This window comes from Streptomyces sp. AK08-02 (assembly GCF_033795085.1).
Taxonomy (GTDB): domain Bacteria; phylum Actinomycetota; class Actinomycetes; order Streptomycetales; family Streptomycetaceae; genus Streptomyces; species Streptomyces echiniscabiei.
Genome location: NZ_JARAZV010000012.1, coordinates 1 through 57,671, shown reverse-complemented (window position 1 = coordinate 57,671; position 57,671 = coordinate 1). Strand labels below are relative to the sequence as shown.

The following is a 57,671-nucleotide window of genomic DNA, read 5'->3' as shown; positions in this document are numbered from 1 at the left end:
TCCACAGTCCTCGCCCCACCGATGACGACGGCGCGGTGGACCTGCCCCTGCAGACGATCGTGAACCGTAACGGTCAGCGCGTCACCGTCCAGTACAGCGACGACGGCACCCCTGCCGAGGTCACCCACAGCGGCGGTTACCGCATCGCGCTCGACCGGCACCCCGATCAGCCCCGTATCGCCGCCCTGCGCCTCCTCGACCCCGAGCACCCCGAGGCCCGGGGCACGAGAATCGTCTCCTACGGCTACGACGAGGCCGGACACCTCACCGAGCTCACCAACTCGTCCGGCGTTCCCATGCGGTTCGCCTACGACGACGCCGGCCGGATCACCTCCTGGTCCGACCGGAACGGCACCGACTACCGCTACACCTACGACGAACAGGGACGTGTCGTCCGTACCGAAGGCAGCGACGGATTCCTCTCCGGCACCCTCGCCTACGACGAGACCGCTCGCACCACCACCGCCACCAACTCCCTTGGGCACACCAACCAGTACGAGTACAACGAGGCACACCGCGTCGTCCGGCACACGGATCCGCTCGGCGCGAGCACCTGGCAGGAGTGGGACGGCGACCACCGGCTGACGGCCATCGTCAACCCGCTCGGTCACGCAACGCGCTACCGCTACGACGACAACGGCCGGGTCGTCGCCGTCGTCCGCCCGGACGGCCGGGAGCTCGCCTCCGAGTACGACGCACTCGGTCTGCCCACGACCATCACGGGGCCTGACGGCGCGGTCTGGAGCCAGGAGTACGACGAGCACGGCGACCGCATCGCTGTGACCGACCCGGCAGGCGCAACCACCCGCTTCACCTACAACAGGGCGGGGCACCTGACGTCCGCCACCGACGCGCTGGGCCACACCACGCGCGTCCGCTGCGACCGGGCCGGACTCCCCGTCGAGATCACCGACCCACTGGGAGCAGCCACCCACTACGCCCGCGACGTCTTCGGCCGTCCCGTAACGATCACCGACGCCCTCGGGGACGTGACCCGTCTGGAGTGGTCGGCGGAAGGCAAGCCCACCCGTCGCATCGCGGCCGACGGCACGAGCGAGGCATGGGAGTACGACGCCGAGGGCAACCGCGTCACGCACATCGACGCCCTGGGCGCTGTCACACGCTTCGAATACACCCGCTTCGACCTGCTCACGGCTCGCACCGGCCCGGACGGTATGCGCCACGCCTTCACGTACGACACCGAACTCCGCATCACGAGCGTCACCAACCCCCAGGATCTGTCCTGGAGTTACGTCTACGACCCGGCCGGAAACCTGACATCCGAGACGGACTTCGACGGCCGTACCATCACCTACCACCACGACGCGGCAGGCCGACTCTCCACCTGCACCAACGCACTCGGCCAGACCAGCCACTTCGAGCGCGACGCACTCGGCCAGGTCACACGGAAAGCCGCCCCGGACCAGATCACCTCGTTCGGCTACACCCTCACAGGCCGACTCGCCTCGGCAACCACCCCCGACTCGACGCTCCTGCTCGAACATGACATCGCCGGCCGCCTGTTGTCCGAAACGGTCAACGACCGCACCACCGTGTACGAGTACGACCTGCTCGGGCGCCGTACGCAGCGCACCACCCCCACCGGCGCGACCAGCCGCTGGTCCTACGACGCGGCAGACCGCCGCATGCTGCTGAACAGCGGCGGCCACCGAATCGACTTCGCCTACGACGCGGGCGGCCGGGAACTGAGCCGCCTCATCGACACGACCACCACCCTGGCCCACACGTTCGACGACCGGGGCCGCGTCACGACCCAGTACGTACGCGACGCGGCCGGCGAGGACATCCAGCGGCGGGACTACACCTACCGAGCCGACAACGGCCTCATCCGGCTGGACGACCAACTGAACGGCCCACGGCACTTCGACCTCGACGCCGCAGGCCGTGTCACCGCGGTCCACGCCGCGGACTGGACCGAGCGCTACGCCTACGACGAGGCCGGCAACCAGACCGAAGCGTCCTGGCCCGCCGCCCACCCCGGCCACGAGGCCACCGGTCCCCGTGCCTACACCGGCACGCGCCTCACCCGCGCCGGGAACATCCGCTACGAACACGACGCAGCCGGTCGTATCACGCTGCGTCAGAAAACCCGCCTGTCCCGGAAATCCGACACCTGGCACTACACCTGGAACTCCGAGGACCGCCTCACCTCCGTCGTCACCCCGGACGGCGCCCGCTGGCGTTACCTCTACGACCCGCTCGGGCGACGCATCGCCAAGCAGCGCCTGGCGGCGGACGGCGTAACGGTCGTCGAACAGACGCACTTCACCTGGGATGGCGCCACCCTCTGCGAACAGACCACCACCGCGGCCGAGTTGCCCAAGCCTGTCACCCTCACCTGGGACCACCAGGGCCTGCGACCCATCGCACAGACCGAGCGCGTGGGTGCCCTCGACGCGCCGCAGAAAGAGATCGACTCCCGCTTCTTCGCGATCGTCACCGACCTCGTCGGCACCCCCACCGAACTCCTCGACGAATCCGGCACCATCGCCTGGCGCACGCGCACCACCCTCTGGGGCGCGACGTCCTGGACGGCCGGCAGCACCACGTACACCCCGCTGCGGTTCCCCGGCCAGTACTTCGACCCGGAAACCGGCCTCCACTACAACTACCACCGGCACTACGACCCGGAGACCGCGCGCTACCTCACCCCCGATCCTCTCGGTCTCGCCCCGGCCCTCAACCCCTCCACGTACGTCCACAACCCGCACATCTGGACCGACCCGCTCGGTCTCGCCCCGCGCTGCGACGACGACCTCGTCAACGCCTACCGCAAGCAGACCGATCACCCGCTGAGCAAGCGCATCCACATCGGCGAGGACGGCTCGGTGACCATCACCGGCAAGGGAGCGCTGTACGTCAACCTGAGCGGGGACATCGGCCACACGGTCCGGTTCCGCGGTGAGGGCGGACAGATCGTGGAGTTCCAGATTTCGGCGGAATTCAGGGAAAAGATCAGAAGAACCGCAATACCTCAGGAGCAGCCGGACGGACTCGGGTTCACCAAGGAGGAGTGGAGGAAGCTCAAGAAGATCTGTCCCGAGATCTCGGACCCGACCATGGGAGATGACCTCTACGGGATCCCGAGCGGCATGCTCAACGAGTTCAGGGAAGAAGTGGCAAAGTACCCGGGCAGGGTAGTCACGGAAGGCTGATGGAGAACCACTGAGATGTTTCACGAAATCGAGGACATCGAGCAGGAGAGAACCCGGCTGTCGCACCAGCCGTCAGCGGAAGAGGCACCTCCCGTCCTGTGCGCCTTCGACGTACGGACGAGCGGTTCGGTCGCAGAGTTCGAGGAACGACTGCGCTCCGTGCTGACCCCCGCTCTCCAACTGGCAGTCTCCCACCCCTTCGACGGAGGCGATCTCCCGGTCGACACGCTTCCCGACTGGTTCGTCGCCGCCGCCCGGGGAGCCTCGGCGACGGTCCCCGAGTTCGTGAGTCGGGGTACGGAGCGCTATGCCGCCGCGCTCGGTCGAAGGCCGTGGGATCTGCAGGAGTGGCTGTACCAGTTCGATCCCGAATCCGAATTTCGGGGCTGGGCATGGTGGGACCTGACGCAGTCCGGCAGCAACACAGCACGCATCTGGGTGGACACCTGGGGCGAATCCTTCTTCGCCTGCGACGAACTTCGCTGGGCGGCGTATGTCTCCGGCTCCGACGAGGTCACCGGGCCGATCCTCGTGAGAGTCGCCGACTGGGTCTCCGCTATCACTGCTTGACAGACAGCAGACGGGTTCGTAACCGCTCCCCTCATCACCTACGGCTGCGAAGGCGGCACACGGTCCCGAACGCCCCAGACCGCCTTGACCTCCCAGGATCCCAGCGATTCCCCGCCCAAGTTGCCCTGCGCCCTGACCGCGCCGACCCCTCGCGCATACCTTGGCTACCTGGCGCAACCTGGCCATCGGCGCCCTGAGGCTGGCCAGCGTCACCAACATCGCAGCCGGCCTCCGCCGCAACGCCGTAACCCACGCCGACCGCGCATCGGCGGCTCGGGGGATGCGCCCGACCGCCGCGTCCTCCATCGCCGGATCCGAGGCCAGCGGCGCGACCGTCGCCACGTACCGGTCGGTGTCCAGCACGATGTCGTGCACCCAGACGGTGAGCAGTGCGACCGGCACCAGGACACAGGTGAGCACGATGAGCACCGTCGACGCGGTGTTCCGCGTGATCCGCACGGCAGCCGAGCCGTGCCCGCGGCCGCTCCCCGCCGTGTCCCCCGCCTTCCCCTCCGGAGTGGCAGCGGGCTCGTACGGGCCGGCGGCCATGAGGGCTCCAAAACTTTTTGTGTGAGTGACTCCCCCCATTTCCGCCGCTCTACGGCGGGACGGCCCGCCCGGGTGGGCCGTACGGGTCGGAGTCCGGCGTGTCCGCGTCGGCGTCAGGGGGCAGCCCTCGGCGGCCTGTACAAGGAGGCCACCGCCGCGATCACGCGGAAGGCGGCGCTGCCGCGGCAGCGCGGAAGCGGATGGACCCGGAGGGCCAGAACATGAGCGGTGGCGCCTGGACCGTTGTGGCGGTGGCGGGCGTCACGGCCGCCTACGCACTCGGCTCGCGTCGGCTGGCCTCGACGCCGCTGTCCTCGGCGATCGTGTTCGTCGGCTCCGGGATCCTCCTCGGCCCGGCCGCGCTCGACATCGTCGACCTGGAGCACGACGCCGCACCGATCATCGCGCTCCTCGAAACCGCCCTGGCGCTCGTGCTGTTCACCGACGCCATGACCGTCCGCAGGCGCGACCTGGTGACCGGCGGCTTTCTGCCGGGTCGCCTGCTGGGCATCGGGCTGCCGCTGAGTATCGGGGCGGGCTGGTTGCTCGCCTGGCTCCTGCTGCCGGGGCTGACGGTGTGGGAACTCGCACTGGTCGGCGCCATCCTCGCCCCCACCGACGCCGCCCTCGGAAACACGGCCGTCTCCCATCCGCGCGTCCCGGCGCTGGTACGCCATGGCCTGAACGTCGAAAGCGGCCTGAACGACGGCATGGTGCTGCCCTTCTTCGTCCTGTTCCTGGCCGCCATCCCCGGCACGCACTACGCGCAGGAGGGCGTCGCGGGTGTCTTCTGGCGCGCACTCGTCCTGAGCACCGTGCTGGGTCTCCTGGTCGGCGGACTCGGCGGTCGGCTGCTGCAGTGGTCCCGGGCCAGGAAATGGGCCACAGGGGAGTGGCGGCAGGCCTATCCGCCGGCCCTCGCGGCAGCCTCGTACGAACTCGCCGTCGTGACGGACGGCAGCGGCTTCATCGCCGCCTGGGCCGCCGGATTCGCCTTCGGGTTCGCCCTGCGCCGCTACCGGACCGGCCACGAGGAGGAAGACCCGGACCGCACGGCCGAGTTCGCCGGGAATCTCGGAGGACTCCTCGCGGCGATCAGCCTGCTGGTCTTCGGGGCGGTGCTGCTCGGCCCCGCGCTGGAGCATCTGAGCTGGTGGATCATCCTGTACGCGGTGCTCAGTCTCACCCTCGTCAGGATGCTGCCGGTGGCCCTGTCCCTCGCCGGGAGCGGGCTACGACTCCCCACAGTGGCGTACATCGGGTGGTTCGGGCCGCGCGGCCTCGCGTCCGTGGTGCTGGCACTGCTCGTGGTGGAGGAGCACGTGCCCGGGGTGGAACTGCTGGGCAGGGTGGTCGCGATCACCGTGGGCCTCAGCGTCCTGCTGCACGGCGTCTCCGCCGTGGCCCTCGCCGAGCGGTACGGCCGCTGGCTCGGGAGGACCGCGGCGGTCACGCGCGACCTGCGCGAGGGTGCACCCGTACCGCAGAGCCCCGTGCGACGCGGGCCACCCGGTCCCCTGGACAAGCCCGAGAGGTGAGGCAGGGAGCCGGCTGTGCGCCCAGGTCGAGGTCAGGACGTCAGGACCTTCTGCTTGGCGTGCTGGAACTCCGTCTCGGTGAGGACGCCCTTGCTCCTGAGCTCGGAGAGCTTGGTCAGCTCGTCCGCGGGGCCGCCGGTGCTCGCGCTGCCGGGGCGTGCCCGGAAGTACGCGTCGAGCGACTCCTGCCGTGCCCTGGCGGACTGCTGTTCGCGCTTGCCCATGTCACGGCCCCGGGCGATCAGGTACACGAAGATTCCGAGGAACGGCGTGATGATCAGGAAGAAGGTCCATACCGTCTTGCCCAACCCGCTCAGCGAGTCGTCGCGGAAGACATCGCCGACGACGCGGAACAACAGGATGATCCACAGGATCCAGAGGAAGATCCACATCATCGTCCAGAACGCGCCCAGCAGCGGATAGTCGTACGCCAGATACAGGTTGTCGCTCATGGTCGTCCTCCTGCCTTGCCTTGCCGTGGCTCGCGGCGCGACAGTCGTCTCCCGCCCTCTGCTCGGCGCTAGGCGCTCTGCGCGAGGATCCGGCCGGTGTGCACGGCGTCGATGAGACCCTGGTGGTCACGTTCGTTCTGGTCGGCGTAGCGTTCGGCGAAGACGGCGAGCGCGCGGTCGAAGACATCGCTGGCGCCGAGGTAGGCGCCGATGGCGATGCGGTCCCCGGATCTGGCATGGGCGCGGGCAAGGGTGGCACCGCAGAGTTCACCGAAGGTGCGCATGTCCTTGGGGACCATGAGCTGTGGTGCGGCGATGCCTTTCCAGTCGCGCAACTGGCGGACGTAGAAGTCGCGTTGACGTCCGTCGATGCCGGTGACGCGGGCCCAGCCGAGGAAGATGTCGCTGGTGGCCTGCATGAGGCGCTGCCCGGCGACGACCCGATGGCCCTGGTTGTCGTAGACGCTCGCCCCCGCGTACGGGGCCAGTACGGACCGGTCGGCTTCCTTGGCCTGGAGCAGCAGCGGATCCGCGTCGTCCCTGCCGAGCAGCAGGATGATCCAGCAGCGGGTGCCGACGCTGCCGACCCCGACCACCTTGCGGGCCATGTCGACGACTCGGTACTGCCGCAGCAGATGGCGGCGGTCGGACTCCAGGCTGTGGCTGTATCGCTCGATCAGTTCGCGCAGTTGTTCTTCCAGGGCGTCGCGTTCGACGTCCGGCAACAGATCCTGGAGCGGCACGACCAGGGGTGGGTCGGGGGCGATCCTGCGTTGTCCGTCGGTCACCCGCGTGAGCTTTTCGAATGCCTGGAGGCTGTCGCGGCCACGGGCCTTGGCCATGGCCCGCCGGGTACGCTCGCGGGCCCGCGCACCCACCTTCCGGTCCGCCAGGCTCCGCAGCACGTCCATGTCGGCCTTGGTGTACCAGACGGCGAGGTGGCCCAGGCCTGCGAAGTGGCGCATCCGCTCGCGGTAGGACCGTACGGCGGTCCGTACGACGGCGGCGCGTTCGGCATCCGTGTAGCCGTTTTCGCGTCCGGCGATGGCCAGGCTCGCGGCCAGCCTTTTGACGTCCCACTCCCAGGGGCCGGGCAGGGTCTCGTCGAAGTCGTTGATGTCGAACATCAGGTGCCGCTCGGGCGAGGCGAGCAGCCGGAAGTTCAGCAGATGCGCGTCGCCGCACAGTTGCGCGGTGATTCCCGTGCGGGGGGTGTCGGCCAGGTCACCGGCCATGATGGCGGCGGCACCCCGGTAGAAGCGGAAAGGGGACTCCAGCATCCGGCCGTAGCGGATGGGCACGAGTTCCGGCAGCCGGGCGGCCGACTGCGCCTCGATGACGTCCACCGGGTCCGGTCGCTTCGGCGACGGATGGTACTCCGCGTGAACGGAGCGCGGTGCATCCGCCCGCGCGGCCCGGCCCAGCGTCGCCCGCTCCTTGGGAAGCCCTCCGCTGACCTGGTCGGCCATGACGTCACCACCTCCTGAACCGAGCCGGCCCCGGGGGGACACCCTGCCCCGATCCCGTGGCCCGCTTTCGGCCCTCCCACCGTTCCACACCCCGCACCGGCCGGCATCTTGGCTTCGCGCCGGGAGGGGCGGGAGCGGCGGACTGCGGCCAGCGGGTGGCCTTGGTACTCGTCGAGAGCGACCGGTCAGGCACCCCGAGGTGCGCGGCGCACCCCGCAGGACGAGATTGGGAGTAGCCCGACCGGCCGAACGTGAACGCGAACGCGCGGTTGTGTGCGGGGCCGTAAGACACGAAGGAGGCTGCGATGACCAGTCATGTGAGTGGGAGCCACTCGGGCGCGGCGGTACGGAGTTCGACCAGGACCGGCCTCGGCAGCGGCTGGGTGGTCTTCGCGGGCGTCCTGATGATCTCCGGTGGCCTGATGACGCTTCTCGCGGGCATCGCCGCCATCGCCAAGGACGACGTGTTCGTCACCACCCGCAATTACGTGTACGAGTTCGACATCACCGCATGGGGCTGGATCCATCTGATCATGGGCGTGGTCATCACTCTCGCCGGTGCGGCCCTGTTCCAGGGCGCCACCTGGGCGAGGGTCGTCGGCGTGGGGCTGGCCGGCCTGGCCATGCTCGCGAACTTCCTCTGGATCCCCTACGCGCCGTTCTGGGCCGTCGTCCTGATCGCGATCAACGGCTTCGTGATCTGGGCGCTGTGTACCGCTCCCAGCCCGTCGGAGCGATGAAGCAAGGGCGGCGTGGTTCCAGCCGTCACCGCCGTCCCGCGGCTACCGCTCCGGCGAACCGGGCTGGGTCTTCGGGATCCGGTGGGTGAAGAACATCGCGAGGAGAGCGGTGAAGGCCAGGATGGCGAGTGCGGCGCGCAGGCCGTCGATCCTGGCGGCGGCGTTCTGGAGGCCGCCGACGACGGCGCTCCGCGACTCTGGTACCGCGGATACGGTGATCGCCCCGAGCTGGGACGCCGGCGCGCCCATCCCGAGCCCGATCAAGAGGAGCGGGGCAGCGACGATCTCCGCACCGGCGTCCGCGTCGAGCGCGGCCATCAGAACCCCGCGCCCTCGAGTAACGCGAGAATCCCGAGCCGCACCATCCGCCGCGGAGAGACGTCCGGAAAGAAATCGTCAGCCCGCCGGTGAGTCGCCTGTTCCGCAACATGGCCGGGTCGACGAGTGGCTCCCTCCGACGAGATCGATGCGTGCGCGTTCGTCGATCGGCGCGTCCGCGATGCGGCGGCCGAACACCAGGTCGCCAGCTCCTTCGACTCTCCCGGTTCCCGTAACCGGAATCACTTGTGCAAAGGTAGGGGAAAAACAGCAACCCCTGTCCCCCCAACGGCACTTCAGGGAGAAACCCATGCTGCGCGGCATAGACGTGAGCGCGTACCAGTCCTCCGCCTTCGACACGGACGGCCTCTCGTTCGTCTTCATCAAGGCGACGGAGGGCCGTTCGTACGTCAATCCCAAGCTCGCGGCGCAGACACAGCGTGCCCGTGACGCCGGCTGCGTGGTCGGTTTCTACCACTTCCTGTGGCCGGGGAACCTGACCGCCCAGGCCGAGTACTTCCTCGGCAACGCCTCGGCGAGGGACGGCGCCGACGTCCTCGCCGTCGACTGGGAGACGACGGGCGACGGCACACACGCGTCGAACGCCGAGAAGGACGCCTTCATACGCAAGCTCAAGGAGCTGCGGCCGGGCATCCGGGTCATCCTCTACTGCAACAGAAGCTACTGGCTGAACGTCGACACGACCTCCTACGCGGGCGACGGACTGTGGATCGCCGACTACGTGACGGCCGGCGAGCCCCGTATCCAGGCGACATGGCGCTTCCACCAGTACACCGACGACCCGGTCGACACGAACGTCGGCGACTTCGCCACCAAGAAGGCGCTGCAGGAATGGGCAGCCTTCAACTGACGGGTACGGCCGACGTATTCTCTGCACAGTCGCACACCTGGACCGGGGGCACTCCATGGCCGAGACGGGAACAAGCAGCCGTCGTCCGGCCACCTTCTGGGAGGCTCTGGCGCCCGCGGACCGGGCCGCGGTGTTCCAGGCTGCGACCCGGGTGTCCGTGCCCGCCGACGAGCAGTTCCTGACGCAGGGCGAGGACTCGGACCATCTCGTGGTGCTGCTGCGCGGCTGGGTCAAAGTCGTCGCCCAGTCCCACGCCGGATACCGCGCGTTGCTCGCCCTGCGCGGCCCCGGTGAACTCCTGGGTGAGCAGGCCGGGTTGGAGCGCAGGCGTCGCTCGGCCTCGCTCCACACGGCGACGACGGTCGACCTGTTGCATCTGCCGGCCGTCCGTTTCCAGGCGCTGGCCCGCTCCAGCCCCGGAGTCGCCGCCGCGCTGGAACAGACGCTGTCCGGGCGGCTGCGCGAGGCCGACCTCCAGCGCACCGGCATCACCGAGCCGGTCCCGGTGCGCCTCGCCGCCCTCCTCCTCGACCTGGCCGAACGCTGCGGCCATCCCGACCCGGACGGCACCGGCGTACGCATCACCCTGCCGCTCTCGCAGGACGACCTGGCGGGTCTGGTGCTCAGCTCGCGCCGTACGGTGAGCCGGGTGCTGGAGCAGTGGCGGGGACAGGGCTGGATAGTGACGGGGCGTCAGTCGCTGCTGATCCGGTCGGTGGACCATCTGAAGGGACAGGCGTTCGGAGGCTGACGACCTCCCGTCTCTCAGCAGGACGTGTAACTCACCCCCTCCCTGGGCGCCTTGAAGATGCGGTAGCCCTTCGTGTTGGTCAACTGGTAGGTGATCGTCCAGTCGTCGCAGGTGTCCTCGGGGTCCGAGGCGGGCCCGTACCCGGCGTCCTGGTTGCTGCGGAAACTGACCGTGGCGAGGGTGTACGTGCCGTCGCCGGACAGGGCGGTCAGGGCGATGTCCGACTCCCGGGTCGTGCTCATGTCCCGCGTCCACCCCTCCCGGCTCTTGGCCGAGTCGATGTTCACCACCTTGGAGTGGGGGTCGTAGCGGCGCATCGCCTTCGCGTAGTCGCGCTCGTTGATCGCCCCGTAGAAGTGGGCGAACATCGTCGCCACCCCGCGCGCCCTCGGGTCGTCGACGACCTGCGAGAAGTCGACGGTCGCTCCGGGGGCCGCAGCCCGGTCCACCACGGCCGGTTCCGCCGGGGTCTCGGTCGAGTCGGGCGAGTCGATCGGGTCGGGGGCCGACTTGACGGCCGTGTCCGACGACGAGCCCGAGGTCGAGCCCGGGGACAAGGACGAGGACGAGGACGCGGAAGAGTCTCCCGAGGTCGCGGTGTCGTTGAACGGGGAGTACCGCGTCGTGGACAGCCACACTCCCGCGGCGACCAGCAGGACCGCGACCACGCCGATCGCGCGGGCGGCTGCCGAGAGGCCCGGATGGGAAGGGCGCCGCTGAGGGGCCGGGTACGGCACGTACGGCGTGTAAGGGCTGGACTGTGTGGGCTGGTTGGGCTGTGCGGCCGGCTGCGGGAAGGGCGTCACCGGGTTCTGACGCGGCCGGCTCGGAGGTGCGGTCGGCCCCGGGGAGGGGAACCGGAACCCGGCGTTCGGCCGTGTGACGGTCTGCTGCTGAGGCGCGGCCGGCCGCGGACCCGGTTGCGACCGGGGCTGCCGTGGAGGCGCCGGAGGTCGCTGTTTCATTTGGCCTCGCGCCTGCTCCAGTACCCGCAGCCACTCCGCCATCGGGGGACGCGCGCCCGGATCGGAGGCCCTGCTGCGTTCGGCCAGGTTCGCCAGCGCGGACGACACGTTGCGCAGCTCGGTGAGATCGGTGCTCGTCTGTTGCCGGTTGAAGAGCCTGGTGGCGATCAGGCCGAACTTGTACGTGTCCGAGGCCGGCGTCGCCTTCGCCGCCTCCGGTACCGCCCAGTCGTCCGTCTCCACCTGGGGCAGGACGTCCCTCCCGGCCAGCCGCATGGAGTCGCAGTCGATCAGCAGGCACTTGGGAGAGGGGTCCAGCATGAACAGGACGTTCTTCGGCGAGAGGTCGCCCACGGTCACCCTGTGCCGGTGCAGCCTGTTGAGGATGGCCGCGAGGTCGATGAGCAGCCGCAGCCGGCGCCCGTCGTCGACGTCCAGCCCCAGTGAACCGGTGAACGCGTCGTCGTTGAGCAGGAACGCCATGTCCTGTGGCTTCACCTTGCCCAGCCGTCTGCTGTCGAGCTCGAACTCCTCGGTGATCCGCTGCATCAGGAACCCGGTCACCACGGTGCCGGGATTGTCGCGCGGCAGCGGCTCCGTCGGCCGGGCGCCGGTGTAGACGAGCGCGGTCGGCCAGGTCAGCCGCTTGTCGAGGTAGGAGTGGTCGTGCCGGTCGGTGCGGCCCAACTCGTCGAAGAAACGGACCAGTTCACAGAGGGCGTCGGGGTCACTGGTCACCGCCGGCAGGTACTCCTTGTACGCGAGGTACTCGCCGGCGAACTTCCCGGGTGGGTCGGGCACCGCGTACACGACGCCCTGTCCGCCGTCGCCCAGCCGGTTCGCGGGGAGGTCGCCGAGCCTGTCGCGCCCGACCCAGGAGATCGTCAGCAACTCGGGCCCCCCGGTGCGTCGTTCCACGGCCACAGGGCGATCAGCGTGCGGTCGTCGTCGTAGGTCTCCCGGGAGAAGTCGAGCAGGTGGGCGAAGCCCAACGGCGGTACGGGGCGCAGCAGTCCGTAGTAGAAGTGACGGGCCACGGCTCCCTTTCCGTCGCCGAGCGGGTCGCCGAACCCGTCCGTGCCGACCAGCAGGACCGTCTGCTGTTCCAGGGCGAAGGAGAGCGGGCGGATGACTCCGGGGAGGAAGGGCAGCGGGTCCACCGTCGAGGAGTACAGCCCGTCCGAGCCGCCCCCCTTGCCGCCCGTCAGCCGGTAGAACGTGTCGTGCTTGATCTGCCAGGCGCCCGAGTCCCCGATCGAGATCAGGTGGACGAAGACGCCCTGGTCGGTGGGTGTCGCCGTGCCGGCCACCAGGGTGGTCGCCAGCAGTCCGGCGGTCTCCTCGGGGCCCGCGTCGGGGCGGTGCAGGATACGGCGGGCCTGCTCGACGAGCTGCCAGTGGACCGTGGACAGCAGCTTGTCCCAGTCGGCGACATATCCGGCGCCTTCGCCCCGGACCTGGCTGAGCATCTCGTCCACGGCGCTGCGGCAGGCCAGTTGGGACCCGATGTGCGGCTGGCGCGCGCTGGAGACCCCGTCGGCGACGGCGAACACCACGGTTCCGGTGCCCTCGTCCCAGGCCGCCGCCGCGTCGTCCTCGCGGGGGCGGCCCTCGTAACGGTGCTGATTTCCCCGTACGGAGGCCAGGCGCAGCGCCATCTTCCCCGTCTGCCAGCCGTCGCAGACTGTGTCCGGACGGTAGGACAGCCCACGCGGCGGCACGGTGTCGAACGGCGGGACCGGTTTGCCGACCACGATGGGCCGCCAGTGCCCGGCGATGTTCATCCCCACCGGTACCCCTGCCGGCGCCTCCCCCGGTACCGCCGCTGGTGCCGCCACCGACTCGGGTGCCGGCTCCGGTGCCTTCTCCGTGCCGGGGGCCGTGCCGGGCCCGGGGACACCCGTCCCGTTGCCGTGCCGATCCCCGGACTGCCGTACAGGGTAGGGCTGTTGTGCCTGGTCGGGCTGTTGTCGCACGGGGCCCGAGCCGGGTAGGGGGCCAGAGTCAGGTGCGGAGGCCGGGCGCTGCACGGAGTCCGGGCTCCGTGCCGGGTCCGGCCGGTCGGACCGTCGGTCCGTCTCGCTCTGTCGCTTGCCGAACAGGGCCACGTCAGATCACGTCGATCGCGACGGTGAAGCCTTCCGGCTTGTCGACGGTGAGTTGCGGACTCGCCGAACCGAGCGAACGGCCCGAGGCGATGACGCTTCTGGTGAGGGCGGTGCAGAACTTGGCGATGGCGTCGCCGACGTCGACCCCCTTGTTCACGATGAACCCGAACTCCGGCTGGGTGGCGACCTCGTTGATGATGTGCGGGTCGGCGTCCACGATGCCGACGGCGATGATGTTGGGCGCGCCGAGGGTCGACTGCCGGTCGGTGAGCCGGCGGTGGGCGTTCTGCCAGTCCTCCCCTCTGTTGGGCAGTCCGTCCGTGAAGAGGAACACGGCGGGCCGGTGCACCTGGTACCCCTCGGCCTTGAGTCCCTGGATGTCGGCGGGGATGCGGTTGATCAGGTCCTCGAAGGCGGTCGCGTAGCTCGTCATGCCGCGGGTGGTGAGGAGCGGGAACTCGCCGGCGCTGCGCAGGTCGACGAGGTGGACCCGCTCGATCACGTCGTCCGAGAAGCCCAGCACGGAGAAGCGCACCTTGGCCGCGGCCATCGGTTCACCGAGCAACGCCTGGTGCAGCGACCTCAGGCCGTCGTTGAGGTCGCCGATGTGGTTGATCATCGACCCCGACTCGTCGGCCAGGACGTAGACGGGAAGCAGGTGCCCCCGGTTGCTTTCGATCATCGTCACTTGTCCTTACCTGTGCTTGTCCGATCTTGCGCCGTGCTCTGGGCCGTGTTCGGAGCCGTGTTCTGGGTCGTGGACTGCCTCGGTTTCGCCGCCGCCGTCACAGCGCGTCCTCCGCCGCACGGAACCCGTCCGGCGCCGCCAGGGCGAACTGCGGGTCGCCCGCGCCGAGTCGCTGCCCGTACCCGACGATCGTGTCCCGCAGGAAGGCGGCGACGCTGTGCGCGGCCGAGGCCGCGTCCTGGTGCGGGGCCGCCATGAAGCCGAACTCGGGACGGGTGGCCAGCGTCCGTACGGTCGAGGCCTCGGCACCGCCCAGGCCGAGGGCGATCAGGTGCGGGGCGACCGAGGTGCCGCCCTGGTCGACGAGTTCGGCGTACGCGGTCCGCCAGCCGGTGCCCTCGTCGGGGACACCGCCGGTGAGGAAGAAGACGATCGGCCGCAGCACCTGCGTACGCTGCGTCTTCACCAGGGCGACGTCCTGCCGCAGCAGCGCCTGGAGCGTACGGAAGGCGTGGGTGTACGAGAGTCCGGGGCGCCCGGTGAGGATCGGGGTGCGGGTGCTGGGCAGCACCGTGTCGAGGGGCAGCCTCAGTTCGGTGGCGGCGGCCATGCCCAGCACGCACAGCCGCAGCGCGGCGGAGACGCCCGGGGCGCCGGAGAGCGCTGAGTGCAGTGAGGCGAGGCCCCGGTTGAGTTCGTCGAGGGAGCCCCGGTCGAGGGACTCGTCGAGGACGAGATAGATGAGCGCGGCGCCGGAGAAGGCGGCCGGTGCGGGAGCCGTGTTCGGCTGGATCGGCACCACCAGCGTGGGTTCGTACACCGGCGGCTGCCCGGGCATCCCCTGCGGCTGACCAGGCATCCCCGGATGTGGCTGCCCCTGCTGCGGCTGTCCCGGCGCCCCCTGCTGGTGTGCGGGCGCGGGTGCCGGCGCCGGTTGCGGGGCTCCCGCCGTGAGCTGGGCGGGGGCCGCCGCCGGGGCGTCCCACGGGCGGGCGCCCGGCAGGGCGGGCGGAGCGGTGGCCGAGAGGGGGACGTGACCGCCGGTGGCCATACCGACCTGGCCGGTGAGCTGTTGGCGCAGCAGGTCGAGATCCCCGGCGACGATCAGCCCCTTCTCGGCCATCACCTGGAACAGGCCCAGCGCGCGCTGGTTCTGGAGTTCGGCGGTGGCCATCCGGGCCGACTCCAGCTGGCGGCTCATCTCGAAGGCGCCGGCGGCGTCGTCCGGGTGGGTGACCAGGTAGTGCCGGATCAGGCCCTCGCTGTTGGTGAGCATGCCGGCGAAGGAGTCGGCCTGCCGTTTCGTGGACTCGATCTCGTAGCCCTGTTTGATCGCGTCGAGCTGGCCGCCCCGGTGGGCGCCGCCGACCGCGGGCACGTGTTCGGCGGAGTCCTGGCGTTCCTTCCAGTCGGCGGCGATCAGCGACTCCAGGAAGGCCAGCGCCTTGGCGTCGGGACGTACGGAGGCCCGGCAGCCGTCCACGACCAGTCCCTGGGGCAGGTGGGCGGGGGCGGCACAGAGCTGGTTGAGATGGCGCTGGAGGCCGAAGGAGTCCTCGATGGAGAACAGTTGACCGGCGCCGTGGAACAGGCTGATCAGGTACCCGTGGACGAGGGGCAGTGGGTCGGTGAGGCCCGCCCGTACGAAGTCCTCGGCGCCCGTCCAGCCGTCGACGCGGAAGGTGAAGGAGAGGGTGACCTCGAAGGCGTGGACGCCGTCCCGGGAGACCAGGGGGTTGTTGCGCAGGACCGCGCTGCGGTGCTGGGGGCGCATGTCGACCTCGTACCGCGTGCGGTATCGGGAGAAGACCTGCTGGCCGGGGGTGAGCGGACGGCCGTCGACGCAGACCACCTCGCCGGAGGCGGTGGCGTAGACGACGGCGAGGTGGGGTTCACGCGCTTTGGTGGGGCCGACGGCGAAGCGCGGCACCGGCGACTGGTTGACGATCAAGGACACCGGCTGGGTCACCGGGCACCTCCTGGCCGATCGGGCGGAGCGGGCGGAGCGGGCGGTCTCAGTCGTAGAGCGGTGCCGAGGACGGCCGCGGAGCGGGGCAGGGGACGGAAGTTGTCGCGTTCGTTCCAGTGCGTGACCTGCCGTTCGAGGAGCCGGCCCGCGCGGGGACTGCGGGCGGCGACGTCGTCGACGAGGATGCGGACCAGGTCGTCCAGGAGGAGCGGATCGTTCTCGGCCTGGGCGGCCCATTTCTGCAGCACGCTCGCCGCCTCCTCGCCGAAGAGCTCGCCGCCGATCACCTCGGCCCACAAGTAGCCGAGCAGCCGCCGCAGTTCGCCGCCCGACGGATCCTTGGCGGCCAGCCGCAGCAGGGTGGGGCAACTGCGCGGGGCGATGCCGGGGGTGGCGGGGTCCTCGGAGAGGAGGGTGTCGGCGAGGATCAGGAAGACGAGGTGTCCGCAGGCGCGGCTCTCGGCGGTGTGGGCCATCTCGGCCACGGCGCGCAGTACGACGAGGGCGTGTGCGGCGAGGTCCTCCTCCAGCAGGTCGGCGAAGCTGTCGCCGATCGCGATGGCGACCTGGATGTTGTCGACGGTGCCGAGCCGGGTGAGCGCGGCGACGGCGGCGGTCAGGTCGGCGCCGCCGAGGCAGAGCCCGTAGGCGCGGGCGGCGGCGGCCTGGTACTGCCACACGTCGCTCAGGTACCAGCCGTCGACGAGCGCCCGGACGCCGCCGCGCAGGGCGGGATCGCGGGCGCAGACCTTGAGGGCGTATCCGATGGCCTCGCGGCGCTGCCAGCCGTTGTCCTCGTCCATGGCCCACCCGGCGAAGACCTGGTTGGCGACGTACTCGAAGGCCTCGGTGGCGATCAGCCCGAGGGCCGTCCCGGCGAAACTGCGTACCTGCTGGGTGGGTGAGTCGACCAACTCGGCGAGCCAGCCGATGAGTTCACGCTGGATGCGGTACTCGGACCAGACGTGCCGGATGATCCGGGGCGGGTAGGCGGGGTCGCGGTACTCGGCGACCGTGCACGGCAGCCGTCCGAGGGCGCCCCGGGTGACCGCGGCGACGGTCCGGGCGCGCAGTTTCTCGGCGAGCAGCCGCCGGGACTGTGCGAAGGGGTCGTGCCGCAGCGGTACGGGGCCCTGGTCGACGCTGGGCGTGAGGATGCCGCGTTCGCTGCGGAACCACTCCAGGAGCAGGGTCGCGGCGAGTGCCACGTCCTCCTGGGGCAGTCCACCGAGGACGGCGAGGGCGACGGCCTGGGTGCGCAGTACGGTGTCACCGAGCCCCTCGAACCACTCCTCGGGGCTCTCGCCGCCGGCCCGGTCCATCCGGGTGCGCACATGGTCGGTGTCGATGGCGCCGGCCCTGTGCTCGTGCGCCAGCACCTCGGCGAGGCGGGCGGCGTCCCGGCAGGCGGCATGGTCGTCGAGGAGTTCGGCGGCGAGGTCGCCGACACCGGCGGCGGCGAGTGCGCGCTCGGCCTCCAACTCGCCCAGGAGATGCGCGAGATGGGCTTCGAGGACGGTGTTCAGGGTGCCGGGTCGGTCGATCCGCCGTACGTACTCGCTTGCCCCGCGCCCCAGTTCGGCCTCGGGTCCGGCGATCAGGACGAGTCGGGCGTCGGCGAGGCGCAGCAGCTCCTCCAGCCCCTGGAGGAGGGAGCCGCTCAGTCCGTCGAGGTCGGGCGGCCGGTCCAGCAACAGGCCTGCACCGCTGCCGAGTTGCCTGAGGTCGGTGAGCCGGCTCAGTTCGGCGACGGAGTCCAGCAGGTACCAGGTCTTCACCTGGGCGGCGATCAGCAGCCGCACCCCGGCCGCGGTCTTGCCCGCCCCGCCGGGTCCCCGCAGCACGACCGACCGCCGCTGCCAGGCGTCGGCCAGTACGTCGTCCCAGCGGGGCGGTGCCTGGAAGGCGTGCCGGACGGTCTCGACGGTGGTCGCGGACAGCGCCCGCATGACGACGTCCCGCTCACCGGCCCGCACCTGGACGACGATCTTGTCGCCCTGGACCCGGTCCCCGCCGATGTGGGTCCACGCCTCGCGGAGTGTCCCGGCGCGGAGACTGCCCTGTCCGGTGCGGTTGGTGGCCCCTCTGGCCCGCGATCCGGCGCCGACGTTGTCGCCGCCGCCCGTGTCCCCCGGCTGGGCACCGCCGTCGCCCTGTGCACCGCCCTGTCCGTCACCGCCCGCCGGAGGCGTGCCGCCGTCGCCCGGGGTGCCGCCGGACGCCCCGGGCGCCCCCGCGGGCGTCGGACCGGCGGGGGACGGCGCGGGAGCCGGCGCGGGGGCCGCGGCGGGCGCCGGTCCTGGTGGCGGGGCGCCGGGCGTGCTCACGGCTCGTCCACGGGCGAGTTGATGTAGTACACGTTGCCCGCCACGTCGTCACGGCCGACGGCTCTGGCTCCCTCGCCGATGGCGATCTGGCTGCCGGTCACGTCCCGTGTGGTGAGCGTGGGCGGCGGAACCGGGCTCCCCGTGCCGGTTCCGCCGCCGGCTCTTCCCGCTCCACCGCCCGGGGCCGCGGCTCCCCCGGTGGCCCGGCCGGGCGGCTCCCCCGGATTCGCGGGAAGTCCTGGCGGCGCCGCGTAGCCGGGGACGGTGACCCACCCGCGACGCGGTTCGCCGTGCTTGGTGACGAAGTCGGCGGGCAGATAGGCCGCCGGGTCGATGCCCGGGTAGCCGCCCAGCACGACCGTCCTGTGGACGTTCTCCGAGACCACCAGCACGAGCCGGGCCCGCCGTGCCTCGGCGAGGACCCGCTTGACGGGGCCCGCGTCCACCAGCCGGGCCAGCTCGTTGATGGCATCGCCGGTCCAGCGCTTGCCCTTCCGCCTGACGAGCCCCTGGTTGAGGCCGACCCGCAGCCGCATCCCGTGGTCCTCCCGGTACTTCACCCGGTGCGCCAACAGCGCGTCGTCCAGCCCGCGCTGGAGTTCCCGCAGCAGTCTGACCGGGCTGGTGGCCGCGGGGACCAGGATCAGCATCCCGTCACCCCGGTCCTGGACCCGGCAGTCGCCGAAGCCCAGGCCGGCTCGGCCGAGTGCGAACCCGACCACCTGGTAGAGCTCGTCGTGCAGGGTGTCCTGGGCGTTCTCCGGGCGCAGGCTGAAGTCCTCGATGTCGAGCAGCACGATCCAGTAGCCGACGGGGTCCGGCGACACCATGTCCGTCCTCCTGTGCTCCGGGCCGGGGCCATGAGCGCCCCGGCCCTTCCATGCAAGGGCCATTCATCAACAGTGTCTACGCCAACTGGCGCACAGCGTGGCTGATTTGACACATCGGCATCTTTTCCGACATGACGACACACAAACAGGTAAGAGGTCGCTTGCCCCGTTCTCATGTCCCTCGGGCGGTATCGGGCGATCCGTCATAACCACCTCCCGGACGGGGTAGGGGGAGGGTCGGCACGGACGGACGAGACGGCGGTCGGGACAGCTGTCGGGACACCGAGGGGGACTCTGTGCGTCAATGGCCCACGCCTCCGGCGCTGTTGCTCGGCGCCGCACTCGCCCTGGTCGGCCTGCTCCTGGCGACCGTCCTCACCGACGGCTCCCAGGACCCCGCCGCCCCGGAGAACACCACGGGGAACACCCGGTCGTCCACCTCCGCCCCACCGGACCCGGACGACGACAGCGCGGCCCGACCCCCGGCCCGGGTACCCGCGCTGTGGCCCACCCCGCGCAGCGTGCGTCCCGGCCGGGGCACGGTGCGGATCGGCGAGACGGTGGCACTGCACGCCGACTCCGGGACCGACGCGGCCACCCTCGACACGGTCGCCCGGACCCTTCGCGAGGCCGGCGTCCACCAGGTCCGCTACGGCGACCGCGCACAGCGGAACGAACTGCTCCTCACCATCGCCTCCAAGACCGGCCAAACCTCTGACGAGACGTCAACAACCCTTGAAACCCTCGGATTTGAGCCAGGCAAGGCGCTTCCGCCGTCCGGCTACGTCCTCGCCGTCGGACCCGACGACAAGGGCCGCCCGCGCATCGTGCTCGCCGGCGCCGATCCGGCCGGCGCCTTCCACGCGGCCCAGACACTGGCCCAGCTGGTGCGTCCCGTCGGCTCCTCCGCACCCCGCGCCGAACTGCCCGTCGTACACATCCGCGACTGGCCCGCAACAGCGATCCGGGGCATCGTCGAGGGGTTCTACGGAACCCCCTGGACCCAGCGACAGCGCCTGGAACAGCTGGACCTCGCGGCCCGCTGGAAGCTGAACACGTACATCTACACGCCCAAGGACGACCCCTATCTGCGTGCCCGCTGGCGCGACCCGTACCCCGCCTCCCGGCTGGCCGTGTTACGCGCCCTGGTCCAGCGGGCCACCGCCGACCACATCACCTTCGTCCACGCCGTCTCCCCCGGCCCCACCGTCTGCTACTCCTCCCCCGGCGACACCGCCGCGCTCACCCGAAAGTTCGGGCAGCTCTGGGACATCGGGGTGCGGGCGTTCGCCGTCCCCCTGGACGACATCGACATCAGCCGCTGGAACTGCGCCCGCGACCAGTCGGCGTACGGCACCGGCAAGGCCGCCGTCGCACGCGCGCAGGCCGATCTCCTGGGCCGGGTCCAGCGCGAGTTCGTCGCCAAGCACCGGGGTGCGGCGCCGCTGATCACCGTGCCCACGGAGTACACGGGAGCCCGGTCCAGCGCGTACAAGCGGACCCTCGCCGCCCGGCTCGACCCGGCCGTCACCGTGATGTGGACCGGCGCCCAGGTCGTCTCCCCCACGCTGCGCACCGCCCAGGCCCGCGAGGCCCGCGGCACCTATGCCCACCCGGTGCTGATCTGGGACAACTACCCGGTCAACGACTACACCCCGGGCCACCTTCTGCTGGGCCCCTACGAGGGCCGCGACCGCACGCTGCCGGGCACGGTCGCCGGCCTCACCGCCAACCCGATGAACCAGGCCATCGCGTCCGCCCCGGCCCTGTTCTCCCTGGCGGCCTACACCTGGAACCCCGAGAGATACCGCCCCGAGGCCGCCCTCGACGCGGGTCTCGCCGCCCTGGCCGCCGGTGACACCCGCGCCCTCACGGCCCTGCGCGCCTTCGCGGACGTCAACCGCGCCTCCCGTGTCAACGCCGTACAGGCGCCGGGACTGGCGGCACTGACGACGGCGTACTGGCGGGGCGGCGCCGCCGCCGAGAAGGCCCTGCGCACCCGGCTGACGGTCCTGGCCGGGGCCCGTGACGCGGTCCCGGCCGCCTTCCGCTCGGCGGCGTCACCGTGGCTGGCCTGCGCGAGCGACTGGGCACGGGCCGCGCTGGGCGCGATGGCCGTCCACGAGGGCGGGGGCAGCCGCTCCGAGGTCCGGGCCCTGCGCGCCGCGGCCCGCGCCCACACGGTCATCGACTGGCAGGGCCGTGCCCGCGAGGTCGAGGTCGGTGCGGGCGTCCTGGACACGTTCGTGGCCCGTGCGCTGAGGGAAACGTGAGAGGTGCCCGCCGATGACCGGCGGGCACCTCTCACGCATACCGCTCCGTACCGCTTCGCACTACTTGTTCAGGTACGTCCAGAACTCGTCGAACGACAGGAGCTTGTCGCCGTCGAGGTCGCGGGAGGCGATGATGACCTCGGCCACGGACTCGGTGACGTTCCAGTCGCCCGCCTGTGCCAGGGCGGTCTTGAACTCGGCGGCCGTGATGACCCCGTCACCGTTCGTGTCGATACGCTCGAACTGCTTGCGTGCTTCCTCGATGTCCGCCACCGGGACCCGCCCCTTCATGTACGTACTGCTGACGGGGTCAGATTAGCTGGCCAAGTGCGCGCGCAGCGCCGCGCCCACCCACGGGGTGAGATGTCCGGTGCCGTCAGCGATCATGTTCGTGAGTCCGGGCCTTCCGGTGGGTGGGGACCTGAGCGGCCGGGAGGGGCACCGTGGGAGAAACGCTGAAGGACATCCTCGACTCCGTGGCGCGGGGTGTCTTCCCGCCCCCCGACGGCCGTACGACCGTCGTGCCCCAGGCCGCGCACCGCGACGCCGGGGTCCTCGCCTTCACCGCGCACGCGGTCGTCTTCACCGACGAGGACCCGGACTGGGTACGCCGGACCCTGGCCGGCGTCGACAGCGACGCGCTCTCCGCGCCGATGAACCCGCGTTTCCTGACCGCCCTCATGGACCGTACCGGCCGCTCGAACGAGACGATCGACCTCCTCGCCGTGGCCTCCCCGCTTCAGGGTGATCCCCCATTGACGCTGACGGAGATCGACGATCCCGGTCATCACCGGATCACCCGGGCGCACCGGCACCGTGACGACGTCCGGGTGTGGGCGGCCGACGGCGGGATCCTCATCCTCGGACACGGGGTCGCCGGCCGACTGGAGGCCGCGGTGGAGGTGGCGGAGCCGGTACGGCACCGGGGGCTGGGCCGCGCGCTGGCGTCGGCCGCGCGGCAGCTGAGCGGTGGGGAGCCGGTGTGGGCGCAGATGGCACCTGGGAACGCCCGCAGCGTGCGGGCGTTCCAGGCGGCGGGGTTCAGGCCGGTGGGCGGCGAGGCGCTACTGCTCGCAGACTGAGCGGCTGCGTCCTCAAGGGGCGCGGGGAACTGCGCGACAAGCCCCCACCGGCCCGCGGCAGAACGGACCACCTACACACCCCTGCCTACCCGGCGGAGCGGCTCAGTGCCAGGCCTCGAAGTGCGGGTTGCTCTCGCAGCCGCTCATGATCTCGACCTTGGTGGTCTTGTTCACCGGGCAGACGCCGATGATGTACTTCCGCTCGATACCGCCGGGGAAGGCGACCTCGACCTGGTCGGCCCACTTGTGGGTGTCGCCGATGGTCTTGTTCACGTCCACGCCGCCGGGGGCGTCGATGTAGTAGTTGTAGCCCGACTTCCACCAGGTCTTGTACAGGTCGTGGTCGTACGTCGTGGAGACGTACGGGGAGGGCTGGTTGACCAGGACGTACTTCTCGATGTCGTACTGGCCGTTGACGACGTCCCTGGGCTTGAGGCCCTCCGCGAAGACGATCTCGGGGCCTCGGCCGTCGCTGCGGTAGAGGGTGCCGCAGGTCTTGCGCCAGACCGGCTCGGGCGTGATGCGGTCGACGTCGACGCGGCGGTCGACAGCGGCCTTGACGGGGTCGTCGAACTGGGGACAGGTCGGGGCGGCGGCCCTGGTGAAGGCCCTGGTGAAGGCGTTGCCGGCGGACTTCGGAGCGGCGACCGGGGGTGTGGCGGCCGAGGTCGCGAGGACCGCTGCCAGGGAGAGGGTGACGGCAGCGGTCCGCCGCCGCAGGCGAGTTGTGATCATGGGTGCACCCTGTCGGGTCTGCGGCGGCGGGTCGGGGATCATCACTCGTTCGGCGGCGTGTCACCTGCCGTGGTGAAGGTGGGCCAACTGGCGTCGGATCAGCGGAAGATGCCTGTGTGGCCGAGTGAATAGCGGCCGGGCTGGGGGTAGACGGCGAGACCGTGCGGGCCCCTGCCCACATGGATGCGGGCGATTTGCCTCCCGGTACGCGTGTCGACGGCGTACACCTCGGCGTTGTAACGGCCGGACAGCCAGAGGACCTTGCCGTCGGCGGAGACGCCGCCCATGTCGGGGCTGCCGCCGTCGGGCAGATGCCACTTCTTCGTGACCTCGCCCTTGGCGAAGTCGAAGACGGAGATGGTGCCCTCACCCCGGTTGGACACGTACATCTCGCGGGAGTCGCGGCTGACGTACAGCCCGTGGGTGCCCTTGCCTGTGGGCAGGAGGGTGGGCCTGGTGAATTTGTCGCCGTCCAGCACCCACATGCCGTCGGCCATCATGTCGGCGACGTAGAACCGTTTGCCGTCCGGCGAGATCTTGACGTCCTGCGGCATCGCGCCCTCGAACGGCAGCTTCTGCTGTCCGACGACCTTCATCTTCTCCGTGTCGACCTTCAGCAGTTCGCCGCTGAACTCGCAGGACACGATGAAGTACCGGCCGTCGAGGGAGAAGTCGGCGTGGTTGACGCCGTAGCAGCTGACGGGGACGGTCTTGGCGACCTTCATCGTGTGCGGGTCCCGGAAGACCAGCTCGCGGTCGAGGGAGGCCATGACGACGGCGTATTCGCCGTTCGGCGTGAAGTAGAGGTTGTAGGGGTCGTGGACGTCGACGGGTTCGCCCGCCTCCCCGGTCCTCGGGTCGATGGGCGTGAGGGTGTGCCCTCGGTTGTTGTTGACCCAGAGGGTCTTCAAGTCCCAGGAGGGCACGACGTGTTGGGGCTGGCGCCCGACGTGGATCGTCTCGACGACCTCGTACGTCTTCGGGTCGATGACGGAGACGGTGTCGGACTCGGTGTTGGGCACGTAGACGCGGGACGGGAAGTCCCGGACGACCGGGGAGAGTCTGTTCGGCCGGTCGGCGGCGTAGACGTCACGGGGGTCGAGGACGGGTGGCATCCCGGGCAGCCCCTGGACGAGGGGTTTGGCGGGTACGGCGGGCCTGGCGGGCCTCACCGTGCCGAGGGCCCGGTGAGGCCGGTCCGGGGCCTCGGTGCCGCAGCCGGCGAGTCCGGCGAGGAGGGTGAGCGCTGCCCCGGTGACGAGGGCGCGGGTGATGGCGGTGAGGGGCATCAGGTCAGCAACTCCGTGGTGGTCACCGCGCGCAGGCCGCGACGGTCGAGTTCGTGGAGGAGGCCGGGGAACGCGGCGACGGTGTCCGCGTATCCGAAGTGCAGACTCACGATCGATCCGGCGCGGACGCCGGCCATGACGTTGCGTACGACGGCGGGGGCGCCCGGCGAGGTGAAGTCGAGGGGGTCGACGTCGTACGACAGGACGTGCGGGTAGCCGGCCCGGCGGGCGAGCCGTTCGACGAGCGGGGAGGCGCGGGGTGCGCGCGAGGGCCTGAACCAGGTGCCGATGGACCCGGTGAGCCTCTTCAGCCGCTCGGCGCACCCCCTGATCTCGGCATCGGCGTCCGCCTCGGGCATGTCGTTGATGTCGAGGTGGCGCAGGGTGTGGTTGCCGAGTTCATGACCGCCGTCGAGGATGCGGCGAGCGAGGCCGGGATGCGCGTCGAGCCAGGTCCCGACGGCGAGCACGGTGATCCGGGAGCCGTGTTTCTCGGCGGCGGAGAGCAGGGCGTGGGCGGTGGCGGGGTCGCCGTTGCCGTGGAAGGTGAGGGCGACACGGGGACGGTCTCGGGGGCCGTGGGGGATCTGGGCGGGGTAGCGGAGGAGCGGGGCAGGGGCGGCGGCGGGGGCACGGGTCGCCGGGGTACGGGACGGGAGGGCGGCGGCACCGCCGGTGCCGGCACCGCTCGCGCACCCGGTGGTCAGCACCCCCGAGGCGACGATCCCGGCGCCCGCGCGCAGCACTGCCCGGCGGTCGGTCGTGGTCACCCGACCATTTAAGGGGGGTTGGTGCAGAAAACGGCCGATTAGCCCGATCGGCGGCCCGCCCATCCCGCCCGCCGCCCCCGAACCCCGGTCTACCGGTCGGCGACCCGCATCTCGAACCACGTCGTCTTGCCGCGTGGCAGCAGGTCGACGCCCCATCGGTCGGAGAGCTTGTCCACCAGCATCAGTCCCCGTCCGCTGATGTCCATCTCCTGGACCGGCATCAGACAGGGCAGGCCTCGCGAGGGGTCCCGGACCTCCACCCGGATCCATCCACGGCGCCGGTGCATCCGCAGGCCGAACACCCGCGCGCCGGTGTGGCGGACCGCGTTGCCGACCAGTTCGGAGACGAGCAGGACCGCGTCCTCCGTCATTTTGGGGCTCAGTCCCCACTGACGCAGCACGATGACCTGGGCGAGGCGGCGGGCGGTGGCGGCGGACTCGGGGCGGGACGGCAGCGGAACCTCGGCTTCCGTCGGGTTTCCGAACAACTCGAGCGCCTTGAGTGCCCGTTCGTCCTCGACCGCAGGCGACCACCGCGCCGCCGTCGCACGGCCGTGTCCCCGCGGCTGTTCCATGCCCTCCAGCCCCGCCATGCCCCCATCATGGCCGTCCACGCCGCCCTCGGGGGCCGTTCCGGAGGAATACGCCCCCCGGAACGCGTCATTCCGAATAGACCGTCCGGCATATGTCGTTGGCATTTCGGCGACTTCCACAGCCTCATTGACCTGCGGCGGAAGCTCACTTTCAGGCAAGCGACAGGCCCCCTCGTCAACACAGGCTCAAGGCTGGCTCAAGGCTCCCATAAACCGCTCCTTCGAGGGACCCGTAGAAGACAACGCGTCAACCGCGAGTACCTTGGCGGAACCCACGGAACTCACGGAACTCACAAAGCCCGGGGAAATCGGCGGAGGTCAGAGGAACTTCGCCTTGCCGGGGCCCTCCTCCACGAAGCTCCGCATCCCGATCTCCCGGTCCTCCGTCGCGAACAGGCCCGCGAACCAGTTCCGTTCGATCGCGAGCCCCGTCTCCAGGTCCGTCTCCAGACCCGCGTCGATCGACTCCTTGGCCGCGCGCAGTGCGATCGCCGGTCCCTGCGCGAGCTTCGCCGCCCAGGCGTGCGCCTCGGTGTACACGTCGGCGGCCGGCACCACGCGGTCCACCAGACCGAGTGACAGTGCCTCGTCCGCCTTGACCATTCGTCCGGTGAAGATCAGGTCCTTGGCCCTGGAGGGGCCGATCAGCCGGGAGAGCCGCTGCGTACCGCCCGCGCCGGGGATCACTCCCAGCAGGATCTCCGGCTGACCGAGTTTCGCATTGTCGCCGGCGATGCGGTAGTCCGCGCAGAGCGCCAACTCGCAGCCGCCGCCGAGCGCGTAGCCGGTGATCGCGGCGACGACGGGCTTGGGGATACGGGCGACGGCGCTGAAGGAGTCCTGCAGGGCCCTGGACCGGGCGACCATCGCCGCGTGGTCCATGGCCTGCATCTCCTTGATGTCCGCGCCGGCCGCGAACACCTTCTCCCCGCCGTACACGACGACCGCCCGTACGTCGTCCCGGCGGGTGGCCTCCTCCGCAAGCTCCTTGAGGCGGTCCTGGGTGGCGACGTCCAGGGCGTTCATGGGCGGCCGGTCCAGCCGGATCGTGCCCACACCTTCGGCGACTTCGAGATTCACGGTCATGGATGCAGGTTAACGGCGGCTAACGACAACGGGCCCGGTGCGGTCGGTCACACCGGGCCCTCGACTACGTACCGGGATTACGCCTACCACTTGTCCCAGGACATGTTCCAGACGTTGAGGCCGTTGGCCGGGTCGACGATCCGGTCGTTGGAGTTCTTCACGATCACCACGTCGCCGATCATCGACCGGTTGAAGAACCAGGCCGCCGCCACCCCGCTGTCGTAGCCGCCGCGCACGTCCCGCAGGCCGATGCAGCCGTGGCTGGCGTTGTAGTTGCCGAAGGCGTCCCCGCCCCAGTAGTTGCCGTGGATGAAGGTGCCGGAGTCGGTCAGGCGCTGGGCGTGCGGGACGTCCTTGATGTCGTACTCGCCGCCGTAGCCGACCGTCTCGCCGTTCATCCGGGTCACCTCAAGGCGCTCGGTGATGACCATCTGGCCGTTCCAGGTGTCGTAGCCGGGCTTGCCGGTGGTGACGGGGATGGTCTTGATTACCTTGCCGTCCCGTCGTACGACCATCTTCTTGGTCTTGACGTCGACCGTGGAGACCTGACTGCGGCCGATGGTGAAGGAGACCTGCTTGGCCTGCTTGCCGTAGACGCCGGGGCGTCCCTCGACGCCGTCGAGGGCGAGGGTGACGGTGACCTTCGTGCCCGGCGCCCAGTACTTCTCCGGGCGGAAGTCGAGGCGGTCGTTGCCGAACCAGTGGCCCTTGACGTCGACGGCCGGCTCGGTCTTGACGGTGATGGCCTTCTCGACGTCCTGGGGGTGCGTGATGCCCCGGGTGAAGCGGACCGAGAACGGCATGCCCACGCCGACCTTCGAACCGTCCTCGGGCGTGAACGTACCGACGAACGTGTTCTTCGGGGTGAGGGTGGTGAAGGAGGACTCCTCAGCCGCCGTACGGCCCTCGGCGTCCTTCGCCACCACGTGCACCTTGTACGTGGTCGACGCGGCGAGATGCGTCGCGGGCGCCCACTTGGTGTCGCCGGCGGTCAGCGCGCCCGCGACCGCGTTGCCCTTGGAGTCCTCGACCTTGACCTCGGTCAGCTTGCCCTTCGCGGCGCTGACGTTGAGCGCGCCGCTGGTGTCCACGGACTTCGCGCCGTCCTTGGGCGCGATGGTGACGACCGCCTGTGACTGCTGGGTCTGCGCGGTGGTGGAGTCCTTGCCCTTGGGCTTCGCGTCGTCGGACCCGGAGTCCGAGCCGCCGCCCCCGCCGCACGCGGTGACGGCGACGAGCACGACACCGGCGAGCAGCGCCAGCGGCCCGCCGCTCCCCCGTATCCCGCCTTTCCGTGCCCCACCCCGTCGTGCCGCAGCCGAAGCCCCCGATATCGGTCGCGTGTTCAAGCTGGTCTCCCCTCCCCGTGGCCTGGTCCAGGCCCGCTTCCCCGGCGCGTCCCACGCACCCGGGCGCATATTAAGCACAAGGTCATACCCCCCGGCGGCCCCGGAAGGTCACTGTTTCGTCCCAACATCATCAGATTGTCGGACGCGACTGTTCACATGATTCCAGTGACCGTCACTGCTCTCCGGCGACCGCCGCTTCCGGTAACTCCGGTAACTCCGGGCTATTTCACGGCAGTGCCCGCCCGCCACTCCTTCCAGTCCATGTTCCAGCCGCCGAGGCCGTTGTCGGGAGCGACGTTCTTGTCCTTGCTGTGGACGACCTCGATGACGTCGCCGACCAGGCTCCGGTCGAAGAACCAGCCCGCCGGACTGTCCGAACTGCCGCCCTTCACATCCTTCAGCCCGACGCAGCCGTGACTGACGTTGGTGTTGCCGAAGGCGTCCGGCGCCCAGTAGTTGCCGTGCAGGAAGGTGCCGGAGGTGGTCAGCCGCATCGCGTGCGGCACGTCCGGGATGTCGTACTCGCCCCGGCCGTCCTTCTTCTTGAAGCCGACCGTGGCACCGTTCATCCGGGTCAGCTCCAGCATCTCGGTGACGACCATCTTCCCGTTGTACGTCGTCGACTTCGGCGCCCCCGCCGTGATCGGCACCGTGGCGAGCAGTGCGCCGTCGCGCCGCACCTCCATGGTGTGCGCGGTGGCGTCGACGAGCGAGACCTGACTGCGGCCGACGGTGAACGTGAACGTCTTGCGCTGGATCCCGTAGACCCCCGGCGCCCCCTCGACGTCCCGCAGCGCGAGGTCGACGGTGACCTCGGTGCCGGGCGCCCAGTACTCCTCGGGCCGGAAGTCGATGCGGTCGTCGCCGAACCAGTGCGGGCGGATCTCGACGGCGGGCTCGGCGGTGACGTGGATCGCGCGTTCGACGGCCGCGCGGTTGCGGATCCCCCGGTTGAACTCCAGTGACACGATCATTCCGGTGCCGACGGTGGCGCGGTTCTCCGGGACGACGTATCCGATGAACCGCTCATCGGGCACATACGTGGTGAAGGTCGTGTGCCGGGCCGAACGGCGGCCGTGCGCGTCGAGCGCCACGGCGTCGACCGTGTATCTGGCGGCCAGCGCGAGCCGAGCGTCGTCGGGCCGCCAGGACAGCCCGTCCTCGGAGATCCGTCCGGCCACCGCCGACTCCTGCGCGTCCTGGGCCCTGACGACCTTCACCGACTCCAGGCGCCCGCTGGGCACCCGTACGAGAAGGGGGTTGTCGGGGCGCACGGAGCGACTGCCGTCGTCCGGCGAGACGCGGATCACGTCCATCGGTGCCCGGGGTTTCCCGAACACCGAATCCACCCCTCCCACCCCCTCCGAAGTGCAGCCGGCGGCTCCGGCCAGCAGTCCTGCCCATGTCAGTACGGCGGCCAGCCCGGCCCTCGCGCGCCGAGCGCGCCCAGTTACGTGCCTCACGCTGACCCCAACGACGCGGCCCGCCCCGGGGAAACGTGAGTGCGAGCCACGCTCTGGGCAGAACAGGGGGGAGAAACGACGCGAAGAGCGACGCGACAGGTCTCTGCGGCCGGGACGCCGCACACTTGTTCTCGTTGTGCGGGCTGCGTTTCACTCGTTCCACCCGTTCCACGAGTCGCGGGAGGCGGAGAGGTGTCCAGCGCAGCCGAGCAGAAGGCGGTCGCGAACGAGCGCGCCGTCGAGGAGAGGCGCCCCGAAGCCGTGTTGCCAGACACCGACGTCACCACCGGCGTCACCACCGATGCCCCCACCGAACCCGCGCTGAACGGCGCGCCACGCCCCGCGCTGCCCTACGTACCCGTGTGGCCGGGGACGCCCATGCCGCTGGGCGCGCGTTTCCGCACCGGGCCGGACGGGGTGTCGGGCACCAACTTCGCGCTGTGGGCGGGCGGGGCCGAGGCGGTGGAGCTGTGCCTGTTCGGCCAGGTGGAGGGAGGGGAGGCAGGCGGCGGGGAGACGGAGACCCGCGTCCCGCTCACCGAACTGACGCACGAGATCTGGCACGGCTTCGTGCCCGGGGTCATGCCGGGCCAGCGGTACGGCTACCGCGTGCACGGCCGCTGGGACCCCTGGACCGGCGCCCGCTGGAACCCGGCGAAGCTGCTCCTGGACCCGTACGCCCGTGCGGTGGACGGCGATTTCGACCTGCCCCCCGAGGTGTACGGGCATGTCCGCGACTGGCCCCAGCAGCAGGTCGCGGACACCGTGCGCGACGACCGGGACTCGGCGCCGTTCGTCCCGAAGGGCGTCGTCGTCCACGACGACGCCCCCGACGACGAGTGGGCGGACGACCGCCGCCCGAAAACGCCGTGGGCGGACTCGGTGATCTACGAGGTCCACGTCAAGGGATTCACGAAGCTGCACACGGGCATCCCCGAGGAACTGCGGGGCACGTACGCGGGCCTGGCCCATCCGGCGGCGATAGAGCACCTGACGAAGCTGGGCGTGACGGCGGTGGAGCTGCTGCCGGTGCACCAGTTCGCGCACGAGGACCACCTGCTGCGCCGGGGCACGAAGAACTACTGGGGCTACAACTCGATCGGCTACTTCGCCCCGCACGCGGGCTACGCGGCGACGGGTACGGCGGGCCAGCAGGTCGGCGAGTTCAAGCGCATGGTGCGCGCCCTGCACGCGGCGGGTATCGAGGTCATCCTCGACGTGGTCTACAACCACACGGCGGAGGCGGACGAACACGGTCCGACACTGTCCCTGCGGGGCATGGACAACCGGGGCTACTACCGGCTGCAGAACGACGCACGCCGCTACACGGACTACACGGGCTGCGGAAACACGCTCCACGTCGTCCAGCCGCACGTACTGCGCCTGATCACGGACTCGCTGCGGTACTGGGTGACCGAGATGGGGGTGGACGGCTTCCGCTTCGACCTGGCGGCGGCCCTGGCCCGCTCGATGCACGACGTGGACATGCTCTCCCCCTTCCTCGCGGTGATCGCCCAGGACCCGGTGCTGAGGCGGGTGAAACTGATCGCGGAGCCCTGGGACGTCGGTTCGGGCGGCTACCAGGTCGGCGCGTTCCCACCCCTGTGGACGGAGTGGAACGACCGCTATCGCAACGCGGTACGTGACTTCTGGCGGGGCGCGCTGCCGGACGTACGGGACCTCGGCTACCGCCTGTCGGGGTCGAGCGACCTGTACGCGTGGGGCGGCCGGCGCCCCTACGCCTCGGTCAACTTCGTCACGGCGCACGACGGTTTCACGCTCCGGGACCTGGTGTCGTACGAGCGCAAGCACAACGAGGCCAACGGGGAAGGGAACCGGGACGGTACGGACGACAACCGCGCCTGGAACTGCGGCACGGAGGGAGAGACGGACAACGAGCACGTACGGGCGCTGCGGCGACGCCAGTTGAGGAACCTGCTGACAACCCTGCTGCTGTCGACGGGCGTTCCGATGCTGGTCGCGGGTGACGAACTGGGGCGCACCCAGGGCGGCAACAACAACGCGTACTGCCAGGACAACGAGATCAGCTGGCTGGACTGGAGCCTGCTGGAGGACCCGGGCTGGCGCGCGCTGACCGAACTGACGGCCCGCCTCGTCGAGTTGCGCCACCGGCACCCCGTCCTGCGCCGACGCGCCTTCTTCTCCGGCCGGGCCGACTCGGCGGACGGCCTTCGGGACCTGGCCTGGTTCACCCCGCACGGCACGGAGATGACGGAGGGCGACTGGTACGCGCCGGCGGCGACCCTGGGCATGTACCTCTCGGGCCGCGACATCCCGGGCCGCGACGCCCGGGGGGCGCCGATCGTCGACGACAGCTTCCTGGCCGTGCTCCACGCGGGCGACCGCCCGACGAGCTTCGTGCTGCCGGGGGCGCCCTGGGCAGACCGGTACGAGGTCGTCGTGGACACCTCGCGGGAGGAGCAGGGAGAGGCCCCGGGGGTCGAACACCGGGCCGGGGAGGAGATCGGGTTGCCGGGCCGGGCCGTGCTGTTGCTGCGGGTGGTGGGGTGAGGGCGCCTGCCTGAGCGGGGTGTCACGGCCGGGGTGTGTCGAGTGCCTGGAGTGTCAGGTCGCGTCGGTACCAGGTGCCTGGCCTGCCGCCGACGTCGGCCGGGTCGGCCGGACCGACCGGGACGAATCCGGCGTTGGTCAGCACCTTCCGGGACGCGGCGTTCTCACGGGCCGCGGCCGCCGTCAGGGTGCTCAGGCCGTGCCGCGACGCCGCCAGCCCGCACAGTTCCCTGACGGCCGCGGTCGCCACGCCGCGGCCGGCGACCCGCTCCGCGACCCGGTAGCCGAGTCTGGCAGTGCCGTCCGCCAGGTCGTACAGATTGAACCTGCCGTGTACCGAGCCGTCCTCGGCGACAAGCAGGTAGAAGGCGCAGCTGCCGGCCTCCTGCTCGGCCAGCAGGGCGTCGTACCTGTCGGCGAACCGGTCGAAGAACTCGTCGCCGCGGTCCGAGACCGCGGCGGCGAAGTAGGCGCGGTTGGCCAGCTCGAAGGCCAGGACAGCCGGCGCGTGACCGGCGTCCAGCAGCGTCAGTTCTGACATCGCCCGACCGGCGAACCCGGCGAACCCTGTCTCACGTCGTCGTCGAGGAGGCGGAGCAGTACGGCGGCCTCCGCCCGGAGCCGTGCCGCCCGGTCGGCGTGCGCGGGCGCGGTCAACTGCGCTGCCGCGTCCAGCCGTTCGGCCGCCTCGGCGCGTACGACGTCCAGCACGGCCTCCTCGCTCAGCTCGCGCCGGGCCGCTTCGGTGGCGCCGGCGCCCACCGGCGACAACTCGATTGCCCCGCCGCGCGGTTCGGCTTCGTCGACGGGCACCGCCTCGGCGTTGTCCAGCGCCCCGAGTGTCGCGCGCAGGGCACTGACCGCGACCTTGTCACGGGCGCGCATCGCTTCCGGCAGGGCCTGACGTATACGAAGACGTAAAGACATGCGCCCGACCCTATGGCGGCGTCACGGGACCCTCAACGTGATTCTCGACGTGACCAGGGCCCGGCCGCCGGGCCCCGGGTCAGCCCAGGATGCCCCGCTCGTACGCCGTCGCCACCGCCGCCGCCCGGTCCTTGACGCCCAACTTGCCGTACAGATGGGTGAGATGGGTCTTCACCGTGGCCTCGCTGATGAACAGGACGCGGGCGATCTCCCGGTTCGACGTGCCCTTGGCGACCAGGGCCAGGACCTCGCGTTCGCGGGCCGAGAGGGGTTCGTTGCCCGGGGTGCGGACCGCCGAGACCAGGCGGGAGGCCACCGCCGGGGAGAGGACCGTGCGGCCCTGCGCCGCCGCCCGTACCGCCGTGAAGAGTTCGTCCCTCGGGGCGTCCTTGAGGAGGTAGCCGGTGGCGCCCGCCTCGATCGCGGGGAGGGTGTCGGAGTCCGTGTCGTACGTCGTCAGGACGAGGATCTTCGCCCGGGACCGGCGGCGGGCCAGCTCGGCGATGGCGTCGACTCCGCCGCCGCCCGGCATCCGCAGGTCCATCAGGACGACGTCGGGGTCGAGGGTGCCGGCCTGTTCGACCGCCTCGACGCCGTTCGACGCCTCGCCGAGGACCGTGAAGTCCGGCGCCGACTCGAACATGCCGCGCAGCCCGTCCCGTACTACGGGGTGGTCGTCGACGATGAGGAGGGTGATGGGTGCGTCAGTGGTCATGGGGGACCAACGGTACGCGTGCCGAGACGGCCGTGCCGTGACCCGGCTCGGACTCCAGGGTGAGCGCGCCCGCGACGCGTTCGGCGCGGGCACGCATGCCGTCGAGGCCGAAACCACCCGTGCCGGTGCGGGCACGGACCGCGTACGGGTCGAAACCCTCGCCGTCGTCGCGGATGTCGAGGATCACCTCGTCGCCGAGGAAGGTCAGGGTGACGCCGGCCCGTGACGCGCGGGCGTGGCGGGAGGTGTTCGACAGGGCTTCCTGGGCGATGCGCAGAAGGGTCGCCGCGAGCTCCGCGTGGAGTTGACGCGCCGGGCCGGTGACCGTGAACTCGGCTCGTACGCCCGTCCGTTCGGCCCAGTCCGCGACCGTCTTCTTCAGGGCACCCGGCAGGTCGTCGCTCTCCAGGGCCACCGGGGCGAGGTTCTGCACGGAGCGACGGGCCTCGCCGAGGCTGTGCCGGGCCAGCTTCATCGCGCGGTCCGTGTGTTCGCGCGCCAGGGTGCGGTCCGGGGTGTTCGTCACCACCTGGAGCTGGGCGATGATCCCGGTCAGGCCCTGGGCGATCGTGTCGTGGATCTCGGCGGCCAGTCGGCGGCGCTCGTCCGCGACGCCCGCTTCCCTTGCCTGGAGGAGGAGTTGGGAGTGGAGGGAGGCGTTTTCGTCGAGCGCCTGCTGCAACGCCGTGTTGGTGCGTTCGAGTTCGACGATGGTGGCGGCCCGGTCCCGGGAACGCTGCTCCTCCTGCTCGGTGGCGTGGGCGACCAGCGCCTGCAGGCCGAAGTTGACGGCCAGCAGCCCGGCGAACGCGGCCCACTGGCCCCCGCTCTCGAACGGCGGCCCGCCCGCCTGCGCGCCGGCCACGGTGACCGCGCTGGCGAACAGCCCGAGCCGTCGCCACATGCCCGGGATCGTCTCGTCGGCGTCCATGTAGCCGGCGGCGGCGTAGAACGCGAAGAACGGGTTGATCCAGGTGAGCAGGAAGGCGATGGCCCAGCGGACGACGTAGTACGCGGTCCCCGCCCGGGATGGGGTCCGGCCACGGGCCCCCCGGCGGGAGCGGATGCCGTGCCACCAGAACTGGAGCGCGAGCGCGGCGCCGACGAGGATCCCGGCGGCCCGCCATTCGGCGGGGCCGTCGATCAGCTCGGCGGAGACGGCCGCGAGGACCGCGCTGACGCCGAGCAGCCCGTACGGCCCCCAGATGTGCAGTTGCTCCATGCGCCGGTCGAGGTGTGTGTCCGCCGCGGTCATGCCCCCAGTCTGCACGGCGGCCCGCGCGGAAGCCCGCACGCGGGTCCGCCTCGAAAGCCGCACGGGCCGTCGCTCGTCCGTCACACCCACGGGTCCGTTACTCCCACCGGAACCAGCGGGCGGCGCCCGCCGTCAGCAGCACCGTCCAGGCCACCAGCACACCCAGGTGGTCCCAGCCGGGCCAGTCCCCCGCCGCCGCCCGGTTCAGCGCCTCGGCCGCCGCGCCGAACGGGGTCCAGCCGACGATCCTGGCCAGCACGTCCGGCATGGTCTGCACCGGCGCCCACACACCCGCGCAGAACATCGCCGGGAAGAACGCGGCCGTGCCGATGGCGCCCGCCACCTTCGTCGTCCGGGACAGCGCGGAGATCACCGCGCCGAGCGCGAGTGCGGCCAGGACGGTCAGGACGAGGGCCAGGGCGTATCCGAAGGGCTGACGTGGCAGTCGTACGTCGAAGGCGAACCGGCCGACACCGAGGGCGAGCAGCGACGACGCCAGGGCGGCCCCGCCGTACACCAGCATCTGCGCGAGGAGGAGGGCCGCCGGGCGGACCGGCGTGGTCGACATCCGGCGCAGGATGCCGCGCTCACGGTAGCCGGTGAGGGTCTGCGGCATGGACTGGAGCCCGCCGACGAGCAGCCCGAGCAGCACGGCCACCGGCACGTACACGTCGATCGTCCGCAGGCCGCCAAGGTCGGCCTGCGCGTCGCCGAAGGAGGGGATCGAGCCGAGGATCACCAGGAGGAGCGTCGGGAACAGCAGGATCCAGAAGAGGGCGCCGGGTTCGCGGGCCATCAGCCGGATCTCGGTCCTCAGTACGGCCGTGTTCAGTACGGCGGTGTCGGCGACGGGCGTGTTCACGGCGCTCATGCCGCTTCCTCCTTCGTGAGGTCGAGGAACGCGTCGTCCAACGTGGCGTCGGTGACACGGAGTTGGTGGGCGGTGACATGGCTGCGGGCGAGCAGGGTGATGACGGCGTTGACGGTCTCGTCGGTGCCGGAGAGGGTGACGCGGCCGTCCCGGTAGTCGACGGACGCGAGCGCCGGAAGCGCGTTCAGGTCGTCCTCGGCCAGAGGCGTGGACGGTGTGAAGCTGATCACGGTGGCGCCCGCCGAGCGGCGGATCAGGCCGGCCGGGGTGTCCAGGGCGGCGATCCGCCCCTTGTCGATCACGGCGATGCGGTCGCACAGCCGCTGCGCCTCCTCCATGAAGTGGGTGACCAGAAGGACGGTCACCCCACTCGCCCGTACGTCCTCGATGAGCTGCCAGGTGTCCCGGCGGGCGCGGGGGTCGAGGCCCGTGGTCAGCTCGTCGAGGACCACGACCCGAGGGTTGCCGATGAGGGCGAGCGCGATGAACAGGCGCTGTTTCTGGCCACCTGAGAGCTTGCCGAACCTGGTGTCGAGCCGGTCGGTCAGGCCGAGACGCTCGGCGAGCGGGCGCCAGTCGGCGGGGCGTGGATAGAAGGCCGCGTACAGCTCCAGGGCCTCGCGGACGGTCAGCTTGGCCTGCAGTTCGCTCTGCTGGAGCTGGGCGCCGAGGACCCGGCTGGTGGCCTGGCGGTCGGTGACGGGGTCGAGGCCGGTCACCCGGATCCGGCCGCCGTCGGGCACGCGCAGGCCTTCGACGCACTCGACGGTGGTGGTCTTGCCGGCGCCGTTCGGGCCGAGGATGCCGAAGATCTCACCCTCCTCGACGGCGAAGGAAACGCCGTCCACCACGGGTCGGCCGCCGTAGGACTTGCGCAGGTCGTTCACTTCGATGACGGACATGCGACCAGCGTCGCGGTGCGGGCGGGGGCGGCACATCGGCCGACGCGCTCGGAACGGCATCGACCGATCGGTTGATACGCGGGTACGACCACGCGTACGACCTGCGCGTACGACTCCTCGAACACGCAGGTCGTAGGACCTGCGCCCGACCCGATCCGGGCCAAAACTCGGTAGGCACTGTCAGTGGTGGTCCGTAGGCTCGGCATGATGTCCACGACACGTGCAACCGCAAAGGACCCCGAGGCCCAGGCCGGCCGCTCCGCCGTGCGCACTCTGCTGCGCCTGTGGCCCTTCGTGCGGCCGGTGCGCGGCCGGCTGTTGGTCGCCGCCCTCGTCGCCGTCCTCGCCTCGTGCATGGGGCTGGTGATCCCGCTCGTCCTGAAGTGGATGGTGGACGGGCCGATCGCCGACCGAGACTCCTCCGGTGTGTGGCTCGGCGCGCTGTGGCTGCTGCTGCTCGGGCTCGGGGAGGCGCTGCTGTTCGGGCTGCGGCGGTGGCTGGTGGCCAGACCGCTGGCCGGGGTCGAGGCGGCGATGCGGGCGGCGCTGTACCGGCGGCTCCAGCGGCTGCCGGTCGCCTTCCACGACCGGTGGCCGTCCGGTCAGCTGCTGTCCCGGGCGACGTCGGACCTGCAGCTGCTGCGGATGTTCCTCGCCTTCCCGTTGACGTTCCTGTTCGTCAACGCGGTGACGATCCTGGTCGGTGTGACCATCATGCTGGTCCAGGACTGGTCGCTCGGGCTGGTGATCCTGGGGCCCGCCATCCCCGTCCTGGTCGTCTGCATCGTCTTCGAGCGGCGCTACCACCTGGTGGCCCGGCGTGCGCAGGACCAGGTCGGCGACCTGACGACGGTCGTCGAGGAGAGCGTGCTCGGCATCCGGATCATCAAGGGGTTCGGGCGGCACCGCAGCCAGGCGCGGGCGTTCCGCGAGCTGTCGGGCACCCTGCGCGGGACCGAGTTGCACAAGGCGCGGCTGCTGTCGGCGATCTGGGCGGCGATCGTCACGCTGCCGGAACTGGCGATCGGGGCGGCGCTCGTACTGGGGACCGTGCAGGTCGCCGACGGTGATCTGTCCGCCGGCACGCTGGTCGCCTTTCTGTCGACGGCCCTGGCCCTGCGCTGGCCCGTCGACTCCATCGGCTTCCTCCTCGCGATGAGCCAGGACGCGGCCACCGCCACGGAACGGTACTTCGAGGTGATGGACGAGGCCCCGGAGGGAGCGGAAGAGGCAGGGGAGGCGGGGAGCAAGATGGTTCCCGGCGTGACCGGCGCCCCCGAAGGGACGCGACCGGCCCCCACCGGACCCGCGGCCGACGAACGCCGAACCGGCGAAGCCACGCCGCCGCGTCCGGGCGCTTCCGGCACGGCCGACGCCGACCGCGGCCTGCGCTTCCACCAGGTCTCCTTCCGGTATCCGGACGCCCCCGCCGACTCCCCGCCGGTCCTCGACCGCGTCGACCTCCACATCCGGTCCGGTGAGTCCCTGGCCCTCGTCGGCACCACCGGCAGCGGCAAGACCACCCTCACGGCTCTCGTCCCCCGGCTGCACGAGGTGACCTCGGGGCGCATCACCCTCGACGGCCACGATATCGCCGCCCTGCCCAGGGACGAGCTGCGCGCCCTGGTCGCCGTCGCCTTCGAGGAGCCCACCCTCTTCTCGGCGAGCGTCGGCGAGAACGTCCTCATGGGCGCCGGGGACTCGGCGGGCGAGGCCGAGCTGCGGCACGCGCTCTCCGTGGCCCAGGCCGATTTCGTCCATTCGCTGCCGCAGGGCTCGGACACCCAGGTCGGTGAGCAGGGCCTCAGCCTCTCCGGCGGCCAGCGGCAACGGCTCGCGCTGGCCCGGGCGGTCGTGGGCGGGCCCCGGTTCCTCGTCCTCGACGACCCGCTGTCCGCGCTGGACGTCCACACGGAGGCCGCCGTCGAGGCCGCGCTGCGCCGGGTCCTCGCCGACACCACGGCCCTGATCGTGGCGCACCGACCGTCCACGGTCCTGCTCGCCGACCGTGTCGCCCTCCTGTCCGGCGGCCGGATCACCGCCGTGGGCACGCATCACGAACTCCTGCGGACGAACGCCGAGTACGCCTGGCTGATGGCCGGCGCGGACGAGGAGACCGACCGCGGCGACTCCCCCCACGGCACCACCGACAGCTTCGAGGAGGCCGCCCGATGACGGCGCCCACGACCACCGCGCCGACCCCCGACGACGACGAACGGCCCCCCGCTCCGAACGCCGGGCCGGACACCGGATCTCACACGGATCCCGACGGGCGACCGGACACCGGGGCCGACACCGCCCCGGACGCCGGGCCGGACACCGAGGCTGCCGCCGCGGCTTCCCGGCCGGGCGGTGCCGACGACCCCTTCGACCAGGACGACCTGCCCACTCCCAAGGGCGCCACCGCGACCCTGCTCCGCTCCCTCCTCGCCCCGATGAGGGGCCGCGTCGTCCTCACCGCCGTACTTCTGCTGCTGCAGCAGGCGGCCGTCCAGGCGGGCCCGCTGCTCGTGGCGTACGCCATCGACCGGGGTGTGCCGGCCTTCCGGGACCACGACAACGGGCCGCTCGTCGCCGTCGGCGTCGGCTATCTGCTCTGCGCGCTGGCGTCGGGCGGGCTGCAGTACTGGTTCATCTCCGCCGCCGCCCGGGTCAGTCAGGACGCGCTGCTCGATCTGCGCGGGCGCATCTTCCGGCACGCACAGGCGCTCAGCCTCGACTTCCACGAGCGTTACACCTCGGGCCGGCTCATCTCCCGTTCCACGGCGGATGTCGAGTCGCTGCGCGAGCTGCTGAACGACGGGCTCCAGGAACTCGTCACCATCGCCCTGTCGTTCGCCTACATCTCGGCCGTCCTGCTCTGGCTGGATCTGAGCCTCGGCGCGCTCGCCATCGCCTCCTTCGTGCCCCTCTACCTCCTCGTCCGGATCTACCAGCGTCGGGCCGGCCGGGTGTACGCACTGCGGTCCACGGCGATCGCCGCCGTCATCGTCAAGTTCGTCGAGACGATGAACGGCATCCGGCCGGTGCGCGCGTTCCGCCGAGAGGCGGCCAACGACACGGAGTTCGAGGCCCTCAACCGGCACCACGAGCGGAAGAACGGCGACGCGATCCTGGAGATGGCGCGTTACGTCGTCGGCTCCCGGGTCGTGGCCAACTCCGCTGTCGCGGCGATGGTGTTGTGGGGCGCCCACCGAGTCGCGAACGGCTCGCTGGAGCTGGGCGTGCTGGCCGCCGCCGTGCTGTACCTGCGGCGGCTGTACGACCCCATCGACCGGCTCGGTATGTTCCTCAACTCCTACCAGTCGGCCACCGCCTCCCTGGAGAAGATCTCCGGTCTCCTCGCCCAGACACCCTCCGTCCCGGAACCCTCGGCTCCCCGGCCCCTTCCGGTACGTGAGTCCGAGCACCCGGGTCGCGAGGTCGTCTTCGACGGGGTCCGGTTCGCCTACCGCACCGGCGGCGAGGTCCTGCCCCGCTTCGACCTCACTCTTCCGGCGGGGCAGACCGTCGCGGTCGTCGGCTCGACCGGCGCCGGCAAGTCCACCCTGGCCAAGCTGCTCGCCCGCTTCTACGACCCCACCGAGGGGCACGTCCTGCTCGACGACGTCGATCTGCGCGACCTGTCGGCCACCGACCTGCGGCGCGGGGTCGTGATGGTGACGCAGGAGGCCTTCCTGTTCTCCGGCAGCGTCGCCGACAACATCGCCATCGGCCGCCCGGACGCCGAGCGCGAGGAGATCGAGCGTGCGGCGAAGGCGATCGGCGCCCATGACTTCATCACCGCGCTGCCCGACGGCTACGACACGGACGTACGCAAGCGAGGTGGCCGTATCTCCGCGGGGCAGCGTCAACTGGTCGCGTTCGCGCGGGCGTTGCTCGCCGATCCGGCGGTGCTGATCCTCGACGAGGCGACCAGTTCGCTCGACATCCCGGGTGAACGGGCCGTGCAGCGCGCGATGTCGACGGTCCTGAAGGGGCGTACGGCCGTGGTGATCGCGCACCGGCTGTCGACCGTCGAGATCGCCGACCGGGTGCTGGTGATGGAGCACGGTCAGGTCGTCGAGGACGGGGCCCCGGCAGAACTCATCGCGGGCACGGGCCGGTTCGCGGATCTGCACCGGGCATGGCGGGACAGCCTGGCGTGAGTTCGTGAACAGGAAGCACAGCAAGGAGCACGGGGTGGGGAACGGGGAACGGGGAGAACAGTGATCGACGCGTACGAGGATCCCGGCACGCCCGACTCACGTGGCCCCGCGCGTTATCTGGTGTGGCTGGTGCGGCAGCAGTGGCGTCGGTGTGCGATGGGGGCGCTGCTGGGCAGCACCTGGACGACTCTGATGGCGCTGACGCCGTATCTGTTGTCCCGGGCCGTCGACGACGGTCTCGAACCGGGCGACCAGGCCGTGCTGGCCGGCTGGGCGGGCGCGATCCTCGCCGTCGGGACGTTCAGCGCGTGGCTGAGCATCATGCGGCATCGCACCATGACCCGGGTCCGGATGGACGCCAACTTCCGTACGGTCAAGGTCGTCGTCGGGCAGGCCGTGCGGCTGGGGGCCGCGCTGCCCCGGCAGGTCGGGGCCGGGGAGGTCGTCACGATCGGCGTCGGCGATGTCTCGACGATCGCCCAGTCACTGACCTTCGTCGGACCGGGCGTCGGCGCGCTCGTCTCCTACGGCGTGGTCGCCGGACTGCTCCTGTCGGTGTCCCCGACGCTCGCCGCCGTGATCCTGCTCGGCGTGCCCGTGGTCGCCGGCCTCGTGGGGCCGTTGCTGGGCCGGCTGCAGGGAGTTGAGTCGTCGTACCGGGAACGCCAGGGTGTCCTGACCGCCCGGATCGGGGACCTCTCGGGCGGGCTGCGTGTCCTCAACGGGCTCGGCGGCAAGGGGCTGTTCGCGGACGCCTTCCGGCGTGACTCGCGCCGCCTCCAGGAACAGGGGTACCGGGTCGGGGCAGTGAGCAGCTGGATCCAGGCGCTCGGGGTCGGCCTGCCGACACTGTTCCTCGCGCTGGTGACCTGGCTCGCGGCCCGGCTCGCCGCCCAAGGGTCCATCAGTGTGGGCGAGTTGGTGTCGGTGTACGGCTATGTCGCCGTGCTGATCGTGCCGGTGTCCTTCTTCATCGAGTGCGGTTTCCAGATCAGCCGCGCCCTGGTGGCCGCCCGGCGGGTCGTACGGTTCCTGGCGCTCGACCCCGACGACGACGGCGGCGGTGCGGGTGGCCGGGGGCTGGACGCGCCCGTGTCGCCCGCCGCGCTCCACGACCCCGACTCGGGCGTGAGCGTCGTGCCGGGGCGGCTGACGGCGCTCGCCGGCGCCCGGCCCGCCGATGCCGCCGCCGTCGTCGACCGGCTCGGCCGGTTCGCTCCGACGGCGGCGACCTGGGGTGGCGTACGGCTCGACGAGATCGCCCTCGCCCAGGTGCGCGCCCGCATCCTGGTCGCCGACAACGAGGCCGACCTGTTCGCCGGGACCCTGCGCGAACTGGTCTCCGGGCGCGGGGAGTTCGGCGAGGAGGCGATGGCGCGGGCGGTGCGCGCGGCCGTCGCCGACGACATCGTCCTGGGGCTGCCGGACGGGCTGGACTCGGCCGTCGACGCCCAGGGCCGCAACCTGTCCGGCGGGCAGCGCCAGCGGGTACGGCTGGTGCGGGCGCTGCTCGCCGATCCCGAGGTGCTGCTCGCCGTGGAACCGACGTCGGCACTGGACGCGCACACCGAGGCGGCCGTCGCGGACCGGCTGCGTGCCGAGCGCACGGACCGTACGACCGTCGTGGCGTCCACCTCACCCCTGCTGTTGGACCGGGCGGACACCGTGTACTACCTGGTCGACGGCAAGACAGCGGCCGTCGGCAACCACCAGCGCCTGCTCGCGGAGGAACCGGGATACCGCTCCCTGGTGGCACGCGACACGGCCGAGACGGAGGCCTCCGGCCCGCCCCGCATTTGAGGACAAGGCCCGCATTTCCAGCCCGTCTGGGGGTCCCCCCTCTGGGGGAGTTTGAGGACGAGGCCCCACCAGCCCCAGCTTCCTTCCCACCCACCCGCCCCCACCGCGTCTGCAGCCCAGGCCGCACCCCTCCAGCCCGTCCGGCGCTTGAGGACGAGGCCCCTTCAGGGCCGACGGGGGGTCTGGGGGCGCAGCCCCCAGGAACGGGATGGGACGGGTAGGGGCGGCGGGGGCGAAAACCCACACCGCCCACCACCAAGGAGCCCACCCCGTGACCGCCCAACTCCCCGTCGCCACTGCCGCGGACGTCCGCCGGGCCGCGGTCCGACTGATCCGCGCCGACGCAAGATCTTTCGCCACCGTGCTGCTGCTGAACTCGGCCGCCGCCGGCGCCGGCCTCGTCGCGCCATGGCTGCTCGGCCGGATCATCGACGAGGTCCGCGCGGGCGCCGGGGTCTCGGCGGTGGACCGGCTCGGCCTGGTCATCGTGGTGTGCGCGTTGGCCCAGTTGCTGCTGGCGCGCTGGGCGCGGTACGTGGGGTACCGGTTCGGGGAGCGGACCCTGTCGCGGGTGCGGGAGGAGTTCGTGGACCGCGCGCTCGCGCTGCCCGCGTCGGTGGTGGAGCGGGCCGGGACCGGTGATCTGACGGCCCGGGGGACGGCCGACGTCAGCACGGTCGGCACGACCTTGCGCGATGCCGGGCCGGAGCTGCTGATCGCCTCCGTGGAGTGTCTGTTCATCGTCGGCGCCGTGTTCGCGCTGGACCCGTTGCTCGGTCTGTCCGCGCTGCTCGCGCAGACTGGCATCTGGTTCGCGCTGCGCTGGTATCTGCGCCGGGCGCGCACCGCGTACCTCGCCGAGGGTTCCGCCAACTCCGAAGTGGCCGAAATTCTCGCGGCGACCGCCTCGGGGGCGCGCACGGTCGAGGCGTTCGGACTGGCGGAGCGACGGGTCGCGGTGAGCCGGGAGGCGCTGGACCACTCCCGGAGCAGGCGCCTGCACACGTTGTATCTGCGGACGGTGTTCTTCCCGCCCGTGGAGGTGTCGTACGTCCTTCCCGTGGTCGTCGTGCTGGTGCTGGGCGGCGCGTTGCACGGGCAGGGAGTGATCAGCCTCGGCGCGGTCGTGGCGGCGGCTCTGTATCTGCGGCAGTTGGAGTCGCCGCTCGACCAGGTGCTGACGTGGATGGAGCAACTGCAGGCCAGCAGTGCCTCGTTCGCGCGGGTGGAGGGGCTCGGGCGGGCGCCGAAGGGCGGGGCGGAGGCGTCGCCGGTGCCGGTGGGTGACCGGATCGACGTGACGGGGGTGCGGTACGCGTACGACCGTGGGGGCGAGGTGCTGCGCGGGGTCGATCTGACGGTGCGGCCGGGTGAACGGCTCGCGGTGGTGGGGCCGTCGGGGGCCGGCAAGACCACTCTGTGCCGGCTGCTCGCGGGGATCGACGAGCCGCGTTCGGGCACGGTGACCGTGGGCGGCGTTCCGATCTCCGCACTCGGGCCCGAGGAGCTGCGGCGGCAGGTCGTGCTGGTCACCCAGGAGCACCATGTCTTCCTGGGCACGGTCCGGGAGAATCTGCTGATCGCCGAACCGACCGCCACGGACGCCGAGTTGTGGTCGGCGCTGGCCGCTGTCGGCGCCGCCGACTGGGTGCGTGAGCTGCCGGCCGGACTGGACACCGCGCTGGGCCCCGACGGGGAGTCGACCGACGGTTCACGGGCCCAGCAACTCGCCCTGGCCCGTGTGGTGTTGGCCGACCCGCACACCCTGATCCTGGACGAGGCGACGGCGTTGCTCGATCCGACGACCGCCCGTCACACGGAGCGCGCGCTGGCCGCCGTACTGGAGGGGCGGACGGTGATCGCCATCGCACACCGGCTGCACACCGCGCACGACGCGGACCGGGTGGCCGTGATGGAGGAGGGGCTGATCACCGAACTCGGCACGCACGAGGGGCTGGTGACGGCGGGCGGAGCGTACGCGGCGCTGTGGGGGTCGTGGCACGGGGAGCAGCGGACAGGTTCCGCGCAAAGGAATGAATAGCCCGTATAGCGAACATGACCAACCGGTCAACGAACCTTTTCCAGCCAACTTATTGACGCGGTCCTGACAGCGCGTGGGCGCGCCTGCCACTCTTCCCACGGCACCTTCACAGCGACTCCACAGCAACACCGCTGTGATCTTCGCCACGCATCCGCACGCACCTGTTCTGCCCCGGACGGACGACCACCGTTCGGTCCCCCCTGGCCGTTGGACCAGCGGCCACGCAGAAGGAGTCAGTGTTGAGACGCCTGTCCCACAGACGCACCCCCCACACCTCCTCCCACACCAGCGCCACCGAGTTCTCCCGTTCCACGCAGCGCAGGGTCGCCACCGGCGCCCTCGTCGCGGTGACCGCCCTACTGGCAGCGGCGGTTCAGTCCGGCGCCGCCACCGCAGCTCCGGAGAAGGCACCGTCGGCCGCGGGCAAGGTCATACCGGGCGCGGAGTCGCTCAAGCTGTCCCCCGCGCAGCGCGCCGCTCTGCTGGCCGAGGCCAACTCCACCAAGGTGGAGACGGCCAGGGAACTCGGTCTGGGCGCCAAGGAGAAGCTCGTCGTCCGTGACGTCCTCAAGGACGGCAACGGCACCGTGCACACACGGTACGAGCGCACGTACGACGGACTTCCCGTCCTCGGCGGCGACCTGGTGGTTGACACCGCCAAGTCGGGTGCCACAAAGGGCGTGGTGAAGGCGACCCGGGCGACCATCAAGGTGGCGACGACAACGGCCTCACTGCCCGTCGCGAAGGCGGAGAAGCAGGCGCTGACCGCCGCGAAGGCCGAGTCGAAGAGCCCGAAGCTCACCAAGGAGCCCAGGAAGGTCATCTGGGCCGCCTCGGGCACCCCGGTACTGGCGTACGAGACGGTGGTCGGCGGGCTCCAGCACGACGGCACCCCGAACGAGCTGCACGTCATCACCGACGCGGCCACCGGCAAGAAGCTCTTCGAGTACCAGGGCGTCGAGACCGGCACCGGCAACACGGTGTACAGCGGCGCGGTCGACCTCACCACCACGCAGTCGGGTTCGACGTACAACCTGACCGACGGTGCGCGCGGCGGCCACAAGACGTACAACCTGAACCGCGGCTCCTCCGGCACCGGCACCCTCTTCTCGGGCCCGGACGACGTCTGGGGCAACGGCCTCGCGTCCAACCTGGAGTCGGCCGGCGCCGACGCCCACTACGGCGCGGCACTCACCTGGGACTACTACAAGAACGTCCAGGGCCGCACCGGCATCAAGGGCAACGGCGTGGCCGCGTACTCGCGCGTCCACTACGGCAACGCCTACGTCAACGCGTTCTGGCAGGACGCCTGCTTCTGCATGACGTACGGCGACGGGTCGGGCAACGCCAACCCGCTGACCTCGATCGACGTGGCCGGCCACGAGATGACCCACGGCGTCACCGCCAACACGGCGGGCCTTCTCTACAGCGGTGAGTCCGGCGGCCTCAACGAGGCCACCTCGGACATCTTCGGCACCGCCGTCGAGTTCTACGCCAACAACCCCTCCGACGTCGGTGACTACCTCATCGGCGAAGAGATCAACATCAACGGCAACGGCACGCCGCTGCGTTACATGGACAAGCCGAGCAAGGACGGTTCGTCCAAGGACAGTTGGTCCTCCAGCCTGGGCGGCCTCGACGTGCACTACTCGTCGGGCCCGGCGAACCACTTCTTCTACCTGCTGAGCGAGGGCAGCGGCGCCAAGACCATCAACGGCGTCAGCTACAACTCGGCCACCTCGGACGGGCTGCCGGTGACCGGCATCGGCCGGGACAAGGCGGAGAAGATCTGGTTCCGCGCGCTCACCACGAAGTTCACGACGAACACCAACTACGCGGGGGCCCGCACCGGCACCCTCGCGGCCGCCGGTGAGCTGTACGGCACGACGAGCGCCGAGTACACGGCCGTGGCGAACGCGTGGGCCGGTATCAACGTGGGCGCCCGTCCGGGTGGCGGTGGCGGTGGCGGCACCGGCACCTCCTTCGAGTCCGCGACCGCCGTATCGATTCCGGACAACGGCGCTGCCGTGACCTCGTCGATCGCCGTCACCGGCATCACCGGCAACGCGCCCACCAACCTGGTGGTCACGCCGAACATCACGCACACCTGGCGTGGTGACCTGGTCGTCGATCTGGTGGCGCCCGACGGTTCGGTCTACAACCTGAAGCCGTTCAGCTCCTCGGACTCGGCCGACGACGTGACCGAGGCGTACACGGTCAACGCCTCCTCCGAGGTCGCCAACGGGACCTGGCAGTTGCGGGTTCAGGACAAGGCGGCTCAGGACACCGGCAGGATCAACGGCTGGAAGATCACCTTCCCGTCGGCCTGAACACCCGGCAGTTAAAGGCCCGTTCGAACAGCGTTCAGGGCCCGTGAAAGACAGGGCGCCGCCCCGGTGGAGCAACTCCCCGGGGCGGCGCTGTCTTTACCGCTCATGTACTGGGCTTTTGTTGGCAACGTGCCCGGTCTTTGTCGTCGCTTTACCGAGTTGGCGCCGCGTTACATACACGAAACGTTTGGCCCGTAGTCGATTTTCAGCCAACATCACTTTGGGGTCCTGACATGTACAGGCCCTCGATGTCAGTCTTCGACGGCACGCCGCAGCAGTACTCCAGCTTCACCACCACCCTCCTGGCAGTCACCCCAAGACCGCCAGGAACCCCCACAAAGGAGTCCGCGTGACCCCCATCTACGCGCGTCACAAGCGCACCACCCTGGCCATCGCCACCGCTGTCGCGGCCGGGGCACTCCTCACCACCGGTCTGACCACCGGCGCCTCCGCGGAGAGCGAGCCGACCGGCACCGCGGCCAGAGTCTCCGCCGTTCCGCTGACGCTGTCCCCCGCCACGCGCACCGCGCTCATCAAGGAAGCCGCCGCCGAAGCCCCGGCGACCGCCGACGAGATAGGCCTCGGCGCCAAGGAGAAGCTCGTCGTCCGTGACGTCCTCAAGGACGCCGACGGCACCCTGCACACCCGCTACGAGCGCACCTACGCGGGCCTGCCGGTCCTCGGCGGCGACCTCGTCGTGCACGAGAACGCGGCCGGCACGGCCCGGACCGTGACCAAGGCGCAGAAGGCGGCCATCAAGGTCACCGACCTCACCCCCGAGGTCACCACGGCCGCCGTCGAGAAGCAGGCCGTGACGCTCGCCAAGAAGGCCGGTTCCAGCAAGTCGGCGGCGTCCAGCGCGCCCCGCAAGGTGATCTGGGCCGCCTCGGGCACCCCGACCCTCGCCTACGAGACCGTCGTCGGCGGCCTCCAGGAGGACGGCACCCCGAACGAGCTGCACGTCATCACCGACGCGGCCACCGGCAAGAAGCTGTACGAGTTCCAGGGCATCGAGACCGGCACCGGCAAGAGCCTGTACTCGGGCACGGTCACGCTGGGCACGACGCTGTCGGGCTCGACGTACCAGCTGACCGACGGCACCCGCGGCGGCCACAAGACGTACAACAAGTCGCACGGCACCAGCTCGTCGGCCGGCACGCTGTTCACCGACGCCGACGACACCTGGGGCACCGGCGCGGCCTCCAGCTCGACCACCGACCAGACCGCGGCCGTCGACGCCGCGTACGGCGCGCAGGCGACGTGGGACTTCTACAAGTCGACGTTCGGCCGCAGCGGCATCAAGAACAACGGCGTCGCGGCGTACTCCCGCGTCCACTACGGCAACGCGTACGTCAACGCGTTCTGGGACGACAGCTGCTTCTGCATGACGTACGGCGACGGTGACGGCAACACGCACCCGCTCACCTCGCTGGACGTGGCCGGCCACGAGATGACCCACGGCGTCACCGCCAACACGGCCGGCCTGAACTACTCGGGCGAGTCCGGCGGCCTCAACGAGGCGACGTCCGACATCTTCGGCACCGCCGTCGAGTTCTACGCGGCGAACAGCTCCGACGTCGGCGACTACCTCATCGGCGAGAAGATCAACATCAACGGCGACGGCACGCCGCTGCGTTACATGGACAAGCCGAGCAAGGACGGCGGCTCGAAGGACTCCTGGTCCTCGACCCTCGGCAACCTCGACGTCCACTACTCGTCGGGCCCGGCGAACCACTTCTTCTACCTCCTGTCCGAGGGCAGCGGCGCGAAGACGATCAACGGGGTCAGCTACAACTCCCCGACGTCCAACGGCTCCACGGTCACGGGCATCGGCCGCGCCAAGGCCGTCCAGATCTGGTACAAGGCGCTGACCACGTACATGACATCGACGACCAACTACAAGGGCGCCCGCACGGCGACCCTGTCGGCGGCCTCGGCCCTGTACGGCTCCACCAGCACGGAGTACGCGGCGGTGAACGCGGCCTGGGCCGCGGTCAACGTCACTGCCTGACGCATGACATGTGCCGCGCGGTATGAGCGGCGGGTGAGCGAGTGACCGGCGGGGCGGTCCCCGGAACGAAGGCATTTCCGGGGACCGCCCCGTCGTACGTGTGTCCGCATCCCGCACCCCGCCGCACGGCCACCCGCACCCCCCGCCCTACCCTTGGGTCCCATGTCCTTCACGTACGCGGAGGTCGGCGCGACCCGCGAGCGCGGCTTCCGTTGCCCGCCCGGCTTCCACCACCTGCATGTACGCACCCGCATAGGCGAGGGCGAGGCGGTCTTCCGGCGCGCCGCCGAGGCCGTCCTCACCTGGGAGATGCACCGCGCCATGGGTATGGGCATCGACGCCACGTCCGAACGGGCGGCCCAGGACGTCGATGTCACGGTCACCCTCGCCGGTGTCATCAAGGCTCCCTGCCGCGTGGTCTGGGCGGTGGAGGAACACCGCCGCGCCGGCTGGGCGTACGGCACCCTGGCCGGCCACCCGGAGTGCGGCGAGGAGTCCTTCGTCGTGGACCGCACGGGCGACGGCACGGTGTGGCTGACGATAAGCGCGTTCAGCCGCCCCGCGAAGTGGTACGCCAAGGCGGGCGGCCCGGCGACACGCGGGTTCCAGCACGCCTACGCGCGGCGGTGCGGGACGGTGCTGCGGCGGCTGTGCGGGGGATACGAGGAGGCCTGACGCGGGCCGACACCTGTCGGCGGCGGTCGGCGGCGGCCCACCGGGCCGACGGACAGGTGCGAGACAGAACGAGCCCGGCCGCCCGCTGCGCGAATTCCTGGCCCCGAAACCGGCCCAACTCCCCGTTTCGCACAGGTGTGCTGCGCTAATCTCTCGGTCACACGTGCCACCCGAGAGACCAGGGCCCACATGCCTCCCCAACACCGCAGCCGCACCGAAGAGTTGGCCTACGCGGCAGCCGGTATGGAACCACCCGCCGTTGTCCCGTTGCGCAGGAACGACCCGAGGCAGGCCGGCCCGTACCGGTTGGAGTCACTGCTCGGCAGCGGCGGCATGGGCCGGGTCTATCTGGGCCGGGACACCACCGGCGGCACGGGACCGGCCGCCGTGAAGGTGATCCGGCCCGAGTACGCGGACGACCCGCTCTTCCGGAAGCGTTTCGAGCGCGAGGTCGGCGCGCTGGACAGCATCCAGGGCGCACACATCGTGCGGCTGCTGGGCAGCGGCTGCGAGGAGGACCTGGTCTGGGTCGCCACCGAGTACATACCGGGGCCCACCCTCGCCGACGTCGTCAACGCGCGCGGGCCGGTCGACCCGGCGGCGGCCTGGCGGCTGCTGGCCGACGTGGGGCGCGCGATCGAGGCCATCTGGCAGGCGGGGCTCGTCCACCGCGACCTCAAACCGTCCAACGTGATCCTGGGCGCCGACGGAGCCCGCGTCATCGACTTCGGCGTCGTCCAGGCCCCCGACGGCACGGCAATCACCGCCACGGGCCAGAACGTCGGAACGCCCGCCTACATGTCCCCGGAACAGGCGAGGGGCCGCGAGGTGACCGCCGCCTCCGACGTCTTCTCGCTGGCCTCGACCCTGACGTACGCCGTCACGGGGCACGCGCCGTTCGGCGAGGGGACCGGCGTCGACGTCCTCTTCGGGGTGGCCTTCGAGCCGCCCCGCGAGGAGATCCTCGACCGGGTGGAGACCGTCGACGCGGAACTGGCCGCGTTCATCCGCACCTGCCTGGACAAGGATCCGGCACGGCGCCCGGTACCGGAGACGGTGTTCAGGACGGCCATCGGCCACCAGATGTCACCGTCGTCACCGGTACCGGCCGCACCCCCTCGGGTGAAGCGCCCGAATCCCCTCCCGGAAGCGGCACCCCCGCCCGTCGCCGCCCCCGCCCCACCCGGCGAAGACCGAAGACCCGGGAACAGGAGACCCAGGAACAGGAAGACGACGCTGGTCGCCGTCGCGGCGGCGGCCGCCCTGACCGCCGGGGGCATCACCGCCGCGCTGCTTGGACAGGACGACGACCGGCCGTCGGAGGCCACCGGCAGCGGTGCCGACATCGCCGCGTCGGCCGTCCCGGAGTCGTCACCCTCCCCGACCACGACGAAGAAGCCGGCCTCCGCACCCACCGCCCCACGGGACACACCCACGCCCACCCCGTCGACCACCCAGGGCCGGGCGACCCAGCAGGATCCGCCCGTGGCGCCCGCCCAGAACCCCGCGACGCCGAACCTGCGGTCGGCCGCGTGCGCCGCCGAACTCGGGTCGGGCTCCACGGGCGACTGCGTCGAGGCCCTGCAACTCCTCCTCGGCGGCCACGGTCTGTACGTCACGGTCGACGGCCGCTTCGGACCGGAGACACTCGCCGCGGTGAAGGCCTTCCAGACGGAGGCCGGGACCGCCGTGGACGGCAGGGTCGGCCCCGAGACCAAGGACGCCCTGTACGCCACGGCTCGCGGACCGGTCCGCGCCGGTTCCCTGACGGTTGCCGAGAACAACGGCGCCCTGGTCCACAGATGCCTCGACGCCCGCGACAGCCCGACCGTCGGGGTGTGGACCTGCAAGGGCACGGCCACCCAGAGGTGGGCCCTGTACCGCGTGCCCGGTCCGGCCGCCACCTACCTCGTCGTCAACCAGGGCACCCACCGCTGCCTGGACGCCGACGCGGGCACCAGTTCCGCGAACGGCCAGAAGATCGGCGCCAGAGCCTGCGACGGCCTGAGCGCCCAGCACTGGCAGCTCGGTGCCGCCGGCGAGAACGCCGGCCAGACACTCGTCAGCATCCCGAACGGCTACTGCCTGGACGCGGAGGCCGCCACCTCGGGCCAGGAGGGCCGGGCGTTGCAGGGCTGGAGCTGCGCGGCCAACAGCAACCAGGCCTGGAGCTGGTCCTGACACATCGTCAGGACCAGCGGACCAGATCCAGCGGTCACCGCATCAGCACGCCGGCCCCCTCCCCCAGTTCCTCCGAAGGCACCGCCACCAGCCCCATCTCCGCGCTCGACGCCAGCAGTCGGTGCGCCGGCAGGATCCGCACGGTGTAGCCGTAGGGTCCCGTCCGGTGCAGGGACAGTGGGCCCTCGTACTGCCAGCGGCCCTCCGGGTCCGGGCCGCCGACCGCCTTCAGCGGGACCGTCGTCGCCTCGGTGATGCTGTCCTGCGAGTCGACCCGGCCCGAGACCGCCTGGACCTCGACGTCGTCCGGGGACAGTTCGCCCAGGCCCACCCGTACGCGGAGCGAGAGCGTGCTGCCCAGTTCCGCCGTCAGGGCGGGCGCGGTCGCCGCCGAGGTCTCCACGTGGTCGACGGTCACCGTGTGCCAGGCGGAGCGGACCCGGGACTTCCAGGTCGCCAACTCCCTTGCCGTGTCCGGGGTCATGGTCCGGTGGGCGCGGGCCGCCGGGGCGTACAGACGCTCCACGTACTCGCGGACCATCCGGCCGGCCAGGACCTTCGGACCCAGGTGTGTCAGGGTCTCGCGGACCATCTCGATCCAGCGGTCGGGCAGGCCGGTCTCGCCGTGCTCGTAGAAGCGCGGGGTGACCCGTTGTTCGAGGAGGTCGTACAGGGCCGCCGCCTCCACGTCGTCCCGGTGGTCGGGGTCGTCGCCCGAGACGCCGTCCGCCGTGGGGATCGCCCAGCCGAACTCCGGCCGGAACCATTCGTCCCACCAGCCGTCCAGGACCGAGAGGTTGAGGCAGCCGTTCAGCGCGGCCTTCATACCGCTCGTGCCGCACGCCTCCAACGGGCGCAGGGGGTTGTTGAGCCAGATGTCGCAGCCGGGGTACAGCTTCTGCGCCATCGCCATGCCGTAGTCGGGAAGGAAGACGATGCGGTGACGGACGCGTGGGTCGTCCGCGAAGCGCACCAGCTCCTGGATCAGCCGCTTGCCGCCGTCGTCCGCCGGGTGCGCCTTGCCCGCGATCACGATCTGGATGGGGCGTTCGGGGTGCAGGAGGAGGCCGAGGAGACGGTCGCGGTCGCGCAGCATCAGGGTCAGTCGTTTGTACGAGGGGACACGGCGCGCGAATCCGATGGTCAGGACGTCCGGGTCGAGCACCCCGTCGATCCAGCCCAACTCCGCCGTACCCGCGCCGCGTTGACGCCAGGACGCCCGAAGCCGGTCCCGTACCTCCACCACCAGCTGCTCGCGCAGGGACCGTCGTAGCTCCCAGATGTCCCGGTCCGGGATGTCCGCGACCGCGTCCCACCGGTCCGAGCCGCCCACCGTCAGCGCGTCCTCGGTGCGCTCCGCGCCGATCTGGCGGGCGCCGAGCCTGAACACCTCGGGCGCGACCCAGGTGGGCGCGTGCACACCGTTGGTGACGGAGGTGATGGGCACCTCGGCGGGGTCGAAGCCGGGCCACAGTCCCGCGAACATCTCCCTGCTCACCTGGCCGTGGAGCAGGGACACGCCGTTCGCCTGGCGGCCCAACCGCAGGCCCATCACCGCCATGTTGAAGAGATTCGGCTCGCCGCCGGGGTAGGTCTCCATGCCCAGGCTGAGCACGCGTTCCACGTCGATGCGCGGGAGTTCGGCGTCGGGGCCGAAGTGGTGGGCGACCAGTTCGCGGTCGAAGCGGTCGATGCCGGCCGGGACGGGCGTGTGCGTCGTGAAGACCGTGCCAGCGCGGACCGCCTCCAGCCCGGCGTCGAAGTCCAGCCCCTCGTCGCAGAGTTCGGCGATCCGCTCCAGGCCGAGGAAGCCCGCGTGGCCCTCGTTGGTGTGGAACACCTCGGGGGCGGGGTGGCCGGTGAGGCGACAGTACGTCCGGACCGCGCGCACTCCTCCGATGCCGAGCAGCATCTCCTGGAGCAGCCGGTGTTCGCTGCCGCCGCCGTACAGCCGGTCCGTGACGCCCCGTTCGCCGAGGTCGTTCTCCTCCACGTCCGAGTCGAGGAGCAGTAGCGGTACTCGTCCCACCTGGGCAAGCCAGACCCGGGCCCGAAGCGACCGGCCGCCGGGCAGGGCCAGGGAGACCTGGGCCGCGGTGCCGTCGGGTTCCTTGAGGAGTGTGACGGGGAGTTCGTTGGGGTCGAGGACCGGATAGTGCTCCTGCTGCCAGCCGTCCCGGGAGAGGGACTGCCGGAAGTAGCCGTGCCGGTACATGAGTCCGACGCCGATCAGCGGTACGCCGAGGTCGCTGGCCGACTTCAGATGGTCCCCGGCAAGGATGCCGAGCCCGCCGGAGTACTGCGGCAGGGCGGCCGTGATACCGAACTCGGGGGAGAAGTAGGCGACGGCGGCGGGCAGTTCGGCCCCCTGAGTCCGCTCCTGTGTCTGGTACCAGCGGGTGCCGTTGACGTAGTCGTGCAGGTCGTCGGCGACCGCGGTGAGGCGGCGCAGGAAGCGATGGTCCTCGGTGAGTTCGGTGAGCCGCTCGGGCGAGAGGCTGCCGAGAAGCCGTACGGGGTCGCAGTCCGAGTCGGTCCAGCGCTCGGGGTCGACGGACTGGAAGAGTTCTCGGGTCTCCGCATGCCAGGACCAGCGCAGATTGCGGGCCAGATCACTGAGCGGCCGGAGCGGCTCGGGGAGAACGGGACGGACGGTGAACCGACGGATCGCCTTCACATTCCACCTCGGTGGTCGTGCGTAATGTGCCGAACCTGTACATACCGGGACGCACGGCCATGTGCGCCCCGTCATCATCCCCTTGACGGTATCGGGGCGGGAGCGCGGGAACCATGGCGCGTATTACGCGCCCCCGGTGCGGGCCGACTGCCGATATGACCTGTTCCCTCCCCGCAGGCCACCTTGTGACAGTTCGCCCCGCACGAGAGGCTGCCCGGAAGGCCGCCGGGCGTTGGCGGCCGGGGAGGGGGAACTCCAACCATGAAACGGACGCGCGCACCTATCAGACGTCCACGCTGGGCGGCGGGCCTGACCGCGGCGATCACAGCCGCCGTCCTGTCGGTCACCGCTCCCGCGCAGGCCGCCCCGGAGGGGCGCATAGCCGGCGCCGGTGAGCCCGGTTCAGTCGGCGGAAGCTACCTGGTGACCCTCAGGGAAGGGACCGCGGCCTCGTCGGCGGAGGGCAGGAGTCTCGCCGCGAGATACGGGGCGAGAATAGGCCACATCTACAGCACCGCCCTCAACGGCTACGCCGTACAGGCCGACGAGACCGAGGCCAGGCGTCTCGCGGCGGACTCCCGCGTGGCCTCGGTCTCCCAGGACACCCGGATCACGTACGACGGCGCCACCGGACGCGCCCCGCAGGACCCGCCGCCCTGGGGCCTGGACCGGGTCGACCAGGCCGGGCTGCCGCTCGACGACACCTACACCTCGCCGGCCTCGGCGGGCAAGGGAGTCACCGTGTACGTGATCGACACGGGCATCCGTATCTCGCACAGGGACTTCGGGGGGCGTGCGAGTTACGGCTGGGACTTCGTCGGCGACGACCGGGTGGCCGGTGACGGAAACGGACACGGTACGCATGTCGCGGCGACGATCGCGGGCACCACCTTCGGCGTCGCGAAGAAGGCCAGGGTCGTCTCCGTACGTGTCCTCGACAACGCGGGCGGCGGTACGACGGCGCAGGTCATCGCGGGTATCGACTGGGTGACGAGACACGCCAGAAAGCCGGCGGTCGCCAATGTGAGCCTCGGCGGCAACCACAACGCCCCACTCGACGCGGCCGTACGGAACTCGATCGCGTCCGGGGTGACGTACACCGTCGCGGCCGGGAACGACGGGCAGCGGGCCGGCGACTACTCCCCCGCCGATGTCAGGGAGGCGATCACGGTCGGCGCGACCGGGCGGACTGACGCCCGGGCGGACTTCTCGAACTGGGGTCCGGCTCTCGACCTGTTCGCCCCGGGCGTCTCGATCATCTCGGCGTCATATGCCGACGACACCGGACGGGCGACCTACTCGGGTACGTCGATGGCGGCGCCGCACGTGGCGGGCGCGGCGGCCCTCTACTTGGCGGAACGACCGAAATCCCGTCCGGCCCAGGTCGCCAGAGCGCTGACGACTCTGGCGACGTCCGGGAAAGTCTTCGACAAGAGGGACGGTTCACCGAACAAACTCCTGCGGATACCGCTGCCCTAGGAGCTCTGTGCCGTCTTCGGCCCCGTCCACCGGACGGGGCCGACCTCGTTCCCAGACCTGGCTGATCCTGGGTGCAGACATACGCGTGAGTAGTTAGCAAAGTGCCGGATTGCCTACCCGAATAGGGTGGGAAGGCTCCCCCGGTACACGACCCAGGAACACCGAACAGACACACCAGTCAGGCACAGCCAGCAGGACACCCTCCCCACATCCATCCGCCCACCCACGTTGACGCGGACAGGAGCGGTCATGCCCGCCACGCACCACTCGTCAGCACCACCGACACCCACCTCCGGCACCCCACCGATATCCCCGACGGACACCGCCGTCCCGCCGGCCGCCCCGGAGCCACCCACTCCGGCCCCGGCCCCGCCGGCTCCGCCCCTCCCCGGCGCCGAGGGCACCGCGGTCGGCCGTATCCCCGTCCTGGACGTCCGTCCGCTCGTCATGGGCGGGCGCTGTCCGGCGAAGGCGGTGGTCGGGGAGGCCTTCGAGGTCTCGGCCACCGTCTTCCGCGAGGGCCACGACGCGGTCGCCGCCAACGTCGTGCTCCGCGACCCGAAGGGCCGGCCCGGCCGCTGGACGCCGATGCGTGAACTGGCCCCGGGTACCGACCGCTGGGGCGCCACCGTCGAGGCCGACGCGCCCGGTGACTGGACGTACACCGTGGAGGCGTGGGGCGACCCGATCAGCACCTGGCGGCACCACGCGGGCATCAAGATCCCGGCCGGGATGGACACGGAGCTGGTGCTGGAGGAAGGCGCGCGGCTCTACGAGCGTGCCGCCGACGGCGTGCCGAAGAACAAGGGCAAACGGGATGTGCTCCTGGCCGCCGTCGAGGCCCTCCGGGACGACGGACGCCCGGCGCCCGCCCGGCTGTCAGCGGCCCTCACACCCGCCGTCGACAAGGTGTTGCGCCGGTATCCGTTGCGTGAGCCGGTCACGTCGAGTGAGCCGTTGGCGCTGGTGGTGGAGCGGGAGCGGGCCCTGTACGGGGCGTGGTACGAGTTCTTCCCGCGGTCGGAGGGCACGCCGGAGCAGCCGCACGGGACGTTCCGGACAGCCGCGCGGCGGTTGCCGGCGATCGCGGCGATGGGCTTCGACGTGCTGTATCTGCCGCCGATCCATCCGATCGGGCACACCTTCCGCAAGGGGCCCAACAACAC

General features: G+C 71.0%; 43 protein-coding genes and 1 pseudogene (1 of these 44 running past the window's edge). 20 read left to right on the top strand and 24 right to left on the bottom strand.

Annotated elements, in window-relative coordinates; translation table 11 throughout:
• From PV734_RS24995 to PV734_RS24980, 4 genes are all read left to right on the top strand, one after another.
• Positions 1 to 3,176 carry the 3' portion of a DUF6531 domain-containing protein gene (locus PV734_RS24995; protein ID WP_319291974.1) on the top strand. The gene continues 1,255 nt to the left of window position 1, outside the view, so the window shows 3,176 of its 4,431 coding nt (coding positions 1,256-4,431); its start codon lies off the left edge, out of view; it ends in the stop codon at positions 3,174 to 3,176.
• Between the two features lie 15 nt (positions 3,177 to 3,191).
• Positions 3,192 to 3,746, top strand: coding sequence for a hypothetical protein (locus PV734_RS24990; RefSeq protein WP_319094980.1), 555 nt, complete (start codon positions 3,192 to 3,194; stop codon positions 3,744 to 3,746).
• Between the two features lie 160 nt (positions 3,747 to 3,906).
• Positions 3,907 to 4,320: a hypothetical protein gene (locus PV734_RS24985; protein ID WP_319094979.1), complete on the top strand. Its 414-nt coding sequence runs from the start codon at positions 3,907 to 3,909 to the stop codon at positions 4,318 to 4,320.
• A gap of 196 nt (positions 4,321 to 4,516) precedes the next feature.
• A complete protein-coding gene (locus tag PV734_RS24980) occupies positions 4,517 to 5,833 on the top strand; it encodes a cation:proton antiporter (RefSeq protein WP_319291971.1) in 1,317 nt (438 codons plus the stop codon).
• Positions 5,834 to 5,865: 32 nt separating this feature from the next.
• On the opposite strand, the gene PV734_RS24975 is transcribed toward PV734_RS24980, so the two are convergent.
• Complete coding sequence (locus tag PV734_RS24975) at positions 5,866 to 6,285, bottom strand: SHOCT domain-containing protein (protein WP_319094977.1); 420 nt, start codon at positions 6,283 to 6,285, stop codon at positions 5,866 to 5,868.
• Between the two features lie 68 nt (positions 6,286 to 6,353).
• Positions 6,354 to 7,754 carry a DUF2252 domain-containing protein gene (locus tag PV734_RS24970; protein ID WP_319291969.1) on the bottom strand — a complete coding sequence of 467 codons (1,401 nt, stop codon included), beginning with the start codon at positions 7,752 to 7,754 and terminating at the stop codon, positions 6,354 to 6,356.
• 305 nt (positions 7,755 to 8,059) lie between these two features.
• Between PV734_RS24970 and PV734_RS24965 the strand changes: the two genes are divergently transcribed.
• The gene (locus tag PV734_RS24965) at positions 8,060 to 8,494 is read left to right on the top strand and encodes a hypothetical protein (RefSeq protein ID WP_415924263.1); all 435 of its coding nucleotides are present in this window, start codon (positions 8,060 to 8,062) and stop codon (positions 8,492 to 8,494) included.
• 42 nt (positions 8,495 to 8,536) lie between these two features.
• On the opposite strand, the pseudogene PV734_RS24960 reads toward PV734_RS24965, so the two are convergent.
• Positions 8,537 to 8,954: pseudogene (locus tag PV734_RS24960) on the bottom strand (MFS transporter); the annotation flags it as partial.
• Between the two features lie 168 nt (positions 8,955 to 9,122).
• On the opposite strand from PV734_RS24960, the gene PV734_RS24955 reads away from it, so the two are divergent.
• Both PV734_RS24955 and PV734_RS24950 read left to right on the top strand, forming a co-directional pair.
• Positions 9,123 to 9,683: a glycoside hydrolase family 25 protein gene (locus PV734_RS24955; protein WP_319094975.1), complete on the top strand. Its 561-nt coding sequence runs from the start codon at positions 9,123 to 9,125 to the stop codon at positions 9,681 to 9,683.
• A 55-nt stretch (positions 9,684 to 9,738) separates the two neighbouring features.
• A complete protein-coding gene (locus tag PV734_RS24950) occupies positions 9,739 to 10,434 on the top strand; it encodes a Crp/Fnr family transcriptional regulator (protein WP_319291967.1) in 696 nt (231 codons plus the stop codon).
• A gap of 14 nt (positions 10,435 to 10,448) precedes the next feature.
• On the opposite strand, the gene PV734_RS24945 is transcribed toward PV734_RS24950, so the two are convergent.
• From PV734_RS24945 to PV734_RS24920, 6 genes are all read right to left on the bottom strand, one after another.
• Positions 10,449 to 12,317, bottom strand: coding sequence for a hypothetical protein (locus tag PV734_RS24945; protein WP_319291964.1), 1,869 nt, complete (start codon positions 12,315 to 12,317; stop codon positions 10,449 to 10,451).
• Entirely contained in the window at positions 12,284 to 13,183 is a 900-nt protein-coding gene (locus PV734_RS24940) for a protein phosphatase 2C domain-containing protein (RefSeq protein ID WP_319291961.1), read from the bottom strand. The genes PV734_RS24945 and PV734_RS24940 overlap by 34 nt, the downstream gene beginning before the upstream one ends.
• Positions 13,184 to 13,508: 325 nt before the next feature.
• The gene (locus PV734_RS24935) at positions 13,509 to 14,189 is read right to left on the bottom strand and encodes a hypothetical protein (RefSeq protein WP_319094971.1); all 681 of its coding nucleotides are present in this window, start codon (positions 14,187 to 14,189) and stop codon (positions 13,509 to 13,511) included.
• Positions 14,190 to 14,292: 103 nt separating this feature from the next.
• Positions 14,293 to 16,164, bottom strand: coding sequence for a hypothetical protein (locus tag PV734_RS24930; RefSeq protein WP_319094969.1), 1,872 nt, complete (start codon positions 16,162 to 16,164; stop codon positions 14,293 to 14,295).
• Positions 16,161 to 18,491, bottom strand: a complete 2,331-nt coding sequence (locus PV734_RS24925) for a hypothetical protein (protein WP_319291958.1) — start codon at positions 18,489 to 18,491, stop codon at positions 16,161 to 16,163. The genes PV734_RS24930 and PV734_RS24925 overlap by 4 nt, the downstream gene beginning before the upstream one ends.
• Positions 18,488 to 19,321, bottom strand: a complete 834-nt coding sequence (locus PV734_RS24920; protein WP_319094967.1) for a hypothetical protein — start codon at positions 19,319 to 19,321, stop codon at positions 18,488 to 18,490. Before PV734_RS24920 ends, PV734_RS24925 begins: the two co-directional genes overlap by 4 nt.
• Positions 19,322 to 19,617: 296 nt before the next feature.
• Here PV734_RS24920 and PV734_RS24915 point away from each other — a divergent pair, with 296 nt between their 5' ends.
• A complete protein-coding gene (locus PV734_RS24915; RefSeq protein ID WP_319094966.1) occupies positions 19,618 to 21,594 on the top strand; it encodes a beta-N-acetylglucosaminidase domain-containing protein in 1,977 nt (658 codons plus the stop codon).
• Between the two features lie 60 nt (positions 21,595 to 21,654).
• On the opposite strand, the gene PV734_RS24910 is transcribed toward PV734_RS24915, so the two are convergent.
• A complete protein-coding gene (locus PV734_RS24910; protein ID WP_307626949.1) occupies positions 21,655 to 21,867 on the bottom strand; it encodes an EF-hand domain-containing protein in 213 nt (70 codons plus the stop codon).
• 170 nt (positions 21,868 to 22,037) lie between these two features.
• Between PV734_RS24910 and PV734_RS24905 the strand changes: the two genes are divergently transcribed.
• Positions 22,038 to 22,676: a GNAT family N-acetyltransferase gene (locus PV734_RS24905; RefSeq protein ID WP_319094965.1), complete on the top strand. Its 639-nt coding sequence runs from the start codon at positions 22,038 to 22,040 to the stop codon at positions 22,674 to 22,676.
• A 102-nt stretch (positions 22,677 to 22,778) separates the two neighbouring features.
• Here the strand turns inward: PV734_RS24905 and PV734_RS24900 are convergent, their stop codons facing one another.
• The 7 genes from PV734_RS24900 to PV734_RS24870 form a co-directional block, all read right to left on the bottom strand.
• On the bottom strand, positions 22,779 to 23,411 hold the full coding sequence (locus tag PV734_RS24900; RefSeq protein WP_319094964.1) for an ADP-ribosyltransferase: 633 nt from the start codon (positions 23,409 to 23,411) through the stop codon (positions 22,779 to 22,781).
• Positions 23,412 to 23,509: 98 nt separating this feature from the next.
• On the bottom strand, positions 23,510 to 24,700 hold the full coding sequence (locus PV734_RS24895) for a hypothetical protein (RefSeq protein ID WP_319291955.1): 1,191 nt from the start codon (positions 24,698 to 24,700) through the stop codon (positions 23,510 to 23,512).
• Positions 24,700 to 25,470 (bottom strand): polysaccharide deacetylase family protein, encoded by a 771-nt coding sequence (locus PV734_RS24890; RefSeq protein WP_319094962.1) that lies wholly within the window; start codon positions 25,468 to 25,470, stop codon positions 24,700 to 24,702. Before PV734_RS24890 ends, PV734_RS24895 begins: the two co-directional genes overlap by 1 nt.
• An 89-nt stretch (positions 25,471 to 25,559) precedes the next feature.
• Positions 25,560 to 26,063 carry an ATP-binding protein gene (locus tag PV734_RS24885; protein ID WP_006375339.1) on the bottom strand — a complete coding sequence of 168 codons (504 nt, stop codon included), beginning with the start codon at positions 26,061 to 26,063 and terminating at the stop codon, positions 25,560 to 25,562.
• A gap of 318 nt (positions 26,064 to 26,381) precedes the next feature.
• Positions 26,382 to 27,149, bottom strand: a complete 768-nt coding sequence (locus tag PV734_RS24880) for an enoyl-CoA hydratase/isomerase family protein (protein ID WP_319094961.1) — start codon at positions 27,147 to 27,149, stop codon at positions 26,382 to 26,384.
• An 83-nt stretch (positions 27,150 to 27,232) separates the two neighbouring features.
• A complete protein-coding gene (locus tag PV734_RS24875) occupies positions 27,233 to 28,498 on the bottom strand; it encodes a L,D-transpeptidase (RefSeq protein WP_415924262.1) in 1,266 nt (421 codons plus the stop codon).
• A gap of 221 nt (positions 28,499 to 28,719) precedes the next feature.
• Complete coding sequence (locus tag PV734_RS24870) at positions 28,720 to 29,961, bottom strand: L,D-transpeptidase (RefSeq protein WP_319291951.1); 1,242 nt, start codon at positions 29,959 to 29,961, stop codon at positions 28,720 to 28,722.
• A gap of 192 nt (positions 29,962 to 30,153) precedes the next feature.
• Between PV734_RS24870 and glgX the strand changes: the two genes are divergently transcribed.
• On the top strand, positions 30,154 to 32,493 hold the full coding sequence (gene glgX, locus PV734_RS24865) for a glycogen debranching protein GlgX (protein ID WP_319291949.1): 2,340 nt from the start codon (positions 30,154 to 30,156) through the stop codon (positions 32,491 to 32,493).
• A gap of 22 nt (positions 32,494 to 32,515) precedes the next feature.
• On the opposite strand, the gene PV734_RS24860 is transcribed toward glgX, so the two are convergent.
• The 6 genes from PV734_RS24860 to PV734_RS24835 all read right to left on the bottom strand — a co-directional run bounded on the left by PV734_RS24860 (position 32,516) and on the right by PV734_RS24835 (position 37,163).
• Positions 32,516 to 33,034: a GNAT family N-acetyltransferase gene (locus PV734_RS24860; protein WP_319094958.1), complete on the bottom strand. Its 519-nt coding sequence runs from the start codon at positions 33,032 to 33,034 to the stop codon at positions 32,516 to 32,518.
• On the bottom strand, positions 33,022 to 33,378 hold the full coding sequence (locus PV734_RS24855; protein WP_319095230.1) for a hypothetical protein: 357 nt from the start codon (positions 33,376 to 33,378) through the stop codon (positions 33,022 to 33,024). Before PV734_RS24855 ends, PV734_RS24860 begins: the two co-directional genes overlap by 13 nt.
• A 121-nt stretch (positions 33,379 to 33,499) precedes the next feature.
• Positions 33,500 to 34,135, bottom strand: coding sequence for a response regulator transcription factor (locus tag PV734_RS24850; RefSeq protein ID WP_319094957.1), 636 nt, complete (start codon positions 34,133 to 34,135; stop codon positions 33,500 to 33,502).
• A complete protein-coding gene (locus tag PV734_RS24845; protein ID WP_319094956.1) occupies positions 34,125 to 35,390 on the bottom strand; it encodes a sensor histidine kinase in 1,266 nt (421 codons plus the stop codon). The genes PV734_RS24850 and PV734_RS24845 overlap by 11 nt, the downstream gene beginning before the upstream one ends.
• 97 nt (positions 35,391 to 35,487) lie before the next feature.
• Positions 35,488 to 36,222: an ABC transporter permease gene (locus PV734_RS24840; RefSeq protein ID WP_319095229.1), complete on the bottom strand. Its 735-nt coding sequence runs from the start codon at positions 36,220 to 36,222 to the stop codon at positions 35,488 to 35,490.
• Positions 36,223 to 36,257: 35 nt separating this feature from the next.
• A complete protein-coding gene (locus tag PV734_RS24835) occupies positions 36,258 to 37,163 on the bottom strand; it encodes an ABC transporter ATP-binding protein (protein WP_319094955.1) in 906 nt (301 codons plus the stop codon).
• A 207-nt stretch (positions 37,164 to 37,370) separates the two neighbouring features.
• Between PV734_RS24835 and PV734_RS24830 the strand changes: the two genes are divergently transcribed.
• The 8 genes from PV734_RS24830 to PV734_RS24795 all read left to right on the top strand — a co-directional run bounded on the left by PV734_RS24830 (position 37,371) and on the right by PV734_RS24795 (position 52,349).
• On the top strand, positions 37,371 to 39,338 hold the full coding sequence (locus PV734_RS24830) for an ABC transporter ATP-binding protein (RefSeq protein ID WP_319291946.1): 1,968 nt from the start codon (positions 37,371 to 37,373) through the stop codon (positions 39,336 to 39,338).
• Positions 39,335 to 41,311, top strand: a complete 1,977-nt coding sequence (locus PV734_RS24825; RefSeq protein WP_319291943.1) for an ABC transporter ATP-binding protein — start codon at positions 39,335 to 39,337, stop codon at positions 41,309 to 41,311. Before PV734_RS24830 ends, PV734_RS24825 begins: the two co-directional genes overlap by 4 nt.
• A 60-nt stretch (positions 41,312 to 41,371) precedes the next feature.
• Positions 41,372 to 43,111: an ABC transporter ATP-binding protein gene (locus tag PV734_RS24820; protein ID WP_319291940.1), complete on the top strand. Its 1,740-nt coding sequence runs from the start codon at positions 41,372 to 41,374 to the stop codon at positions 43,109 to 43,111.
• Between the two features lie 208 nt (positions 43,112 to 43,319).
• Positions 43,320 to 45,152, top strand: a complete 1,833-nt coding sequence (locus tag PV734_RS24815; protein ID WP_415924261.1) for an ABC transporter ATP-binding protein — start codon at positions 43,320 to 43,322, stop codon at positions 45,150 to 45,152.
• A 239-nt stretch (positions 45,153 to 45,391) separates the two neighbouring features.
• A complete protein-coding gene (locus PV734_RS24810) occupies positions 45,392 to 47,482 on the top strand; it encodes a M4 family metallopeptidase (RefSeq protein WP_415924260.1) in 2,091 nt (696 codons plus the stop codon).
• A gap of 349 nt (positions 47,483 to 47,831) precedes the next feature.
• The gene (locus PV734_RS24805) at positions 47,832 to 49,493 is read left to right on the top strand and encodes a M4 family metallopeptidase (protein ID WP_319291934.1); all 1,662 of its coding nucleotides are present in this window, start codon (positions 47,832 to 47,834) and stop codon (positions 49,491 to 49,493) included.
• Between the two features lie 162 nt (positions 49,494 to 49,655).
• A complete protein-coding gene (locus PV734_RS24800) occupies positions 49,656 to 50,168 on the top strand; it encodes a DUF1990 domain-containing protein (protein WP_319094948.1) in 513 nt (170 codons plus the stop codon).
• Between the two features lie 189 nt (positions 50,169 to 50,357).
• Positions 50,358 to 52,349 carry a protein kinase domain-containing protein gene (locus PV734_RS24795; protein ID WP_319094946.1) on the top strand — a complete coding sequence of 664 codons (1,992 nt, stop codon included), beginning with the start codon at positions 50,358 to 50,360 and terminating at the stop codon, positions 52,347 to 52,349.
• Positions 52,350 to 52,383: 34 nt separating this feature from the next.
• Here the strand turns inward: PV734_RS24795 and glgP are convergent, their stop codons facing one another.
• Positions 52,384 to 55,026 carry an alpha-glucan family phosphorylase gene (glgP, locus tag PV734_RS24790; RefSeq protein ID WP_319291931.1) on the bottom strand — a complete coding sequence of 881 codons (2,643 nt, stop codon included), beginning with the start codon at positions 55,024 to 55,026 and terminating at the stop codon, positions 52,384 to 52,386.
• Between the two features lie 261 nt (positions 55,027 to 55,287).
• Here glgP and PV734_RS24785 point away from each other — a divergent pair, with 261 nt between their 5' ends.
• Together PV734_RS24785 and PV734_RS24780 are read left to right on the top strand one after the other, a co-directional pair.
• Positions 55,288 to 56,505: a S8 family peptidase gene (locus PV734_RS24785; protein WP_319094944.1), complete on the top strand. Its 1,218-nt coding sequence runs from the start codon at positions 55,288 to 55,290 to the stop codon at positions 56,503 to 56,505.
• Between the two features lie 249 nt (positions 56,506 to 56,754).
• Positions 56,755 to 57,671 (top strand): maltotransferase domain-containing protein (locus tag PV734_RS24780; RefSeq protein ID WP_319291928.1); only part of this gene is annotated, 917 nt, incomplete at its 3' end.

Coding starts and splice junctions, on each gene's coding strand:
- PV734_RS24990 (WP_319094980.1), top strand. CDS start 3,192: ATGTTTCACGAAATCGAGGACATCGAGCAGGAGAGAACCCGGCTGTCG.
- PV734_RS24980 (WP_319291971.1), top strand. CDS start 4,517: ATGAGCGGTGGCGCCTGGACCGTTGTGGCGGTGGCGGGCGTCACGGCC.
- PV734_RS24975 (WP_319094977.1), bottom strand. CDS start 6,285: ATGAGCGACAACCTGTATCTGGCGTACGACTATCCGCTGCTGGGCGCG.
- PV734_RS24970 (WP_319291969.1), bottom strand. CDS start 7,754: ATGGCCGACCAGGTCAGCGGAGGGCTTCCCAAGGAGCGGGCGACGCTG.
- PV734_RS24965 (WP_415924263.1), top strand. CDS start 8,060: ATGACCAGTCATGTGAGTGGGAGCCACTCGGGCGCGGCGGTACGGAGT.
- PV734_RS24955 (WP_319094975.1), top strand. CDS start 9,123: ATGCTGCGCGGCATAGACGTGAGCGCGTACCAGTCCTCCGCCTTCGAC.
- PV734_RS24950 (WP_319291967.1), top strand. CDS start 9,739: ATGGCCGAGACGGGAACAAGCAGCCGTCGTCCGGCCACCTTCTGGGAG.
- PV734_RS24940 (WP_319291961.1), bottom strand. CDS start 13,183: ATGAACATCGCCGGGCACTGGCGGCCCATCGTGGTCGGCAAACCGGTC.
- PV734_RS24935 (WP_319094971.1), bottom strand. CDS start 14,189: ATGATCGAAAGCAACCGGGGGCACCTGCTTCCCGTCTACGTCCTGGCC.
- PV734_RS24920 (WP_319094967.1), bottom strand. CDS start 19,321: ATGGTGTCGCCGGACCCCGTCGGCTACTGGATCGTGCTGCTCGACATC.
- PV734_RS24900 (WP_319094964.1), bottom strand. CDS start 23,411: ATGATCACAACTCGCCTGCGGCGGCGGACCGCTGCCGTCACCCTCTCC.
- PV734_RS24895 (WP_319291955.1), bottom strand. CDS start 24,700: ATGCCCCTCACCGCCATCACCCGCGCCCTCGTCACCGGGGCAGCGCTC.
- PV734_RS24885 (WP_006375339.1), bottom strand. CDS start 26,063: ATGGCGGGGCTGGAGGGCATGGAACAGCCGCGGGGACACGGCCGTGCG.
- PV734_RS24880 (WP_319094961.1), bottom strand. CDS start 27,149: ATGACCGTGAATCTCGAAGTCGCCGAAGGTGTGGGCACGATCCGGCTG.
- PV734_RS24860 (WP_319094958.1), bottom strand. CDS start 33,034: ATGTCAGAACTGACGCTGCTGGACGCCGGTCACGCGCCGGCTGTCCTG.
- PV734_RS24855 (WP_319095230.1), bottom strand. CDS start 33,378: ATGCGCGCCCGTGACAAGGTCGCGGTCAGTGCCCTGCGCGCGACACTC.
- PV734_RS24850 (WP_319094957.1), bottom strand. CDS start 34,135: ATGACCACTGACGCACCCATCACCCTCCTCATCGTCGACGACCACCCC.
- PV734_RS24845 (WP_319094956.1), bottom strand. CDS start 35,390: ATGACCGCGGCGGACACACACCTCGACCGGCGCATGGAGCAACTGCAC.
- PV734_RS24835 (WP_319094955.1), bottom strand. CDS start 37,163: ATGTCCGTCATCGAAGTGAACGACCTGCGCAAGTCCTACGGCGGCCGA.
- PV734_RS24830 (WP_319291946.1), top strand. CDS start 37,371: ATGTCCACGACACGTGCAACCGCAAAGGACCCCGAGGCCCAGGCCGGC.
- PV734_RS24825 (WP_319291943.1), top strand. CDS start 39,335: ATGACGGCGCCCACGACCACCGCGCCGACCCCCGACGACGACGAACGG.
- PV734_RS24815 (WP_415924261.1), top strand. CDS start 43,320: ATGGGACGGGTAGGGGCGGCGGGGGCGAAAACCCACACCGCCCACCAC.
- PV734_RS24800 (WP_319094948.1), top strand. CDS start 49,656: ATGTCCTTCACGTACGCGGAGGTCGGCGCGACCCGCGAGCGCGGCTTC.
- PV734_RS24795 (WP_319094946.1), top strand. CDS start 50,358: ATGCCTCCCCAACACCGCAGCCGCACCGAAGAGTTGGCCTACGCGGCA.
- PV734_RS24785 (WP_319094944.1), top strand. CDS start 55,288: ATGAAACGGACGCGCGCACCTATCAGACGTCCACGCTGGGCGGCGGGC.